Origin of the sequence: Desulfitobacterium sp. PCE1 (genome assembly GCF_000384015.1) — a bacterium.
GTDB lineage: Bacteria > Bacillota > Desulfitobacteriia > Desulfitobacteriales > Desulfitobacteriaceae > Desulfitobacterium > Desulfitobacterium dehalogenans.
This window is the reverse complement of sequence record NZ_KB913023.1, coordinates 2319681-2377351: the sequence shown is the minus strand read 5'-3', so window position 1 is coordinate 2377351 and position 57671 is coordinate 2319681. Positions and strand designations below refer to the sequence as shown.

General features: G+C 42.0%; 50 protein-coding genes (2 of these 50 cut by a window edge). 44 read left to right on the top strand and 6 right to left on the bottom strand.

All coding sequences use genetic code 11. The features are described 5' to 3' along the window. From DESPCE1_RS0111740 to DESPCE1_RS0111605, 27 genes are all read left to right on the top strand, one after another. Positions 1-1088, top strand: the 3' portion of a protein-coding gene (locus tag DESPCE1_RS0111740; protein ID WP_019850582.1) for a M48 family metallopeptidase. It extends 148 nt beyond the left edge of the window; 1088 of the gene's 1236 nt are visible here — the last part of the coding sequence; the start codon falls outside the window, past its left edge; the stop codon is at positions 1086-1088. 62 nt (positions 1089-1150) lie between these two features. Further along, positions 1151-1786: a 3'-5' exonuclease KapD gene (gene kapD, locus DESPCE1_RS0111735; protein ID WP_014794220.1), complete on the top strand. Its 636-nt coding sequence runs from the start codon at positions 1151-1153 to the stop codon at positions 1784-1786. Between the two features lie 121 nt (positions 1787-1907). Next, a complete protein-coding gene (locus DESPCE1_RS0111730) occupies positions 1908-2255 on the top strand; it encodes a toprim domain-containing protein (protein ID WP_019850581.1) in 348 nt (115 codons plus the stop codon). 220 nt (positions 2256-2475) lie between these two features. Beyond that, complete coding sequence (locus DESPCE1_RS0111725; RefSeq protein ID WP_014794218.1) at positions 2476-3765, top strand: aminotransferase class I/II-fold pyridoxal phosphate-dependent enzyme; 1290 nt, start codon at positions 2476-2478, stop codon at positions 3763-3765. Positions 3766-3781: 16 nt separating this feature from the next. Further along, on the top strand, positions 3782-6106 hold the full coding sequence (locus tag DESPCE1_RS0111720) for an ATP-dependent DNA helicase (protein WP_019850580.1): 2325 nt from the start codon (positions 3782-3784) through the stop codon (positions 6104-6106). 547 nt (positions 6107-6653) lie between these two features. Next, positions 6654-7619 carry a site-2 protease family protein gene (locus DESPCE1_RS0111710; protein WP_019850578.1) on the top strand — a complete coding sequence of 322 codons (966 nt, stop codon included), beginning with the start codon at positions 6654-6656 and terminating at the stop codon, positions 7617-7619. Between the two features lie 71 nt (positions 7620-7690). Next, positions 7691-8044, top strand: coding sequence for a hypothetical protein (locus DESPCE1_RS0111705; RefSeq protein WP_014794215.1), 354 nt, complete (start codon positions 7691-7693; stop codon positions 8042-8044). A gap of 69 nt (positions 8045-8113) precedes the next feature. After that, a complete protein-coding gene (locus DESPCE1_RS0111700) occupies positions 8114-8725 on the top strand; it encodes a viroplasmin family protein (RefSeq protein WP_019850577.1) in 612 nt (203 codons plus the stop codon). Between the two features lie 48 nt (positions 8726-8773). Next, a complete protein-coding gene (locus DESPCE1_RS0111695) occupies positions 8774-10468 on the top strand; it encodes a M3 family oligoendopeptidase (protein WP_019850576.1) in 1695 nt (564 codons plus the stop codon). Between the two features lie 13 nt (positions 10469-10481). After that, a complete protein-coding gene (locus tag DESPCE1_RS0111690; RefSeq protein ID WP_014794212.1) occupies positions 10482-10883 on the top strand; it encodes a PaaI family thioesterase in 402 nt (133 codons plus the stop codon). A gap of 18 nt (positions 10884-10901) precedes the next feature. Then, positions 10902-12074, top strand: a complete 1173-nt coding sequence (locus DESPCE1_RS0111685) for an amidohydrolase family protein (RefSeq protein WP_019850575.1) — start codon at positions 10902-10904, stop codon at positions 12072-12074. 92 nt (positions 12075-12166) lie between these two features. Continuing rightward, on the top strand, positions 12167-12766 hold the full coding sequence (locus tag DESPCE1_RS0111680) for a flavodoxin family protein (RefSeq protein WP_019850574.1): 600 nt from the start codon (positions 12167-12169) through the stop codon (positions 12764-12766). Positions 12767-13112: 346 nt separating this feature from the next. Continuing rightward, on the top strand, positions 13113-13799 hold the full coding sequence (locus DESPCE1_RS0111675) for a response regulator transcription factor (protein ID WP_019850573.1): 687 nt from the start codon (positions 13113-13115) through the stop codon (positions 13797-13799). Continuing rightward, positions 13774-15951: a sensor histidine kinase KdpD gene (locus tag DESPCE1_RS0111670; protein WP_019850572.1), complete on the top strand. Its 2178-nt coding sequence runs from the start codon at positions 13774-13776 to the stop codon at positions 15949-15951. Before DESPCE1_RS0111675 ends, DESPCE1_RS0111670 begins: the two co-directional genes overlap by 26 nt. Positions 15952-16037: 86 nt before the next feature. Then, positions 16038-16979, top strand: coding sequence for a hypothetical protein (locus DESPCE1_RS0111665; protein WP_014794207.1), 942 nt, complete (start codon positions 16038-16040; stop codon positions 16977-16979). A 192-nt stretch (positions 16980-17171) separates the two neighbouring features. Further along, on the top strand, positions 17172-17510 hold the full coding sequence (locus DESPCE1_RS0111660) for an arsenate reductase family protein (RefSeq protein WP_019850571.1): 339 nt from the start codon (positions 17172-17174) through the stop codon (positions 17508-17510). A gap of 41 nt (positions 17511-17551) precedes the next feature. Next, positions 17552-17914: a YbaN family protein gene (locus DESPCE1_RS0111655; protein ID WP_014794205.1), complete on the top strand. Its 363-nt coding sequence runs from the start codon at positions 17552-17554 to the stop codon at positions 17912-17914. Positions 17915-17965: 51 nt separating this feature from the next. Next, a complete protein-coding gene (locus tag DESPCE1_RS0111650; protein WP_014794204.1) occupies positions 17966-18424 on the top strand; it encodes a type II toxin-antitoxin system RatA family toxin in 459 nt (152 codons plus the stop codon). Between the two features lie 85 nt (positions 18425-18509). Continuing rightward, positions 18510-19388, top strand: a complete 879-nt coding sequence (locus DESPCE1_RS0111645) for a peptidoglycan-binding protein (protein ID WP_019850570.1) — start codon at positions 18510-18512, stop codon at positions 19386-19388. 407 nt (positions 19389-19795) lie between these two features. After that, the gene (locus DESPCE1_RS0111640; RefSeq protein ID WP_019850569.1) at positions 19796-24043 is read left to right on the top strand and encodes a 2-hydroxyacyl-CoA dehydratase; all 4248 of its coding nucleotides are present in this window, start codon (positions 19796-19798) and stop codon (positions 24041-24043) included. 80 nt (positions 24044-24123) lie between these two features. After that, the gene (locus DESPCE1_RS0111635) at positions 24124-25317 is read left to right on the top strand and encodes a uroporphyrinogen decarboxylase family protein (RefSeq protein WP_014794201.1); all 1194 of its coding nucleotides are present in this window, start codon (positions 24124-24126) and stop codon (positions 25315-25317) included. A gap of 33 nt (positions 25318-25350) precedes the next feature. Beyond that, complete coding sequence (locus DESPCE1_RS23295) at positions 25351-25521, top strand: hypothetical protein (RefSeq protein WP_014794200.1); 171 nt, start codon at positions 25351-25353, stop codon at positions 25519-25521. 129 nt (positions 25522-25650) lie between these two features. Further along, entirely contained in the window at positions 25651-26430 is a 780-nt protein-coding gene (locus tag DESPCE1_RS0111625) for a GntR family transcriptional regulator (RefSeq protein ID WP_014794199.1), read from the top strand. After that, a complete protein-coding gene (locus DESPCE1_RS0111620) occupies positions 26423-27073 on the top strand; it encodes a B12-binding domain-containing protein (RefSeq protein ID WP_014794198.1) in 651 nt (216 codons plus the stop codon). The genes DESPCE1_RS0111625 and DESPCE1_RS0111620 overlap by 8 nt, the downstream gene beginning before the upstream one ends. Before the next feature lies 1 nt (position 27074). Then, the gene (recQ, locus tag DESPCE1_RS0111615) at positions 27075-29237 is read left to right on the top strand and encodes a DNA helicase RecQ (protein WP_019850568.1); all 2163 of its coding nucleotides are present in this window, start codon (positions 27075-27077) and stop codon (positions 29235-29237) included. A gap of 290 nt (positions 29238-29527) precedes the next feature. Next, positions 29528-30721: an MFS transporter gene (locus tag DESPCE1_RS0111610; protein ID WP_019850567.1), complete on the top strand. Its 1194-nt coding sequence runs from the start codon at positions 29528-29530 to the stop codon at positions 30719-30721. Positions 30722-30844: 123 nt separating this feature from the next. After that, on the top strand, positions 30845-32041 hold the full coding sequence (locus tag DESPCE1_RS0111605; protein WP_019850566.1) for a DEAD/DEAH box helicase: 1197 nt from the start codon (positions 30845-30847) through the stop codon (positions 32039-32041). Between the two features lie 49 nt (positions 32042-32090). On the opposite strand, the gene DESPCE1_RS0111600 is transcribed toward DESPCE1_RS0111605, so the two are convergent. Next, entirely contained in the window at positions 32091-33413 is a 1323-nt protein-coding gene (locus tag DESPCE1_RS0111600; protein WP_019850565.1) for a radical SAM protein, read from the bottom strand. A gap of 131 nt (positions 33414-33544) precedes the next feature. On the opposite strand from DESPCE1_RS0111600, the gene ytvI reads away from it, so the two are divergent. The 6 genes from ytvI (at position 33545) to DESPCE1_RS0111570 (ending at position 39909) form a co-directional block, all read left to right on the top strand. Then, positions 33545-34609 (top strand): sporulation integral membrane protein YtvI, encoded by a 1065-nt coding sequence (gene ytvI / locus DESPCE1_RS0111595; protein ID WP_019850564.1) that lies wholly within the window; start codon positions 33545-33547, stop codon positions 34607-34609. Between the two features lie 316 nt (positions 34610-34925). Continuing rightward, complete coding sequence (locus tag DESPCE1_RS0111590) at positions 34926-36173, top strand: hypothetical protein (protein ID WP_019850563.1); 1248 nt, start codon at positions 34926-34928, stop codon at positions 36171-36173. 73 nt (positions 36174-36246) lie between these two features. Next, positions 36247-36996 carry an ABC transporter ATP-binding protein gene (locus DESPCE1_RS0111585; protein WP_014794191.1) on the top strand — a complete coding sequence of 250 codons (750 nt, stop codon included), beginning with the start codon at positions 36247-36249 and terminating at the stop codon, positions 36994-36996. Next, positions 36959-37711, top strand: a complete 753-nt coding sequence (locus DESPCE1_RS0111580) for an ABC transporter permease (protein ID WP_019850562.1) — start codon at positions 36959-36961, stop codon at positions 37709-37711. Before DESPCE1_RS0111585 ends, DESPCE1_RS0111580 begins: the two co-directional genes overlap by 38 nt. Before the next feature lie 9 nt (positions 37712-37720). Then, complete coding sequence (locus DESPCE1_RS0111575; RefSeq protein ID WP_014794189.1) at positions 37721-39163, top strand: cell wall metabolism sensor histidine kinase WalK; 1443 nt, start codon at positions 37721-37723, stop codon at positions 39161-39163. A gap of 47 nt (positions 39164-39210) precedes the next feature. Further along, a complete protein-coding gene (locus tag DESPCE1_RS0111570; protein WP_014794188.1) occupies positions 39211-39909 on the top strand; it encodes a response regulator transcription factor in 699 nt (232 codons plus the stop codon). Here DESPCE1_RS0111570 and DESPCE1_RS0111565 read toward each other — a convergent pair. Next, positions 39906-40262, bottom strand: a complete 357-nt coding sequence (locus DESPCE1_RS0111565) for an AraC family transcriptional regulator (RefSeq protein WP_019850561.1) — start codon at positions 40260-40262, stop codon at positions 39906-39908. The two genes, DESPCE1_RS0111570 and DESPCE1_RS0111565, sit on opposite strands and share 4 nt — an antisense overlap. A 359-nt stretch (positions 40263-40621) precedes the next feature. Here DESPCE1_RS0111565 and DESPCE1_RS0111560 point away from each other — a divergent pair, with 359 nt between their 5' ends. The 7 genes from DESPCE1_RS0111560 (at position 40622) to DESPCE1_RS0111530 (ending at position 47875) form a co-directional block, all read left to right on the top strand. Continuing rightward, positions 40622-41635 carry a siderophore ABC transporter substrate-binding protein gene (locus tag DESPCE1_RS0111560; RefSeq protein WP_019850560.1) on the top strand — a complete coding sequence of 338 codons (1014 nt, stop codon included), beginning with the start codon at positions 40622-40624 and terminating at the stop codon, positions 41633-41635. 22 nt (positions 41636-41657) lie between these two features. Continuing rightward, a complete protein-coding gene (locus tag DESPCE1_RS0111555) occupies positions 41658-42671 on the top strand; it encodes an ABC transporter permease (protein ID WP_019850559.1) in 1014 nt (337 codons plus the stop codon). Further along, positions 42668-43732, top strand: a complete 1065-nt coding sequence (locus DESPCE1_RS0111550; protein ID WP_014794184.1) for an iron chelate uptake ABC transporter family permease subunit — start codon at positions 42668-42670, stop codon at positions 43730-43732. Before DESPCE1_RS0111555 ends, DESPCE1_RS0111550 begins: the two co-directional genes overlap by 4 nt. Further along, positions 43729-44481 carry an ABC transporter ATP-binding protein gene (locus tag DESPCE1_RS0111545; protein WP_014794183.1) on the top strand — a complete coding sequence of 251 codons (753 nt, stop codon included), beginning with the start codon at positions 43729-43731 and terminating at the stop codon, positions 44479-44481. Before DESPCE1_RS0111550 ends, DESPCE1_RS0111545 begins: the two co-directional genes overlap by 4 nt. A gap of 203 nt (positions 44482-44684) precedes the next feature. Further along, positions 44685-45446 (top strand): nickel pincer cofactor biosynthesis protein LarB, encoded by a 762-nt coding sequence (gene larB, locus DESPCE1_RS0111540; protein ID WP_014794182.1) that lies wholly within the window; start codon positions 44685-44687, stop codon positions 45444-45446. Positions 45447-45707: 261 nt separating this feature from the next. Next, positions 45708-46676, top strand: a complete 969-nt coding sequence (locus tag DESPCE1_RS0111535) for a (Fe-S)-binding protein (RefSeq protein WP_172637656.1) — start codon at positions 45708-45710, stop codon at positions 46674-46676. Next, positions 46673-47875 (top strand): LUD domain-containing protein, encoded by a 1203-nt coding sequence (locus DESPCE1_RS0111530; protein ID WP_019850557.1) that lies wholly within the window; start codon positions 46673-46675, stop codon positions 47873-47875. Before DESPCE1_RS0111535 ends, DESPCE1_RS0111530 begins: the two co-directional genes overlap by 4 nt. A 109-nt stretch (positions 47876-47984) precedes the next feature. Here the strand turns inward: DESPCE1_RS0111530 and DESPCE1_RS0111525 are convergent, their stop codons facing one another. Together DESPCE1_RS0111525 and DESPCE1_RS0111520 are read right to left on the bottom strand one after the other, a co-directional pair. After that, complete coding sequence (locus tag DESPCE1_RS0111525) at positions 47985-49334, bottom strand: MATE family efflux transporter (RefSeq protein WP_019850556.1); 1350 nt, start codon at positions 49332-49334, stop codon at positions 47985-47987. Positions 49335-49445: 111 nt separating this feature from the next. Next, on the bottom strand, positions 49446-50027 hold the full coding sequence (locus DESPCE1_RS0111520) for a hypothetical protein (protein ID WP_014794178.1): 582 nt from the start codon (positions 50025-50027) through the stop codon (positions 49446-49448). 181 nt (positions 50028-50208) lie between these two features. Here DESPCE1_RS0111520 and trkA point away from each other — a divergent pair, with 181 nt between their 5' ends. The 4 genes from trkA to DESPCE1_RS0111500 are packed head-to-tail and all read left to right on the top strand — an operon-like array spanning position 50209 to position 55802. After that, positions 50209-51561 (top strand): Trk system potassium transporter TrkA, encoded by a 1353-nt coding sequence (gene trkA / locus DESPCE1_RS0111515; protein WP_014794177.1) that lies wholly within the window; start codon positions 50209-50211, stop codon positions 51559-51561. 1 nt (position 51562) lies between these two features. Then, positions 51563-53017: a TrkH family potassium uptake protein gene (locus DESPCE1_RS0111510; RefSeq protein ID WP_019850555.1), complete on the top strand. Its 1455-nt coding sequence runs from the start codon at positions 51563-51565 to the stop codon at positions 53015-53017. Positions 53018-53056: 39 nt separating this feature from the next. Then, positions 53057-54514: a TrkH family potassium uptake protein gene (locus tag DESPCE1_RS0111505; RefSeq protein ID WP_014794175.1), complete on the top strand. Its 1458-nt coding sequence runs from the start codon at positions 53057-53059 to the stop codon at positions 54512-54514. Positions 54515-54557: 43 nt separating this feature from the next. After that, complete coding sequence (locus tag DESPCE1_RS0111500) at positions 54558-55802, top strand: DUF401 family protein (protein WP_019850554.1); 1245 nt, start codon at positions 54558-54560, stop codon at positions 55800-55802. Between the two features lie 331 nt (positions 55803-56133). Here DESPCE1_RS0111500 and DESPCE1_RS0111495 read toward each other — a convergent pair whose 3' ends face one another. Together DESPCE1_RS0111495 and DESPCE1_RS0111490 are read right to left on the bottom strand one after the other, a co-directional pair. Further along, positions 56134-56970 (bottom strand): S1 RNA-binding domain-containing protein, encoded by an 837-nt coding sequence (locus DESPCE1_RS0111495; RefSeq protein ID WP_014794173.1) that lies wholly within the window; start codon positions 56968-56970, stop codon positions 56134-56136. A 71-nt stretch (positions 56971-57041) separates the two neighbouring features. Next, a protein-coding gene (locus DESPCE1_RS0111490; protein ID WP_019850552.1) for an aminopeptidase crosses the window boundary here: on the bottom strand, positions 57042-57671 show its 3' portion. 600 nt of this gene lie beyond the right edge of the window; only the last 630 of its 1230 coding nucleotides appear in the window; its start codon lies beyond the right edge, outside the window; the stop codon is at positions 57042-57044.

The following is a 57671-nucleotide window of genomic DNA, read 5'->3' as shown; positions in this document are numbered from 1 at the left end:
GGGATTATAGTAGAGGAATAAGAATCTCATACATCCTAAACTTTATAGTTCAGACCCTATTCTTACTTTGGATTCTGGCCTCGGGACGAGGAAGCCGTCTTTCCCGGGCCTGTGAACAGTGGGCTCAAGGGCGAAAATGGTCAGGATATCTCGCTTTTTACCTTGTGATCTGGTCGTTGCTTGCCCTTATCCGTCTGCCCTTTACTTTTTTCAGCGGCTTTTATTGGCAAGAGCTTTGGGGTTTTTCCACCCAGAGCTTCCCATCCTGGTGGGGGGATTTTCTCAAAGAATCCTTGCTGGACCTTGTACTGGGCGGGGTTGGTGTTTTCTTATTATTTTTGGCGTTTCGTAACTGGCCAAGAATCTGGTGGTTAATCTGTGGGATTTTCTTTTCCCTGTGGCTTGTTATACAAAGCCTTTTCTGGCCTGTTTTTGTAGCTCCTTTATTTAATCATTTTCAACCTATTGCAAACCCCGAAATCACCTCCATGGTCAATGAGTTGGCTAATAAAGCTGATTTAGCTATTGATGAGATGCTTGTGATGGATGCCAGTATAAGAACAACGAAGGCTAATGCTTACTTTGCCGGAGTCGGGGAGACAAAGCGGATCGTTCTTTACGATAATCTGCTCAATCAATACCCTAAGGAAGAGATTAAAGCTGTGATCGCTCATGAGATGGCTCACTGGCAAAAAGGACATATAGCCCGGGGACTTTTCCTAGGAACTTTGGGAAGCTTTTTAGTGTGGGGGGGAGCGTACCTTGTTCTCCGACAGGAAATGTCCAGACATCATGTTCCCCCTCTGGTTTGGGCAGTTTTTCTATTATTCGTAGTATTAGTTAACTTTGTGAGTGCTCCTCTTCAAAATTCTATTTCCCGCCAAATGGAGATTGAAGCAGATCAGACGGCCGTCTTACTTACCGAGGATCCTCAAGCGGCAATTCAGCTGCAGATGAATCTGGCTCTGAAGAACCGTTCTGATTTATCTCCGCCAAAGTTTATAGAATGGTTTAGCTATACTCATCCTTCAGTGCTGACACGAATCGAAAAAATAAATGAAGTGGGTGTACCCTTCCCCCTAAAGTAAGTTTCCTATATACTTAGACTAATGATGACTTGCATTGGTGCTCAAAGAATGGAGGTTGGAAGATGGACTTTTTAGTTGTGGATTTTGAATTTTCAGTTCCCCGAAGTTATGGTAAACCCAGAGCCTGGTTTCCAGAAATCATAGAAGTAGGGGCCATCGTCCTTGATCCTAACGGCAAATTATTAGTGGATAAGACCTTTAATGCCTTTGTAAAGCCCCGCTTTTGGCCACGTTTGGCCGAAGAAAGCTATGGGATTACAGGAATCCGCCAAGAAGACGTGGATCAAGGAATTCCTTTGGAAGAGGCCATTCGGCACCTGCAGAAATTGGTACTCCATCAGGAAACGACTATAGTGGCTTGGGGAGATGCGGATCGTAAGATTTTGGGTAGTGTATGTGAAAAGTATGGTTTAAAATACCCCTTTATCTGGGATAACTATATTGATTTAGCAGAGCAATATAAGCATTATCGCTCTCTTGACCATTTGATTTCTCTAAAGAGGGCCATTGAAGAAAACGCTATAGAACAAATTGGGATACTCCACTCTGCCCTGGATGATGCTATAAATGCTGCTCAGGTTATGGCGAAGATAATGAGTGAAGGATGGGCAGTTAAAACCAGTGAACAGACTCATGGCTTTGAAGAAAAAAGAATTGCAGATGCAGCTCCTCGGAATAATTCGAACATTATTGTCTGAGAAGATGAGAGCAACGCATAAATCTAAGGGTGTTCGTAAAGGCTATTTTCAATAATAGGAGATTAAGCTGAGACTTGAGTGAAAGTAAGGACCAGCAAACTGACGAGCTGGGGGTAAAACTATGTCAAAAGTCATTATTGTTGAAGGAAAAACTGATAAAGAGCGACTCCATGAGGTATTAGCCGAACCCGTTGAGATACTGTGCAGTTATGGGACGATGAGTTATGAAAAAACTGAAGAATGGGCGACCCAACTTGAAGATTCAGAGGTGTATCTTTTGGTGGATGCTGATGATTCCGGAGAGAAAATCCGCAAAAACCTCAATCAGGTACTTCCAAATATCCATCATTTATACACTCATCGCATGTATCGCGAAGTGGCCACGACTCCTCTCGATATACTGGCTCAAGTTTTAGAACATGCCCATTTTAAGGTCAAGGAAATTCGAGCGGAGGAAGAATTTTTTTAAGGTTGACGGTTGTCGTGAGGCAACCGTCATTATCTTTGTGTCGGCTGTATTATTCATGTATTCTATATACTCGTGTCGAAAGGAAGGAACTTGTCGACTTTACAGCGAATCATAATAAAATCTTTGTGAAATTATAAAAAATCTTAAGAGAATAGGTTTTCACAGCATAATATAGCATTAGGTCCGGTTGGATTCACCTATGGGAAAGGAAGAAACACTCATGCATGATATTGCCAAGGAACTTAATGAGCAGATAAGGGCAGAAAATCCTTATGTATACGAACTGCTCTCGGATTTAGGAAAGAATTTATATTATCCGAAAGGGATATTGACCCAGACTGATGAGGCTACAGAAAAAGCCTATCGCTTTAATGCGACAATAGGTATGGCAACTGAAAAAGGGCAACCCATGTTTCTGCCGGTTATACAAGAGACCTTGTCCGAGTATAATCCTCAAGACATTTATACTTATGCGCCCCCTGCAGGAAAACCCTCAATTAGGGCTGTCTGGAGAGAAAAACTGTTTAAAGATAATCCCTCTTTACAGGGAAAGACCATGAGTCAACCTATTGTGACCAACGCCTTAACCCATGGTTTGAGTATTGTAGCGGACCTTTTTTTAAATCCACAAGATGTATTAGTGCTTCCTGATAAGATCTGGGGTAATTACAGTATGATTTTTGGGACCCGTAGGAATGCTAGATTACAAAACTTTACCTTTTTCACTGATAAAGGACAATTCAATACCCAGGGTATGAAAGAAGTTCTCTTGGCACAAAAAGAACAAGGCAAGGCTGTTTTGCTTCTCAATTTTCCGAATAACCCAACTGGTTATACACCTATTGAGGAAGAGGCCCAAGCCATTGTGGAGGCTTTACTGGAAGTAGCGGAGCAGGGAATTAATCTGGTGGTTTTAAGCGATGATGCATATTTTGGACTTTTCTATGAGGACTCTATTAAAGAATCCCTTTTTGGAAGACTTGCCAATATCCATCCACGTATCTTAGCAGTTAAGGTGGATGGCCCGACAAAGGAAGAGTATGTATGGGGATTTCGGGTTGGTTTCATCACTTTTGCGGATTCAAGCTCGGTGGTTTGCAATGCACTGGAGAATAAGACTAAGGCTATAATACGTGGGACGATCTCTAATGCCTCCCACCCGGCACAAACGTTTGTCCTTCACGCTTTGGAATCCCCTGATTTTATAAAGCAAAAGCAAGAGAAGTATAAGATTATGGAGGGCCGGGCTTTAAAGGTCAAAGAGCTATTAAATCGCGGTGACTATCAAGATCTTTGGGACTATTATCCTTTTAATTCCGGCTATTTTATGTGCTTAAAGCTTAAAGGAGTAAAGGCTGAAGAATTGCGTCTGCATTTACTCCACAATTATGGAGTGGGCGTAATCGCTTTAGGTGAATCAGATATTCGAGTGGCCTTTTCTTGTGTGGAAGAAGAAGATTTGGAAGAATTGTTTACATTGATTTATCAAGGAACGAAAGATTTAGCATAGTCAGGAGTATTAAGTCTTGGACAAAAAACTACGTGTTTCTGTTCGGACCCTGGTTGAATTCGTCTTACGACAGGGTGATTTACAGATGGGTTTCATGAGTGGATCCAGGATGGTGGAAGGAATCTATGCCCATCAGTACCTACAAAAGGAGCGGGGAACAGACTATCAGCCTGAAGTGACTCTACGGACAATGGTGCATCAGGATGGTTTTAGCTTAGAAATCCATGGGCGAGCAGACGGGATGTTTAGAAATGAATCGGGAATTGTCATCGAAGAGATTAAATCCACATCCCTGGACTTGGATCTGATTGACGAATCCTATAATCATTTGCACTGGGCGCAAGCTCAGTGCTATGCTTATATAGTGGCAAAGCAAGAAGAATTGGCTCAGGTGCAGGTTCAGCTAACCTATATACAGTTGGAGACCCATGAACTTAAAGAATTCAGGAAGTCCTTTTGCAGAGAAGAACTGGAGTTCTTCTTTAGGGATCTTGTGGATCGGTATTGTGCCTGGGCTAATCGACTTTTATCTTGGACCGAGCAACGCGATAAGAGCATCTCCCGGCTTGAATTCCCCTATCCTACCTATCGTAAAGGCCAAAGAGAGCTGGTTGTGGCAGTATATAAGACGATTAGAGAAGGGAATAAGCTTTATGCTCAAGCCCCTACCGGTATTGGCAAGACTTTAGGGACGATTTTTCCGGCTTTAAAAGCTCTCCTAGTAGGGCAAGAGCCCCCCATTTTTTATTTAACGGCTAAAACCATCACCCGCACCGTAGCTGAGCGCTCTCTCCTTATGCTCCAGCAACAAGGGCTCTCTCTTAAGAGGGTCACTCTTACGGCTAAAGATAAGGTATGCTTTTGTCCCGAGAGGGAATGTACACCGGAAAATTGCAGCTATGCCAAAGGATATTATGATCGCTTAGGGCCAGCCCTGGAGGATATTTTTCAGAGCGATATTTGGAATCGGGAGCAGATTGAGAACTATGCCAAAAGCTATTCCATCTGTCCCTTTGAATTTTCCCTTGAACTCACTAATTGGGCTGATTTAGTTATCTGTGATTATAATTATGTTTTTGATCCAAGAGTGTTTCTCAAGCGCTTTTTCCTTGAAGGCGGAGACTATACCTTTCTAATTGATGAAGCTCATAATTTGGTGGAGCGGGCACGGGAAATGTTTTCCGCTGAATTAAACAAGGAGGAATTCCTCCATCTGAAGAATCTTGTAGAGGATGAGGAACCGGTTCTTGGGAAGAGGCTCCAAACGGTCAGCAAGAATTTTTTAAAATTTAAAAAACAAGGTCTTGAGGTGGAAAAAGACGCCCCCACATCCCTTTACTCTTCCTTGGAGAGGGTGGTGAACGAAGCGGAGAAGTTTTTTAAGAAAGAGGAAAATCCACCTTGGAAAGAGAAACTAACGGAACTGTACTTTAATATTCAAGCCTTTCTGCGAACCGCAGAAAGCTATGATGAGCATTACGTTACGTATTATCAATGTCCGGAGCAGGATGTTCGTGTTAAACTCTTTTGTGTTGATCCCTCCAAACAACTGGCTCAGGTCTTAAACAAAGGGAGAGCAGCCATTTTCTTCTCAGCCACCTTAAGTCCTCTGGAATATTTTATTCAGATTTTGGGGGGAGAGAAAAAGTCTTATAAGCTGCAATTACCTTCTCCTTTTCCTCCCGAAAATCTTTGCCTTATGCTTCAGAAGCAAATATCCACCAAATACACTCATCGTTCCCTATCTTTGGATTCAATCGTCGATGCTATAACTCAATTTGTTGAGGGTAAAACAGGAAATTATTTGGTCTACTTTCCCTCTTATGAGTATCTTGAGCGGGTTCAGGAAAGGCTTCTCCAGGTCCATCCCGAATTTAAGGTTTTGCCTCAAACTACAGGGATGACCGAAGAAGATAGGGAGGAGTTCCTGCAAGCTTTTCAGGAGGACCCTCAAGAGAGTCTGGTGGGATTGGCCCTGCTTGGGGGAATCTTTGGAGAAGGAATCGATCTTACTGGAGATCGCTTGTCCGGAGCTGTTATCGTCGGGGTGGGACTACCTCAGATAGGAGCGGAACGGGACATTATTCGTGCTTGTTTTCAAGAACGCTATGGCCAAGGGTTTGAATTTGCCTATATGTATCCTGGGATGAGTAAAGTACTCCAAGCCTGTGGGAGAGTCATACGAACAGAACAGGATCGGGGAGCAATACTCTTAATAGATGAAAGGTTTACCCGCTTATCCTACAAGCGGCTTTTTCCTAAGGAGTGGAATACTATATACACGCTACAGGACAATAGCCGGATTTCTTCGCTATTGAAAGCCTTTTGGGGATCATCATGAAAAGGGGAGCGGGTGTCACTGCTCCGTAAAGGAGTTGTAAGCGGATTCCAAGAAAGTCCTTAAAAAGCCCAAAATGGGAGCTGAATAGACCTATGAACGTAGCTTTGCGCACAAAAGGGAACGGCCTTCACTGTGTATAAGGCTGCTAAGGCTTCTGCTTCGCTTCACTCACCTTTCTTTAAGCGGAGGAGCGACCGGGTCAACGAGGCTTTCTTAACGTAGCGTAGCCACTGGTTGCTTGGACATGGAGGTCCTGATGCCGCGGGCACATGGACGTGCAGGAGCGGCCACATGCAGAAAGCAGTGGGGTTTGGCGTCGAAAGTGTCCAGTGGACAGTTTCGCTCAAGGCGGCATTCCCCAAAGAACGCTTATCCGCCGCAGATGCTGTTAAGAAAGCGAGTTGATCAGCTCTGGAGCTATAGAGTACGTGAGCTCCGATGAAGAAAGCCTCCAGTGGAGGGTTTCAGGAGCTCACGCCCGAAGGTTCATTGTGAGTAAAGCTACTCGATCCGGACGACGCTTTTCATCCATTGCAGGTGCAGTGGCATGGCCGGTTACCCTGCAAAAGTAAATGCTAAGGAGGGATGGATTATCGATAAGCTGGATCAAGAGAAGGGAAGAGAAGAGGACTTTTCCTCTTCCTCGGAATACGATGGGGCGGATCAAGATATTGTTTATCAGGATGAATATTCTGATGAACAGTATCTTGACGAACAAAACAAAACATCCAAGACAGGGAACAAAAAGGGTTTATGGGCTGCAGCAGCCTTCGCCATTCCTTTGTTGACGAAGGGGAAATTTATTATCATTTTCCTATTGTCTAAATTCAAGTTTCTCTTCGTCTTTCTTAAGCTTAGTAAGTTTGCCACCACTGCGGTGTCCATGGTGGCTACGATCTGGATCTATGCCGTATTTTATGGCGCTAAATTTGCCTTGGGATTTGTAGCGTTACTCTTCATTCATGAAATGGGTCATTACTTCACAGCGAAGCGGGTTGGCTTAGCCGTATCGGGCCCTGTGTTTATTCCTTTCGTGGGTGCATTAATCGGTATGAAGGAAAACCCAAAAGATGCGGTGACTGAAGCTCAAGTCGGTTATGGCGGTCCCCTTTTTGGGAGTCTGGCTGCTGTGCTGTGCTTGATGCTCTACTGGTTTACAGGGTATGAACTGGCTCTGGCTCTCGCTTATGTCGGGTTCTTCCTTAATATTTTCAATCTTCTTCCTGTTCATCCTTTGGATGGAGGGCGAATTGTTTCTGCAGTCTCCCCCTATCTATGGCTCGTGGGAATCCCTGTCTTGATCTATCTCATGATTAAGTCCTTTAACCCTATCCTTTTGATTATCGTGTTCTTGGGATTAGTTCAAGTCTACAATCTATGGAAAAAGCGACATGATCTATCAGCCTATTATCAGGTGCCATTGAAGGAAAGAGTACAGTTTGCCATTCTTTATTTTGGCTTGGTAGGTTCCCTTGCCATGGGGCTAACCTACACCTTGGAACTTCTGGCTTAGGTTAAATGACTGAGTGAAAAGGGATCTGGAGGGATAAACTAAATAGAACCTGGGATTGGGAGGGATTTTCTATGGAGAAAAACCAAGAAAGACATGAAAGCCTGGAGAATCAAGAAAGCGTTATTATGAGCTTCTTTTATGATCAAGAGTCACCCTCTGGTGTAGGATTTGAAACGATCGAACTATTATCTCAACGGGAGGATACCCTTTGTCTGGCTATGGATTTAGCTACAAAGATTAGCGATAGCCTACCTGAAGAAGCCAAAGAAATTATGGCTGAAGAGGGCATACCTATATATAGGATTTTCACAGATCGTAAAGGTTTTTGGGGCGAATGGTGTGATACGGAAGCCTTGAGTGTGGAGCAGGAAATGAACAGACTCCTGGAGAAAATCGCCTCGGATCTTGAGCAGGCCGCTCATTAAGGCCTATTGCCTCTCAAGTCATCCCTATGGTAACATTGAAGAAAAAGTAACAGGTGAGGAATATTTTTTATGGGGACCCAAAAACCTAAATTTTACGCTGTCCGTGCCGGTCGGGATAAGGGAGTGTTTTCTTCCTGGGAAGAGTGCAAGAGGGCCATCCATGGCTTTTCTGGAGCGGTCTACCGATCCTTTACCACATTAGATGAGGCCCAGGCATGGTTCAACGGGGAAACATTCAGTAACCCGCTAAACACAGAGGATCACTCCTTTATAGCTGAATATGATGTATATACCGACGGAAGCTATGTTAATGGCCAATATGCCTGGGCTTATGCTTTTGTTAAAAACGGCAAAGTCCATTATGAAGATGCAGACGTGGGTAAGAACCCTGCTGCGGCGACCATGCGCAATGTGGCAGGGGAGATTGCTGCGGCTCTCTACGCTGTAAAAAAGGCCTCTCAGCTTGGGGTCAAAATCCGTATTCTTCATGATTATGCCGGAATCGCTTTTTGGGCTACAGGAGAATGGAAAGCAAAAAATGAATTTACCCAAGCCTATGCCAAGATGATGAATCAGTATCGGGGAATCTATAGCTTTGAGAAGGTTAAAGCCCATAGCGGGGATGAATTTAATGACTATGTGGACATGAAGGCCAAGAGTGTCTTGGGTATAGCAAACTAAAATATTTAAGCCTACCATAGGGTGGGCTATTTAGTTGGGGGTTTTAAGATGAAATTCGAAGATTTTCCCTATTCACGTCCTGATATGGAAAAACTCAAAGGAGAATTTAAAGATCGGCTTGAGAAGTTTAAGAGAGCAGAACATTTCCACGAGCAAGACCGTATCTTCATGGATATCAATCGCTTACGCGGAGAGTTTGACTCCATGTCCCAAATTGCTTCAATACGCCAAACTATTGATACCAATGATGCCTACTATGAGCGGGAACAGGAATTTTTCGATGAGAATTTGCCTATCTACCAGGGATTAATCTCTGAGTTTTATCAGGTGTTGATCGACTCCCCATTTCGCCAGGAATTAGAACACAAATGGGGCAAGCAACTCTTTCGTATTGCCGAACTAACCCTAAAGACCTTTATACCTGAAATTATTGAGGATTTACAAGTGGAGAATAAACTATCCACTGAATATACTAAGCTTATTGCCTCGGCTAAGATTTTCTTTGAAGGGGAAGAGCGTAATCTTTCCGGTTTAGGACCCTTTTTACAATCCACCGATCCAATCCTTCGGAAAAGAGCCAATGAAGCGAAATATGCTTTTTTTGAAGAACATGAAGAAACTTTGGACACTATTTATGATCAGCTTGTTAAGGTTCGGACACGAATTGCTTGGAAGCTGGGCTACCCCAATTATGTGGGATTGGGCTATGCACGGATGCTACGCTCAGACTATGATTCGGAAATGGTGTCTAATTTCCGTAAACAGGTTCAAGTAGATATCGTACCTATAGCTTCGCGTTTACGAGAACGTCAACGGAAGCGCCTAGGCTTGGAGAACTTGTTTTACTACGATGAAAAAACAAGCTTTAATTCAGGTAATCCCAAGCCTCATGGGGAACCGAATTGGATCATCGAGCAGGGAAGAAGGATATATAAAGAATTATCAACAGAGACTGAGGAGTTCTTTGAATATATGGTGAGCCATGAGCTTATGGATTTGGTCACCAAAAAAGGGAAGGCTGGTGGGGGATATTGTACCTATGTCAGCAAGCATCAAGCTCCTTTTATTTTTTCTAATTTTAACGGAACTTCAGGAGATGTGGATGTCTTGACTCATGAAGCGGGTCATGCCTTTCAAGTCTATTCCAGTCGTCATCACACTCTCCCCGAATATCAATGGCCCACCTACGAATCCTGCGAAATCCATTCTATGAGCATGGAGTTTTTTGCCTGGCCCTGGATGGAGCTTTTCTTCGAAGAAGAAGCAGATAAATATCGTTTTCATCATCTCAGTGAAGCTCTTCTCTTTATACCTTATGGAGTGAGTGTGGATGAATTCCAGCATTTTGTCTATGAGAACCCCGATGCCACTCCTGTACAGAGAAAAGCAGCCTGGCGTGGAATCGAGAGAAAATATCTTCCCCATCGGAATTATGAAGGCAACACATATCTTGAGGGTGGAGGGTATTGGCATCAGCAGGGGCATATCTTTGGCAATCCCTTCTACTATATTGATTACACCTTAGCTCAGATTTGCGCGTTTCAATTTTGGCAGAAATCCCGTATGGCTTCTCAGGAAGCCTGGCAGGATTATTTAAGCTTGTGCAGAGTCGGGGGCAGCATGTCCTTCCTGGATCTAGTGGATCTGGGTCATTTGATTTCTCCCTTCCAAGAAGGATGCATTAAATCTGTCGTCGAAGTAATTAATCAATGGCTTGAGCAGGTGGATGACAGGAAGTTTTAGTGGGGGGGAAAGCATGGCAAGTTTAGAAGCTTTAGGAACAAGTAATATATGGAGACACCTTGGTATTTCCATCGTTACCAATGATCAAGGGAAAAAAGGTGTTAAGATCACCAATACGGATGTGCTAAAACAAGTTCATGGCAATGTACATGGAGGCATCATCGCCACAGCGGTCGATGCTGCTATGGGTGTGGCTGTCAATGAAGTGATAGGTCCGGATCACTATGCGGTGACAGTTGAGTTGAAGGTAAACTATCTTCTACCCGTTGCGGATTCAGATATTTATGCTTATGCCAACCTTGTCAAAGAAGGCAAACGGCTTTTTATGGGGACAGTTGATGTCTACGACGAAGACGATAATCTGGTGGCTATCGGTTCTTCGACCTTTACACTCATTACTCGGCGTGAGAACTGACTTTAAGAAGGAGCAGATATGTTTATTTCCTGCAGCGGAGAGAAAACGATCGTGGAAGTACCGGAACAGGGTTCAGCGGTAATTGGTGGGTATTGGACCCCTGAATCAGGCAAAGTTAAAGGGCCCATTCATTTAAAATGGGAAAAGGGGAGAGTGAGCTCTCTTTGTCCATGTTCCTCAGACACGGAGTGCCCAAAGGCTTATTCAGAAGAATATTTTGCCTGGCAACCCTATCTTCTCATGCCAGGCTTTATTGATAGTCATGTGCATTTAGCTTTGGATAGCATTGATTTTTACCAATGTCTCGAAAACTGGCATAACCCTTCTCTGATGGAGAAGGGGATTCAGGATACTCTTCTCCATTATTTAGGGTCAGGTGTTGTTGCTATCCGGGATGGTGGTGATTTACCGGGTTTCGCCTGGTGCGCCAAAAAGCGAATTGAAAATGGAGAGTGGCAAGGCCCCAGGGTGGTTTCAGTGCGGGAAGCTGTAGCTCGGCTTGGCATGTATGGACGCTTTCTTGGACGAGGTTTCCAAAGCATACAGGACTGGCACCGGGCTAAAGAAGAGTTTTTCCAGCAAGGTGCAGACCAACTCAAAGTAATCGGCACTGGAATTATATCCTTTAATCAGTATGAACAGGTTGGACCAGTCCAATGGAGTGTGGAGGAATTGAGGGAATTAACCACCTCCGCTCATGCAAGAGGAATCTTGGTGATGGTCCACGCCAGTGGGGAAGAGGGAATCTTCAGAGCGATTGAAGCAGGAGTGGATTCCATAGAGCATGGATATTATATGACTTCTGAGCACTTAATGCAGATGAAAGCCCGAGGTATCGCCTGGATCCCTACGGTTGCCCCTATAGGTAATCTCTTAAAATACCCTTCAGACAGATACTCCGCCCATGAAATGGATACCTTATCTAAAATAGTAAAAGGTCACCTTGCTCGGATTAAGGAGGCCTATAATTCTGGTGTGCGCTTGGGGATTGGTACCGATGCGGGAGCCTATACAGTACCCCATGGTGACTCATTTCTAGATGAAATAATTTGGATGGGGGAAGCTGGAATCCCTGAAGAAGAAGTCTATCGCCTTGCTACTCAAGAAAATGCACGAATCTGTGGATTGCCTGAGTATGGAAAACTGGAAGTTGGTATCCCTTTAAACCATCTTCAGTTAAGAGATTTATAAGGAATTAATGTAGAACACTTTACATTATATAATCACTTTTAAGTTGATTTGGTATAGACTGTATGAAATGCTTATAAGATGAGGTGGGTCATTTGTTAATCATCGGGATCAACGGTAGCCCGAATGCCAAGGGTAATACGGCATTTTTAGTTGATAAAATACTGGAGCAGGCGAGCACCCTTGGTGCCCATACGCAATTGATTCAAGTTGCTGAATTAGTCAATTCTGTAAAACAGCCCTTTTGTGTGGTTTGTAGTAACCCTTGTACCGGGGCATGCTACAAGGGAACACCGCTTGAGGAAGGGTATGAACTTTTGCGAAAAGCAGACGGCGTGATCATAGGCAGCCCTACTTATTTTGGTACAGTGACAGCTCAATTGAAAGCATTTTTTGATAAAACGAGAAAGCTAAGGAGGGAATTCTGGCTCTATAATACAGTGGGTGCCGGGGTAACCGTCGGAGGCTCAAAATATGGTGGACAGGAAGCGACTATAAAAGCACTCCATGACATTATGCTGGTGCAAGGAATGGTGATTGTGGGGGATGGATTTGGGGAAAAAGATGCAGGGCATCATGGAGTTGTGGCACATCGTCCTGCAGACCAAGATGAATTTGCTTTGGAACGGTTACAGCTTCTCGGTAAACGATTGGTCCAGGTGTGTGATGCCACCCAGTCTATACGAAAGAGCTGACCTGCTTTGAAAGTTGTAAGGGAAATGAAGTTTTTACGCTTATCGAGAAATTTGTAAATCAATATAGGTTTATGGATCTAGAATAAAAAGATGACCCGGGAGCACCTCCCGGGTCATCCTGTTTATTAAGGGCAATCAATAATCTATTTGACCAGGGATAATTTATCAGTAGATAACGCAAGATGCGAATAGGATCGAGGACTTGATACATCAGGAATGGAATCTTAAGAAGTTATTAAGATTTATATCGGAAGAATGATAAGAATTAATGGTTACCATAGTCCTAAAGAATAAGAAAGGACGTGGTATAATTTGTACGAATTGATTGGTGAGAGGAGCCCCACACATGAATATTTTGGTATGCGATGATGATAAGGAAATCGTAGAAGCAATCAAAATCTACTTAACCAATGAAGGCTATACGATCTATAAAGCCTTCAACGGACTCCAGGCGCTTGAGATTATCGAAGAACAGGCTATCCACCTGGTAATCATGGATATTATGATGCCCCAAATGGATGGGATCAGAGCCACGATGAAAATCCGGGAAGAACGGAATATCCCGGTCATCATGCTTTCGGCTAAATCCGAAGACACGGACAAAATCATGGGCTTAAATATGGGTGCGGATGATTATATTACGAAGCCTTTTAATCCGTTGGAGTTAATCGCCCGGGTCAAATCTCAGCTGCGAAGGTATGTAACCTTAGGAAGCTTGGAAACAAAGACGAATGTCTATCAATCCGGTGGTCTGATGATCGACGATGAAAGCAAATGCGTCACCGTGGACGGTGAAGAAGTTAAGTTGACCCCTGTCCAGTATAAGATTTTGAAGCTGCTGACAGCCAATGCAGGCAGGGTCTTTTCCATTGATCAGATTTACGAAAACGTTTGGAATGAGGCAGCCTTCAGTGCGGAGAATACAGTAGCCGTTCATATTCGAAAAATCCGTGAAAAAATAGAAATCAATCCGAAGGAGCCCAAATATTTGAAGGTGGTGTGGGGAATTGGATATAAAATCGAGAAGCTTTAGCCATTCACTGATTGCCAAAGCTCTGGCTTTTGTGCTGGTGATCTTTTGTTTTACTCAAGTCATTACTTTAGTGCTCAATGTCATTAATCGCAGCCACTTTGGGGTAGCCTTGGAAAAAAGCTATTATCTAGGAGAAGGCTTCATTGATGAAAGTAACACTATTATCAGCGACCTAAGGTCACTCAGCAGATATAAGAGTGAGGAAAATATTTTAGCTGGAGGAACTATTTCAGAGGATAGACTTAGAAATAGAATTGACAGCCTCTATTGGGAGTTTCAGGTAAACAGCGACAGAAGCTCAACAGTAATCGAGGAGCATGTAGAAGTGGGCGTTTTCCAACGGTCTGCTTCCAGCACTACCAGTTCGGTACAGTCGGGGATTTATAATCCAAATCTATCCGACAGGGAAAATTATCAAATTTTCTTGGAAGCTTATAAAGAAGAGATAGAAAAAGAAAAAGAACGTCTGATTCAAGAAGATCTTTATTATTACCAAACGACTTTACAGCGGTTAGCAAGCTATAAGGGGTTGAATTATTTCCTAAAATCCGGGGAGTTGGAGCTGACCAATCATGCAGAGTTGTCGAAAGAAGGGTATACTTCTTATCCCGCCTATATGCTATTTGAAGGATTTATCCAGAATGTCCATCCCCAGGAGATTAAAGAGAATCCGCGTTTTCATTGGATTACTCCTGACGTTTATTCACAAGACTATCCGGATGTCTTGTATATCGGTTTTGAGGATGAGTTTTTAAATCCTCGGATTGCTGAATGGCAGGAAGACAAAGAAGTCGCTAATTATGCTCTTTATCGGATAGTAGCTTATCTTGCAGGACTCATAGCTTCCTTTATCTATCTCTTGGCCGTCTGGGGAAGAAATTCAAAGGATGATCAAGAAATCCATCTCAATACACTCGATCGCCTCTATAATGATTTTAATGTAGCGATTTGTTTAGCCTTGATTATTTCATGGTTTGCATCCTGTGAAGAGCTGTATCGAAGTCAAAATGCCGTCCTTATCTATCCCACTACTCTGGTCATAGCAACTTTAGGGTTGATCTTTGTCCTATCCCTGGTTAAGCATATTAAGAATAGAACCCTCTTCAAACACACTTTGGTTTATACGATTTTTCATAAGTTCTTTTCCGGTATCAAAGCCATTTATGACAGCGGCAGTCTGGGAATGAAGGTGGCCATCCTCGCCATCGGTTACCCTTTATGCGTTGCCTTAACCTTTTTCATGTTTCCTATTACCATCGGTCTGGCTGTATGGTTGTCCTTTAAGAAAGTCAAAGAATTCAAGGCCATTAAAGAGGGGGTTAGACAGGTTAAGGAAGGGGACCTTGCCACGACAATTAATATCAAGGGAAGGGGAGAGTTTGCTCAACTGGCTGGAGATATCAACAGTATAACTGATGGCTTAAACAAGGCCGTGGAGAATGAGATTAAAAGCGAACGCTTAAAAACTGAATTAATCACTAATGTTTCCCATGATATCCGAACTCCATTAACTTCCATCATAACCTATGTTGATTTATTAAAAACGGAAGAAGACCCGGAGAAGATAAAAGAATATGTAGAGGTTCTCGACCAAAAATCACAGCGCCTTAAGGTGTTGACCGATGACCTCTTTGAAGCTGCAAAAGCCTCCAGCGGGGATATTCCCGTGACCTTTGAGAGAATTGATATTGTATCCTTGCTGACTCAAGGTTTAGGAGAAGTGGATGAGAAAATCCAAGAACGTAAGTTGGATTTTAAATTCAATTATCCCCGGGAAAGAATTTGGGTCAAGGCTGATGGGAGGCTCCTTTGGCGATCCATAGAAAACCTCTTGTCCAATATTTTTAAATATGCTCTGGAAGGTTCAAGAGTATATATTGATCTGGAGGACATGGGTCCTGGAGTAAGGTTAACCATCAAGAATATCTCGGCCTATGAACTGAATATATCCTCTTCTGAGCTGATGGAACGCTTTAAGCGTGGGGATGAATCGAGAAGCAGTCAAGGAAGCGGTCTTGGTTTGTCCATCGTCACGAGTCTGATTGAAATTCAAAAAGGGAGCTTTACAATTGAAGTGGATGGGGATCTCTTTAAAGTGATTATTTTTTTGTATAAAGACGATAGTAAAGAAACCCCATTATATTCCGAATAGCTTAAATAATAGACAAAATTTACCAAGGGAAATTTCCTTGTCATCTCGAACACTCTATCATGAAACCTAAATGAGGGGTGATTGAGATGTTTCGGAAAAGCAAGGTTCCGAATCGTGGAACGCAACCTGAGCAATACCTGGCTTATCAAAAGAAAATTAAAACTATGAGGAGTCCTGCAGAGGCAATAGAATTTCTTCAGGAGGTAACTGAGGGATTAGCCAATGCGGATAGGCATGCCTTGGAAGCTTTTATTTTGTATCTGCGTCAATGGGCTGATGATATCCAGTTTAAATATTATAAAGCTCGATGCTTGTACATGACGATTCCTCCTGAAGATTCCTTAGCTTTCTGGCTGTGTTATACCTTGGGCAGACTTCCCGAAACTATCCGTTTTTCAAGCTTTGAAGGTGAAGTGCTGGAACTTCTCAAAATATTATCATTAGCGGAGCAGAGCCCTACGACTTGGAAGCAGGACACTTGGGGCAAAAAAGATGCTTTATGTAAAGAGATGGATTGTGCCTTATCCTTTCTCAAAGAAGACTATCCTGTGTTTTTTAATAGCTTGACGAAGAACCCCCTCTTAGTCCCTGTATTAAGTTTCAGATTAAAATTAAGAGAAGGTTCCCTAATGACCATTCCGCGCCTTCATTGCCTGGGGGTTTTTCAACCGAATATGGAAAGGGAGTTATTACTTCCTATTCTCCATGCATTGGTTCACATTCTACATTATTCGATAACAGAAGATACAAAGGTGATGCCTCCGGGCTTTATGAATATGGTCAAGCAAATTTTTGATGATTACCAGATGAACCCTGAAGATGGGGGAGAATTCTTCGCAGAGCTCTTTGTCGCCTCCTTGCTTTATGACACTGAATACATGCCTTTAGTTGCATATATGGAACTTTGTCATGAGGATCAGATCATAATTAAAAATTACTTTACTTGGCTGGAGACAATCTATGCCTCAAGTATTCAAGATAATATGCTGAGAGTCATCCATCAATGGGATGAACTAAGAAGAGCATAGACACCCTGATAGGCTTTTCCGATAATGAAAACATTGTCTGGAAAAGCCTTTTTTGCATTAATCAGAATGTATAGGGTAAGATTAAAAATTGCAATAGATGGACGAAATCTAATAGTTTATGCTATTTTAAAGGAGTACCCAATACTTGCAAAATTATAATTAAAGGATTTCCTTATTAAGGAGGCAGAACTTTTGAATATACAGATTTTTGGAACTAAAAAATGTTTTGATACCAAAAAGGCGGAACGATACTTTAAAGAACGAAATATTAAGTTTCAATTTATCGATCTCAATGAAAAAGCTTTAAGTAAAGGTGAACTGCAGAGCGTTAAATCCACTGTCTCTTTAAATGAACTTATAAATAAAGATGCGAAAGAATATAAAACTCTAAAACTTGATCAAATTAGGGGCGTGGAGATTCGTGAAGAACTTCTTTTAACTCATCCTAAACTCTATAAAACCCCTATTGTCCGAAATGGCAGGAAAGCAACAGTAGGTTATCAACCGGAAGTATGGAAAGAGTGGGAATGATTTTCAATAATAAGTCATGGGAAGGAAGAGAAGAAAAGTAAATGATGAAAATGATTTTGATTGGGATTGGAACACTATGTGTAATTTTTGGCGTTATCGGTGTGTTCTTACCTGTAGTCCCCACGACTCCTTTCCTATTATTGGCAGGGGCATGCTATATGAGAAGTTCCCCAAATCTTCATAAGAGACTGTTGGAAAGTAAATGGCTTGGACCTTATCTTAAGGATTATTACGAAGATAAAGGAATTACTTTGCGTGCTAAAGCTGTATCTATCTCATGCTTATGGCTTTCTTTAGCAATTTCTATGGTGTTTTTTATCGAAATATTTTGGGTGCGGGTCCTTCTCGTCGGGATTGGCTCAGGAGTTACTATCTTTTTATTAAGCAGAAAAACGAAAAAATGAGCTTTTAAGTCCACGCGGAGAAGATAGTATGCAGGAGGGAACGACTAAAAGATGAGCAAAATTCAAGCTAAGGATTCCTATGAATATCCCTATTCACCACAAATGATCTATCCCTTGCTTGCGGACATTCCGGGATATAAAAAGTGGTGGCCAGGAGAATTTCGAGTGCGAATCTTGGAAAAGCCCAGTGATAATCTCCATGCCAAGATTGAAGTATGGGCTTCAGGGGGATGGTTCCGTTGCGAGACAATATCCTTAACCTTTCCAAGTCGCATAGATATTCGTTATTATCAGGGTGTCGTCGTTGGCGAGAGCTGGTGGGACCTTGAGGAACTGGAAAATGGCGGAACGAAGGTTAGCTATTCCATTGCTTTAGAACCTCATGGAAGAGTAATGAGTCTAGTAGCGAATATCATTAATATTTCCACTCTACATTCCTTTCAATTTCAAAGGGTGTTGAAGCGTTTGCATCGCCATCTGGATTCTTTGTACCTAAAGGAACGCGAGTAATTTTCTATCCTTTTGCCCATTTCCAATAGCATTCCCGTACCTTTTGCATAGGATATACGGAAAATCTATGGAAAGGGGTGTATTTATGAATTATGTGGTAAAACCTGGGGAAACTCTTTTCGACATTGCCTGTATGTTTAATACTACAGTAGAAGAGCTTCTCATGTTAAATCCGCAAATTGCTGATCCTATGTGTCTTTTCCCAGGTCAAGTTATTTGTGTTCCAGCACAACCATGCCCAACGCATCCAATGCATCCACAAATGCCTGGTCAAGGCGAAGCTTGCCCCGTTCTCAGACAGGGTTCTCAAGGCCCCTCAGTCGTACATTTACAGCAACTTCTTACATCTCACGGCTTTAGTCCAGGAGCTATCGATGGAATCTTCGGACCGAGAACAGAAGCAGCTGTTATCGCTTTCCAGGGCAGTCGGGGTTTGGTACAGGATGGAATCGTTGGGGTTAAGACTTGGACGGCGCTGGGGGTTAATTGCATGACACCATCCCCGCACCCGCACTCTTGTCCCACTTTGCGTCAAGGTTCGACGGGGCCATCTGTGGTTCATCTGCAGCAGCTTCTTACATCCCATGGCTTCAGTCCGGGGGCCATTGATGGGATCTTTGGACCGAGAACGGAAGCAGCAGTCGTTGCTTTCCAAAGAAGTAAGGGATTAGTGCAAGACGGTATAGTGGGCGTCCGGACCTGGACGGCGCTGGGGGTTAATTGCATGACACCATCCCCGCACCCACACGCTTGTCCGACTTTGCGGATGGGATCTCGGGGGGCGGCTGTTAAAGAACTGCAATCCCTATTGATAGCACAAGGCTTTAGGCCTGGAGCGATTGATGGGATTTTCGGTTCTAGAACCCAAGCAGCAGTAATTGCCTTCCAAAAGAGCAGAGGCCTTGTACAAGATGGCATTGTAGGGATTCGAACCTGGACGGCATTGGGGGTAAATTGCCGCTAAAGTCCCCATCTCGTAAGCAGTATAGTTAGTAAAAGTGAGTAGCCAGATAGTACAGTTAAATCTGTATTATCTGGTTTTTTTACCTTCGGGAGCATTTTTCTCGACCGATAATATCAAAAGGAGATTTATACTTCTTGTAGAATATATAATGCGAAACTATCTATTTCAGTAGAATATATTTTTCAAGTGTGTCTCTAATTATGAATAAATACATATATTACTAGTATGATATGTCCATCTGTCAAGAACTACTGCTTGATATCTTTAACTAAGATGGGATTTTATACCGTGGAAAATCGAATTTGGGTCCGTTTAAATATTCTGACAAGTTAGTTCTTGTCGATTATTATGTTATATTATATATAAAGTATATATATTTTTTATTGATTTTGATAGGAGGAAATTGGATGACCAAGGTGCTCAATGTTGGGCTCGATGTGGGTTCTACGACTGTTAAAATGATTATTCTCAGTCCTGAACAAGGCATTGTCTATAAACAATATTTGAGGCACTTTTCGAATATCAAAGATACTGTTCTTTCGATGCTAGAAGATGCAAAGTCCGTTTTAAATGGACAACTTATTACGATGATGATTGCCGGTTCAGGCGGTTTTAACCTAGCCCGAAAATTGGGAGTTCCTTTTGTCCAAGAGGTCATAGCGGGGTCCGCAGCGGTCAAGAAGATGATACCTCAGACTGATGTTGCTATTGAGCTGGGGGGCGAGGATGCTAAAATTACGTATTTTGGCGAATCCATTGAACAAAGAATGAATGGAACCTGTGCAGGTGGTACGGGAGCCTTTATTGATCAAATGGCCTCCTTGCTTCAGGTCGATGCAGAAGGTTTAAATGAGCTGGCCAAGGATTATAAGACTATTTATCCCATTGCATCTCGATGTGGCGTTTTTGCCAAAACTGATGTGCAACCCTTGTTGAACGAAGGAGCTGCAAAGGAAGATATCGCTGTTTCGGTCCTCCAAGCCGTTGTTAATCAAACGATTACGGCTTTGGCTCAAGGTCGCCCTATTCGTGGCAGAGTAGCCTTTCTCGGTGGACCTTTGTTTTTCCTATCCGAGTTACGCAAACGATTTACGGAGACTTTGAAACTGGAAGGAGATTATGCTATTTTCCCCGAGGATGCTCAATACTTTGTAGCAATGGGAGCCGCATTAGCATCTCAGGATGAACAAGCATTTTTCGCTCAGACTCTCTATGATAACGCTCCTTATATTAATAGCATTATCCAAGATGAAGAAACCACTGCAGAGCCTCTCTTCGCGGATGAAGGAGAATATGAGGCATTTAAAGAGAGGCATGCACGCTATAAAGTAAACCGAAAAGATCCTCAGCAGTATACTGGCAATGCTTTTCTAGGTATAGATGCGGGTTCGACTACCACCAAAATTGCTTTAATCGATGAAGAGGGGGGATTGTTGTACTCCTATTACGGAAGCAATATGGGTAGCCCCCTGGAATCAACCATAGGTGCTCTAAAAGTCATGCATTCCAAATTGAATCCTGACATCACCATACGCAATTCTACGGTAACAGGTTACGGAGAACAGCTGATTAAGACGGCACTTAAGGTGGATATTGGAGAGATCGAAACCGTAGCCCATGCCAAAGCAGCTGACTTTTTCCTGCCCGGTGTCAATTTTGTTCTGGATATCGGCGGTCAGGATATGAAGAGCTTAGTTATTAAAAACGGGGTTATTGATTCCATCATGCTTAATGAAGCCTGCTCTTCCGGGTGTGGATCTTTCGTGGAGACCTTTGCCAACTCACTCAATATGGATGTTAAGGAATTTGCTCGAATTGGTCTGGAATCCAAAAATGCGGTGGATCTCGGGACACGCTGTACTGTATTTATGAATTCCAAAGTGAAGCAAGCCCAAAAAGAAGGAGCGACGGTCAGTGATATATCCGCCGGGATATCCATGTCCGTCATTAAGAACGCCTTATTTAAGGTTATTCGCTTACGCAACACGGAAGAACTGGGGGAGAAAATCGTTGTTCAAGGTGGAACATTTTACAACGAGGCTGTCCTGCGTTCTTTGGAGAAACTGCTGGGCAGGGAAGTGGTTCGTCCCGATATTGCCGGAATTATGGGAGCTTTTGGAGCAGCGCTGATTGCTAAAGAGCGTTACGACAAGGGTTACGAAACAAAACTTTTGCAGGCGGAACAGCTGCAATCCTTCGCTACGGAAACGACCATGAAACGTTGTGGCTTATGTGGAAACAACTGCTTGCTTACGGTTAAACATTTTTCCAATGGCGAGATCTTTATTTCCGGAAACCGTTGTGAGCGGGGAGCCGGCCATGAAAAAGCTGAGACTGATATTCCTAACTTGTATGATTATAAATATAAGAGAGTATTTCGTTATAAGCCTTTGTCCAGTGAAGAAGCCCCCCGAGGGGTAATCGGCATTCCTCGAGTTCTGAATATTTATGAGGATTATCCTTTTTGGTTCACTTTCTTTACGGAATTGGGCTATCGAGTGGTTCTCTCCGGACATTCTACCAAGACCCTATATGAATCAGGAATGGATACTATTCCCTCGGAGTCTGAATGTTTCCCCGCGAAGTTGGTCCATGGGCATATTGTGAGTTTGGTGAAAAAAGGGGTTAGTAAAATATTTTATCCTTCCATTCCCTTTAATATTAAAGAAGATTTGGAATCCAACAATCATTTCAACTGCCCGATTGTAACCTCCTATCCGGAAACGATCCGTTCCAATATGGATATCTTGAAAGAAAAAAATATTATTTTTTATCATCCTTTTTTACCCATTGATAGCCCTAAGCACATGAGAAAACGCTTAATCGAGGAATTGTCTAAAGCAGAAGGCTTGACACCACGAGAAATCGCTCAGGCCATGGACAAAGCCTATGCGGAATTAGAGCACTATAAAAGTGATGTTCGCCAGAAAGGAGAAGAGGCGCTTCGGTATATTGAGGCTCATGGACTAAAGGGAATTGTCCTTGCTGGACGACCTTATCATATTGATCCCGAGATTCACCATGGTATCCCTGAACTATTACAAGGATTTGGTCTAGTAGTGATTTCCGAAGATGCCATTCGTCATATCACGAACCCCGAACGGCCTATGCGAGTGGTGGATCAGTGGATGTATCACACCCGGCTCTATGCTGCAGCTCAATTTGTCGCCGATAAACCTAACCTGGAACTGATTCAGTTAAACTCCTTTGGTTGCGGTTTGGATGCGGTAACCATCGATCAGGTTGCAGAAATTTTAGAGCGTTATGGTAAGATTTATACTATCCTGAAGATAGATGAGATCACCAATTTGGGAGCTGCTCGGATCCGTATTCGCTCCTTGCTGGCAGCTGTTCATGAAAGAGATAAGCGACATTTCATGCCAAGGAAACTTCATGATCCAGAAGGCAGAGTGGTCTTTACGGAAGAAATGAAGAAAAAATACACTATTATTGCCCCTCAAATGGCTCCCCATCAGTTCCAATTCTTAAAAACAGGCTTTGAAAAGGCGGGCTACACTATTGAGGTCTTACCCTCCGTTGACCGGGGGGCTATTGATGAAGGGTTAAAGCATGTTCACAACGATGCCTGTTATCCTACCATCATCGTTGTCGGACAATTGTTAGAGGCCTTGAAATCAGGTAAATATGATTTAAATCGGACCGCTGTCCTTATTTCCCAAACGGGTGGCGGGTGTCGAGCCACTAATTATATCGCCTTTATTCGCAAGGCATTAAAAGACACAGGTATGGACCAAGTCCCGGTTATTTCTTTGAATGCCTCCGGATTGGAAGCCAACCCCGGCTTTAAGATCACAGCGAAGATGCTTCCAGATCTCCTTTGGGGAATTGTTTATGGAGATTTGCTTATGAACGTTCTTCATCGTGTTCGTCCCTATGAAAAGGTTCCTGGATCCGCCAATGCTCGCTATGATTATTGGGTGGAAAAATGCCAGGAAGCCTTGAGACGAGGGAACAAGAAGGAGATTAAAGCCAATATCTATAAGATCGTCGAAGACTTCGACAATTTAGAAATCCATGAGGATATGGTCAAACCCAAAGTGGGCATCGTCGGTGAGATTCTCGTCAAATATCATCCCACAGCTAATAATAATCTAGTGGAATTGTTGGAGGCTGAAGGGGCAGAAGTAACTCAACCGGATTTAATGGGTTTCCTTCTTTATTGTGCCTATTGCTATAAAGTTAAATTTGATGTTCTATCAGGTAGTTTTAAAGCAATGTTTAATGGCTTGTTAACTGTTAAACTCATGGAGCATTATCGGAAGGATATGCGCAGAGCCTTAGCTGCCAGTCGACGATTCACCCCTCCCGGTACCATCGAAGAAATTGCTCGCAGCGCTGAGGAGCATATATCCTTAGCTAATCAGACAGGTGAAGGCTGGTATTTGACCGGAGAAATGGTAGAGCTTTTGCACAGCGGTGTTATGAATATTGCTTGCTTGCAACCTTTTGGTTGCTTGCCAAACCATATTATTGGCAAAGGAATGATTCGCTCCCTGCGCCGCTCTTACCCTAAAGCCAATATTGCTGTAATCGACTATGACCCTGGAGCTAGTGAAGTAAATCAATTGAATCGAATCAAACTGATGCTATCTGTTGCCAAAGAGCATATGAAGGCAGGAGAAGTCGCTAAGTAGCAAAGGAAAAAGGGTTATTAATCAAAGGCTGTTCTTTATTCTCGTGATAATGGAACAGCCTTTTTTACGAGGAGGGTCTTATGGCGATCACAACCACTATTGGAAACAACAAAGTCTTGTATCAAGAACGATTAGCTCGTTATTTGACAGCAATGGAAGGGAAAAAACCCGATAAAGTGCCCATTCGCTTGCAGCTGAGTGAGTTCATGGCGAAATATGCAGGATTAGACCTCCAAGAAGTCTATTATGATTTGGATAAAAATATTGAAGCAGCAGACAAAATCCTTGCAGATTTTGACGTGGACGTGATCATGGGAGGCCCAAGTCTATGGTGGGGAACCCTGCATGATGCAGTAGGTGCCAAATACTTAAAATTTGCCGGTCATCAGCTTGCTCCTAACCAACAGTTTCAATTTGTAGAAAAAGAATATATGGTTCCCGAGGATTATGATGCTTTTATAGAAAATCCCACCCAATGGATTTTGGAGTCTTTTTTACCTAGGATCCATAAGGAATTTTCTGAACCGGGGTCCTTCCGTGCCAATATTGCTCTGATTAAAGGGGCGGCGGGGATGGTTATGGTGAATGAAAGAAATAAACAGGCGGTTGACCATTGGGCGCAGAATTATGGGATGCCCATCGGGGTCTCAGGTATGGTTAAGGCACCCTTTGATACGTTAGGAGATACCTTACGGGGTCTGAAAGGTATTATGAGAGATTTGCGGAGACGCCCGGAAAAAGTTCTTTCCGCTATGGAGGTTCTTGTACCTCATAATATCTATTATGGTTTAGCAACTTCAGAAGGAGATCGTATACTTCCTGCTTTTTTACCCCTTCACCGAGGCAGTTATCCCTTTTTGAACCCCCATGAGTGGGATACCTTTTATTGGCCCTCCCTAAAAAAAGTGATCGAGAGCCTTTGGGCTCAAGGAAAGCGGACCATGTTTTATGCCGAAGGGAATTGGACCCCCTATTTGGAAAAAATTGAAGAACTACCCGAAGCCAGTATTGTATTTCATGTGGATCAGACCGATATATCTAAAGCCAAAGCTGCACTTGGTCATAAGTTCTGTATTAGTGGAAATGTCCCTAATTCTTTAATGGCTTACGGATCACGATCACAGGTCAGCGAATACGTAAAACGTCTCTTGCACGATTATGCAGCAGATGGTGGCTTTATCATGGATACAGCAGGAATTATGCAGACGGATGTAAAAGTGGAAAATGTCATGGCTTTAATCGAAACCACACGTCAATACGGAGTGTACAAATGAGTTATGATGTTAGCCAAAGGGAGGAGGCTTAATATGTCAGAAGATGCAAAGGTCCCCAATACTTTACCGGGCACTTGTCTCCCCTGGGAGCAGGTCATTAAGGATTATGGTTCTCCTGCTGGGGATGAATCTCTCATAAAAGATCAGTGGGAACAACTTGATGCCTTTGCTTATCTATATCTTTGGTGGTGGGTTCAAAGATAATTTCTTAAAATTAAACAGGAAATCAAGTGATAAAAAAGGTTTAAGTAAATTAATCCCGAATATGTTAATCAAATATTCACTCTTTATGTAAAATGAGATAACTATCTGAATTTAAAGTAAGGTGTTCGTATGAATGAAGAACAGTCCATAGATAAGGAGTCAGTCATCCCTATCTATTATCAGCTGGCCAAACTTCTCGAGGGTCAAATCCTGCGCGGAGAACTGAAACCGGGTGAAGCACTGCCCACGGAGACTGAAATTGCCAATCGCTTCGAAATTAGCCGGATGACTGTTAGACGGGCTATTTCGGAGCTTATCTCAGCAGGAATGGTTCATCCCCAACAAGGGAAGGGAACTTTCGTCTCCTCGCCTAAATTGAACAATGTCGTTTTTGAGCTCAATAATTTTAATCAGGAAATCAAGGACTTTGGCTTAAAGCTGTGTACCACACTCTTAGGCGCTCAGATCGTTCGGGCTGATGAGAGATTAATGAGGATCTTTCAATTGGACAGCAACAGTACTCGTTTGTTGTATTTTCGCACTGTAGTCTCTGCTGAAAATGAACGTCTCGCCTATGAGAGGAAGTATACTATTTATTCGAAAAGCAAACCGATTTTAGAGTCCAATCTCAAGGACCCGACACTTTCAGGACTTGTTACGGCGAATAATGATGTTTTGCCTGTGAGCACAAAAAAGGTATTGCAGGTATCTGTAACCACGGCTGAGGAAGCAGCAATACTCGGAATTGGGGTCCATGCCCCTGTCTTTGTTATCGAAGAAACGCTATATGATCTGGAAAATAAACCGGTGGGATGGAGCAAATCCATCTATCGCGGTGATCGTTATCAATTGACGGGTTATGATGGATGGCTGAAAAAGGATAATCATGGAGGGATTAATCTTGGATGATGGATTAGTTAATGCCCTTGCTGATCTTGATGAAGAAAAAACTATAAATTTAGTAAAAAAACATCTCAGTGACGGGGACTCTCCCTTAAAAGTGGTTGAATTATGCCAGAAGGGAGTTGAAGTTGTTGGCAGACGATATTGTAATGGCGAGTATTACTTATCGGATCTCATTATGTCTGAGGAAATATTAAAAGAAGTCATGGTGATTCTAGAACCGCTGATTACAACCGATATTCCTTCCAATGGTATGACTATTATATTAGGAACCATTGAGGGAGATATCCACGATCTAGGCAAAAACATTATTCACTATATGTTAAAATCTTCAGGCTTTAAAGTAGTTGATCTGGGGGTGGATGTATCTCCAGAGGCTTTTGTTCAAGCTGTTAATGAAACAAAAGCCCCGGTCTTGGGGATTAGTGTTTTATTGTCCTTTTGCGTGAGTGCTGTAAAAAAGGTTGTGGATTTATTGACAGAATCCGGCTTGCGTGACCAAGTAAAGATTATCGTGGGAGGATATCCGGTTAACGAAATTGTTAAGGATTATACCGGGGTGGATTATTACACCAACGATATTACTAAACTTTTTGAGATCTGTCAGATGCTAAAGGATGAAGTGCCAACACTAAGGGAGAAGTGCTAAGATGATGAATCAGGCACTTGACATACTTAAACGATATTTCGGATATTCTCAATTTCGAAAGGGTCAAAACAAGGTTATTCATAGTTTGTTACAGTCTGTAGATACAGTTGCTATTATGCCTACAGGCGCAGGAAAATCTTTATCCTACCAAATTCCAGCCCTTCTTTTTGAAGGAGTTACCCTGGTTATTTCGCCTTTAATCTCTCTGATGAAGGATCAAGTGGATTCTCTTCATGATGCAGGAGTTTCAGCGACCTTTATTAATAGTTCTCTATCCATGAATGAAGCCTGGGAGAGGATTAACAAAGCCCGCAAAGGGGAATATAAATTACTTTATGTTGCTCCAGAGCGCCTGGAAGCCGAAAGTTTCTTGAGTCTGTTAGAATCTTTGAGCATCTCTTTTGTGGCTGTGGATGAAGCCCATTGTGTCTCCCAATGGGGACATGATTTTCGTCCCAGTTACAGAAAGATCGGCACTTTTGTCGAATCCCTTCCCCATCGCCCCATCCTAGGGGCCTTTACCGCTACGGCTACAGAAGAGGTAAAAGAAGATATCGTTCATCTTCTAAAGTTAGAGAATCCTCAAGTTTTTATAACAGGGTTTGATCGTCCCAATCTAAAGTTTTCCACTCTAAAAGGGGAAAATAAAAAGTTCTTTATATCCGACTACTGTCTTCAGCATCGCAATGAATCGGGAATCATTTATGCTGCAACCCGCAAGGAAGTAGATCAGCTTCAGACTTATCTAAAAGGCAAAGGGTTTTTAGTAGGAAAGTATCACGCAGGGATGAGCGACCTTGACCGGCAAAAATCACAAGAAGCTTTTCTTTTTGATAAAACGCCTCTTATAGTGGCTACCAATGCCTTTGGTATGGGGATCGATAAGTCCAATGTTCGGTTTGTCATTCATTACAACATGCCTAAAAATATGGAGGCTTATTATCAGGAAGCGGGAAGAGCAGGGCGAGATGGGGAACCGGCTAATTGTATCTTATTATTTTCGCCTCAAGATGTTGTTCTGCAGAGGTACTTGATCGATAATAACATCTTTAACCCAGAGCGCAAGGTCAATGAGCATAAAAAACTTCAAGACATGGCGGATTATTGCCATACGGCTCGTTGTTTGCGTAAAGAAATACTGGAATATTTCGGTGAAACCGATATTCCTGAGGAGTGCGGAAACTGCAGCAATTGCACAGATGACAGGGATATTGTGGATATTACACTGGATACCCAGAAGATACTTTCCTGTGTCCTGCGCATGCGTGAGCGCTTTGGGGTCAATCTGGTGGCAGAAGTTCTCAAAGGGTCTGGCAACAAGAAACTCATGGAACTTCGCCTTAATCAATTGAGCACCTATGGACTTATGAGTGAGCGTACGATTCAAGAGATTAAAGATCAGATAAACTACCTTATCGCCGAAGATTATTTGCAACTGTCCACAGGAGAGTATCCTGTGGTTAAATGTGGAAGAAAAGCGGTGCTGGTTCTTAAAGGAAATGAACAAGTGTTTCAAAAGGTCTTGCGAAAAGCGAAGGTTAAAGAAGAGGAGAGTCTCACCTTATTTGAATACCTAAGAGGTTTGCGACGTGAGGTAGCAGCCAATGAACACCTACCTCCTTATATGATTTTTTCCGATAGTACCTTAAGAGAAATGGCCGAGTCTTGCCCTCGAAACCGTACAGAGTTTCTTCGTCTTGGTGGAGTAGGGGAGAGAAAGCTTGAGAAGTATGGGGATATCTTCCTTCAAGGCATTCAGGACTTTTTTCAGAAGCAGGCAAAAATGATTCAAAGTACAAAATCAGAGAGGGCTCTTGAATCACATCTTGAACCCGCGAGATTAGAACAACCTCAGGAAAAAGTGAGCAAAGTACCCAGTTTTTTAGTGACTTATATGCTCTATCAAGAAGGTAAATCCCTTGAAGAGATTGCAAGGCTTAGAAATTATAAGCTGATCACCATTCAGGATCATATTCTTCGGGCTTTTAAGGAAGGGCACCAAATTTCCTGGAGCGACTTTATTTCCGATGATCAGGAACAGCTTATATTAACCGTAATTCAGACACTAGGAATAGAAAAGTTGCGACCAATTAAAGATGCTTTGCCGGCTGATGTGGATTGGATGGCGATAAAATCCGTTATTGCTAAGAATTTTAACTCTTAACCATGAACTAAGATAAAAAGCGGAGCAAATCGATTATGGGATCGACCTGCTCCGCTTTTTCCGTCTAGTGAGATTCTATTGTGTTAGTACTACCCTGGAAAAGTTCAAAGAGATATCTTAATGTTGTCAATATTTTTTGCTGGAATGAAGGGCTGGTTTAATCTATAATAAGGATATTCTTTTTGAAGCGGATCACATTTACCCGGAAAATAATGATTGAAATGACCCGTAAGCGTAGATTTACACACAAGAGCCAAGGGTTTGGCGGAGGGGGCAGTAGAGGGATTAGGATGAAGAAGAGAGACTTTACACTGTTTCTATTGGCTAGTGCTTTGCTGGGAATCACTCAAAGTATAGATACCTCATTTTTTAATAATTTCCTAAATGACAGTTTTCGATTAACTGTTTCCGAAAGGACCATCCTAGAAATTCCTCGGGAATTTCCAGGTTTTGCTGTAGTTTTTGTTTCGACACTTTTGCTTTTTCTGGGGGATGTGAGAATTGCAGTAGTCGCTAACGCCTTAGCGGCCTTTGGCATGATGGGCATGGGATTCTTGGCAGCTGATTTTAATGGCATGGTTCTTTGGCTTCTTATATTTAGTATGGGTCAGCATCTTTATATGCCAATCTCTAACAGCATTGCTATGAACCTTTCGGATCAAGCCAATATGGGTAAAAGGCTGGGTCAGATCAATGGGGCGAATACCTTTGTATTTCTCCTGGCTAATTTAACCTTCGCATTGATCTTTAAGAATATTAAAGTGAATTACCAAATGATCTTTCTTATTGGAGCGATTACTTTTTTATTGGCTGGATGTTTACTGATTCTGATGGTACCCAATAAACCTAAGAAGGCTAAGGGGTATAAACTCATCCTAAAAAAAGAATACACCCTCTTTTATGTATTAAACATTTTATATGGGGCAAGGAAGCAAATCTTTCTTACTTTTGCTCCTTGGGTTCTTATTAAAATCTTTAATCAAGGTGTTAGTACTTTTGCAACTCTAGGCTTTATTATTGCTGCAGCCAGTATTTTCTTTAAACCTTTCGTAGGCTACCTAATTGATAAACTTGGAGAGCGTTTCGTTTTAGCAGGGGAAGCTATCATTTTAATCTTTGTATGTCTCGGTTATGCATTTTCTAAAGAGTTCTTTGAAGGAATAGGCCGAGGAGAGCTAGCGATTATCTTTATTTTTGCCTGTTATATAATGGATCAAATGCTTATGGCATCAACAATGGCTCGAGCAACCTATTTGCGCCGAATAGCGATAGCGCCTGAGGATGTTTCTCCATCACTATCCATGGGGACTACATTGGATCATGCACTTGCCATGTTCATCCCTTGGCTAGGTGGTTTGCTATGGGCTGCTTGGGGCTATGAATATGTATTCATAGCTGGAGCTTTTATTGCCGCACTCAATCTGATTGCAGCCAGCCGCATTAAAATCCCTCAATCTGTAACAGTAATTCAGTCTGATTCTTGATCGAAAAACTCACTCAGATTACCATTTGTACATAAAACAGGTTATAATGAATCATATTAGCACCATTGGCAGTGGTTTAGTGCGAAGTCAGGTTAATGAATAAAAGAAGAGGATATAACTCATATGGAAACATCACAATCCTTTAAACAATTAGGAATCCACGCAGAGCTTTTGGAAGCTCTTGAAAAAGAGGGAATAGCACAGCCTACAGAGATCCAAAAAGCTGCAATACCTCTCATCCTAAGTAATCGAGATGTTGCAGGCCAATCCGAAACCGGGTCTGGGAAGACATTAGCCTATCTTCTACCCATCTTTCAGAAAATCGATCTGCCCAAGAGAGAAAATCAGGCATTAATTCTTACCCCTACTCATGAACTTGCCTTACAAGTTCATCGTCAAATCCAAAGCTTATCTCAGCATTTAACTGCAACGATTACCTCTGCAGCGATTATTGGTAATGTTAACATCACGCGACAAATTGAAAAACTAAAAGAGAAACCCCATATTATTGTTGGTTCTGCCGGTCGTATCTTAGAGCTTATCCAGAAAAGAAAGATATCCCCCCAGTCCCTGAAGACTATTGTACTCGATGAAGCAGATCAGTTGCTTGATGAGAAGAATATCCAGACAGTTAAGGCCGTGCTCAAGACGACCTATAAGGACAGCCAGATTCTTTTGTTTTCGGCTACTTTATCCCAAGAAACCATAGAGCGGGCGTCGGGCTTTCTTAAAGATCCGGAGGTCCAGAGGGTTACCATGAAAGCCGCGGTTGTGCCGACAATTACTCATCAACACTTTATGTGTGAGCAACGAGATAAGCTTGAACTTTTGCGTAAATTAGTCCGACATCTGGAACCAGCACGGGCTTTAATTTTTGTCAATAAAACTGAAGAAATAGAGAAAACAGTAGAAAGGCTTAAATATCATGGTTTAGATGCTGAAGCTATATCAGGATATTCTCAAAAGGAGAGACGTCGCAAAGCTATGGAGGATTTCCGCACGGGAAAGATTCCCTTACTGGTAGCCTCTGATCTAGCAGCCAGAGGTCTTGATATTAAGAATATTACCCATATCTTCAATCTCGATATTCCTGAGGATCCCCAACTTTATCTGCATCGGGTGGGGAGAAGTGGACGAGCAGGGCAAAGTGGGGTCGCTATTTCACTGGTAACACAAAGAGAACTGCCCCTATTACATAAAATTGAAAATGTCTTAAAAATATTAATACCTTTGCAGAGATTATCTTTCGGTAAGGTAATAGGTGAGAATCAACGGAAAGAACACCGTTCTGGGAAGCGGGGGAAAATATCAACCAAATAAACAAGCGAAAGCTCCCTATGTTAAAACATAGGGAGCTTTTTAAAAGTAGTTAGATATCCTTTTTTAAGTCAAACTCCTTGGGATAGGTCCTATCGATTTTTAACTCCCGCAGGTATTTGCCATCTTCTCGTATTTCCATGACATTTGAAGAGATGCCGATCTCAATATCAAGATCCTTTAGGAGTTTGATCTGACTGACATGGAATTCAAGATAATTATAATCTATATTGACCTGATAGTGAGTCACATTTTTCTTTTTGAATACTTTTTTAACTTTATGAATATCCTCGCCAAAGACTTTTGCCGATTTAAAGAAATAGTCCTTTGGGGAAAAGAACATAAGCGGGGATACCTTTTGTCCATAATTTTGCTGATAGATTTGTCCCGTTTGTTTATTCTCTAAGGAACAGTAATGAACGCCAAGCTTCAGCTTTTCCTCCAGTGCAAAGGCTATTAAGTCCAGACATTCCTGTTCGCTGCGCGAGATCGGAAGTCCACCGGCATACCAATAGTCATAAAGGACTTTAAAAGGTGGATTTTTTACTTTATAGCCCCGCTTTATAAACTCACCGGCATTGTTAAAAGGAAAGCAAAACTCCAGTAAGTTAATTCCGGAGATGCCAATGCGATTGAGTTCAAGGAGGACTTCTTTCATTTCGGCAAGACTTCCAGGCAAAACAGGCATTTCTACCATGACATCGGGTATGTATTCCTTGCTCAAGGCAATTCTCTCATAGACTTCCTTTTTAATGTGTTGAGGATCTTCCATTTTAATGCTAAAGCGAATTTCATGGAGACCAGCTTCTTTGAGGTCTTGGAGAATTTCCCGGTCGAGAAAATCTCCGGAAGTATAGAGACGGGTATGAGTTTTGGGGGACTTTTCTTTGGCTAAACGGAAGAAATCCAGCATTTCTTTTTTATGCAGCAAGGGTTCTCCTCCTGTTAAAGCAAGATGGGTTAGTTTAGGACCTTGCTTTATAAGCTGAGAGAGTTCACTTATTAAGTCTCTTTTGTTATGAGTGTAATGTTCATAATCCTCTTGATTTGGATTAAAGCAAAAATAACAATTTCGGTGACACATCAGAGAGATATACATCGTCACTGTGCCTACACCTTTTTGACAGGCTTCACAAGCTGAGGAGATCCAGGTGTTGATGATACTTTTATCAGAATTTCTAAAAGTCCCTTGTAATTGTCTAAGTCTTTCCAGTTTTTTCATGGTCTCTTCCTCGAGATTTTCATCCAAAGCCATGCCCGTTTGCTTGATTTGGTCAATAAAATGGTTATAGACTCGGGCATAAATCTGAGCATACTGATAAAACTCCGGGTTTTTAATTTCAGAAAGGTTTTGATTGTTGGTTTCGATGATCATACATGACTCCTTTTACGTAAATATTAAGTTAACTTATTATAACCTTCTTGTTATTTCATTGCAAAAGAAGCGCATATACCCTAAAATGAGTAATAAAAACATTTTTCGCAGATAGGAGAGAGTGCCTTTACATGAAAGAGTTTGCTAAGAAAGTCGCGGTAACGCTTCTTGTTATAATAGCCTTTGTTTTAATACCTGCTCTGATTTATTATACCTTGCCATATTTTACTCCCTTTATCTTTGCTTTGCTTTTCGCCTTGCTCTTGGAGCCCTTTAATCAATATCTCATGAGATGGCCTAGAATTAACAGGCCTATTGCTGCTAATATTTCCTATTTTATGTTTTTGGGAGGATTTCTTCTTCTTTCCTTTTTTTTAATCACGAAGATTATTACCGAGGCCTATGAATTAATTAAGTTTATTCAACGCAATATTCCTAATATCCAACTTTGGTTTAATGATGCTAATCAGCGCATCAATGAAATCATTTTAGTGTTTCCTCCGGAATTGGGTTCTCAGATTAATCAGGCGATTACTAGTTTTGTCAATGAATTATCCACTGTCAATTTGCTTGCTACCTGGGGCGCTCAAACCATATCCATTACGGCGTCTATTCCTATCTTTTTCATCACTTTACTGATCTTTTTTATTGCTCTTTACATGATTAATTTGAATCTCACGACGATGAATCAACGCTTTTTTTCTTATTTTAAAGATGAATCAAAGCCCAAAGTCATTGCAGTACTCGCAGATTTACGCAATGCAACCATTGGTTTTTTAAAAGCTCAAGTGATTTTAAGTACCCTTACCTATTTTGTTAGTCTTGGAGGGTTGCTGATTTTAGGCATGCGTTATGCATTGGTATTAGCCCTTTTGATTGTAATTGTCGATATTCTGCCCATTCTCGGCACAGGCTCCGTTCTCGTCCCATGGGGAATAGTTTTGATTACACTGGGAGATATTTTCAGTGGCATTGGCCTCATTCTTCTCTTTGTCATTATCACAGTATTCCGCAAGATTATTGAACCAAAAATACTTGGAGAGAGAATTGGCCTCGGCCCTTTATCCACTTTGATTTCTATATGGGTCGGTTTTAAAGTGATGGGAGTTTTAGGTGTTTTCTTGGCTCCCCTAGTGTTAATTCTATATAAAGCTTTAGTTAAGGCAAAAGTAATTCAATATCGCTTTAGTATTTAGCCGGATTCTTTCCGGCTTTACTTTTTACTGTCAGAAAGTATAAACTTGCGTTATATACTTTCTAAGCATAAGGGCAACCAGCGACTTCGCCTCATTTGCGAGCATGTGTCTCAGGCACGGCGAAGCCGGGTTTTCTTTATTACTTTGGACTTAAGATACTTCTCTCTACCGTGAAAAAGACTCCATTTTTGAGCAAGTTTATTAATTCTAAGATTTAGTTTATACTTTATTTAGAATCTGTTTACGAAAAATCAAGACGCAAAGGTTAGAATAAAGCTAAAGGAAGCTTCCGTAATATAAAAAGGAGTGAATCGATTTGAAATTAAAAAAGAAAACGGCGATTATCGCAGGCTTTACGGTGGGTGCTTTGCTCTTTGCCACCACAGCCTTTGCCGATATCGTCAGCAAAAGCGGTTATGATCAACTCAAAGACGGTATTAAAATTACTGCGGAAAAGGCCAGCAGTGAATATGACAGTTATACCATGGAAATGACAGCAGTACTTAAAGCTAATGGAAAGGTCCTGGAATCCAACAGTGCGGTGGATAAATTTGACCGAGTAAAGAAGGCTAAGGAAACCTCAAATACCTCTGAGAACTCCCAAGGACAGGTATCCACCTATTATTATTACAATGACACCAATACCACCATTCGTAAAGGTAGCGATAGTGATAAGATCTATGTGGGGGAATATCCGGAAGGACGAGAGTTTCATGTCTTTGATAATCCCTTTGCAGAAGATGAGTTTGAAGATGTGGAACGGATCGTTGATGCTGTCGTCGGAAGTCTGAAAGACCATGTGATTGTTAAGGAAAATCCCGATGGGTCGAAAGAGCTGTCAGGCTCCCTTTCGGAAATGCAAATCCCTACCTTGATCAATGCGGTATCCTCTTTTGTCTTAAAGCAGGAATTCCATGATTCAAGAATTAAGACTGGCTGGCCCAACCTTACTCAAGATATTGCCGTGAAAGAAGTGACGGGTTCCGCCTTTGTTAACAAAGAGGGTGCTTTAGAGAATATTCTGGCCCTTGCCACAATAACGGGTAAAGATCCTAATGGTCAAGTACACGAGTTGACTATTGAAATTCTGGGCAATATTAAAGATACTAATTCTACTGTCGTCACGAAACCGGATCTTAACGGTAAAGAAGTAGTTAAAGAAATCGTTAAGGATCGCAATGTGGTAAACAATCCTCAGAAGTTTGTAGGTACTTTTAAGAACAACATTGTAACAGAAAAAGATGGTCAACTGGTTAAAGCTGGGGAGAGAATCTTGGAGATAACCCATATTGATCAAAATGGCCTCACAGGCCGTTACCAAGAAGTGTATAAACCGAACTACGTCGGCACGGCCGGTAAGAGCGAAGAGTTTAGCTTTAACGCTACGTTCTTAAGCAAAGATATGCGTGATGCACGTTTTGAGACCGCCGCAGGTGACGGAAGCAATAAAGAAGGGCATATTTATCTTGATGATTATATGGGTAAAGTGAATTTTTATATCAATTCTGATTATATAGGCATGGACCTCATGTTTGACTCAACCTTTAATCCGGTCTTAGAATAGTTAGAACAGAATAGGTTAGCTGCCGGAGCCAACTCCGGCAGCTCCTTTATGGACTTCATCTGGAGGTTATGACATGGAAAAAGTCATTGAGATCAATAATCTCACGAAGCTTTATAAGAATGGTCGTGGTATCAACGATTTAAATCTGGATATCTATCAAGGTGAGATTTTCGGTTTTCTCGGTCCGAATGGGGCAGGGAAGACCACGGCCATGAAAATTATGACAGGATTGATTGCTCCGGACCGGGGCGATGTTAAGATATTTGGTCACAGTATACTGGAAGAGTATGAGAAAGCAATGGCTCATGTGGGCTGTATCATTGAAATACCGGAAACCTATCCCTATCTTAGTGCTTATGATAATCTAAGACAACTTGCCCGGTTTTATCAGGATGTGGATGGGAAAAGAATCGAAGAAGTCCTGGAATTAACCGGAATGCTCCGCTATAAAAATGAGAAGCCTAAGCGGTTTTCCCTGGGAATGAAACAACGCCTAGGTCTCTCGGCAGCTATTCTTTCCCGACCCAAAGTGGTCATTCTGGATGAACCCTTGAACGGTCTTGATGTAGAGGGAATGATAGATATCCGCAAGCTGATTTTACATTTGGCCGAGCAGGAGCAGACCACCTTTTTTATCTCCAGTCATTTAATTCACGATGTGGAATTAACATGCAATAAAATTGGCGTTATTTATAATGGAATGCTTCTCAATGTGCAAACAACTGAGGACATTCTGAAGAATTATGCCACCCTAGAGAATTACTTTGTGAGTGAGGTAGAACGCAATGGTCGTGTTTCAAGCAGCATTAATCAACGAGCTTGAGAAATTACGTAAAAAGAAGAAAGTCGTCGTAGCCGTCGTTCTTTCTTTGTTGGTGATTGTCGTAGGGCAGCTCTTGGTCATGGGAGTACGCTTAGGATTTGGTATCCGTGGGGCAGGAAGTGCTGATTTTTCGATGCTGGTCTTGTCGGTGGCTATTAATACTCTTCTCCCGCTATTTGCAGCCTTGGTGGCTATCGACAGCTTCTCGGGGGAATTTGCTCAGAATACAATGCGCATAACCTTGACAAGGCCTGTGAGCCGTTTTAAGCTGTTTTCAGCTAAGGTATCAGCCATCGGTATCTTTATTTTAGCCAATCTGGCTCTGTTACTTGTCTTTTCCTTATTGGCAGGACTTGTTTTTGATGGCGACTCTATGACTCTTAAAGGGATATTTCAAGGCATTCTTTCCTATGCAGTGAGTTTTATCCCTTTGTTTGTGATGGCATTGGGAATTGTACTCCTTGCTAATATACTTAAAAGTGGTATTTCTGTTTTCTTTGTATCTATTTTATGTTTTATTCTTTTTAAAGGTCTGGGAATGTTTTTTTCTCAATATTCCGGAATTCTCCTTACATCTTACTTTGATTGGTATAACCTTTGGCTGGCCAATTCTTTTCCCTTTATGAAGATATTGAGGGAATTCTTATTGATGTTGGGATATGCCATCCTGTTTTTCACAGGAGCTTATTATCTTTTCGATAAAAAGGAATTTTAGGGTGACAGAATGAATCTGAAAGGACGACTCATTTCAGCCAATGCTTTAACCGTAATCCTCCCGGTGGTGATTACGGTTATTACTGCTATGGCTTATATTTTTGTTGCCGGTAAACTATCGGATACAGAGCAAGTGTTTCGCAATACTCAAGAAGTTGCCCGGTTGACCATGGAATTAGTTGGCAGTGAAAATAGTGTTCTTCGCCAATATCCTGAGAAAATTGAAGATATTTCCTTCCAAAAGGAACTCCAAGCACGGATGGAGATCCTAAATGGTGAAGTAGTGGTACTTCAAGGAGAAAATGTTCTTTTTTCCTCTCGCAACTTAACGGCTATTGATGTGGTCAAGCTGAAAAAAGCAACGGTGCAATTCCGTGGTGCCCAGGTGGACTTTGGTAACCAATCTTACACTGTTCAGATGTTTGATGTATCTCGTGGAGAGACAGGGGAAGGGAACAAAACGACCCTCTATTTGCTTGTGCCTATAAATCCAGCCTCATTTAATACAACGAATTTTTTATTCTTTAGTGGACTAGTGTTCTTATTGTCCTTTATCGGGGCTAATGCTATTTCCTCCTACTATTTTTCTTTAAGAATTCTTTCTCCTCTCCATAATCTCCAGAAGGCAGCCATGGAAATTACATTAGGCAATCTTGACTCTGAAATCGTGGAAGAAGGAGACCAAGAGGTTCGTGAACTCTGCCGTGACCTTGAGCGAATGCGTATTCAGTTAAAGGATTCTGTGCATACCCAGCTCAGGTATGAGGATAATCGCAAGATGCTTATATCCAGCATTTCACATGATCTAAAGACCCCAGTGACTTCCATCAAAGGATATGTGGAAGGGTTATTGGACGGTATCGCCAATTCGCCTGAGAAGAAAGAAAAATATTTAAAAACAATATACCGTAAAGCAGAGCAAGTGGATACCATGATCGACGATTTGCTCCTCTATGCTAAATTAGATCTTAACCAAATACCCTTTAGTTTTGAAAAAACCAACATCAAAGAATTCTTATATGACGGAATCCAGGAAATAGAACCGGAAATGGAAAGAAACGGGATTAAAGTTCTCTTTGAAAGTGAGCTTAACACTGTTCAGGAAATTCCTTTGGATCGTGAACGAATGATGCGAGTCATTATGAATATTATCGATAATTCTCGCAAGTATATGGATAAAACAGAGGGGATCATAACACTATCCTTACGCGAAACCTATTCCAGTATCATCATTGAGATTAAGGATAATGGCAGCGGCATACCGGAAAAGGATGTAACTCAGATCTTCGAGCGATTTTATCGATCGGATACTGCCCGGAGTGAAATTAAAGGCAGCGGCTTAGGTCTAGCCATAGCCAAACAGATTGTGGAAGGACATGAAGGCAGGATATGGGCTGTAAGCCGGGAGAGTAAAGGGACCAGTGTTCTTATCTCACTTCCCCGGGGTCAGTAGTGAGCTGCTATTGGCATCATCGAAAATTCCCAAAAGGAGGGCAAACTATGAAACACATTTTAATTGTCGAGGATGACTCCAGTATTGCTGAGCTCGAAAGAGATTATCTGGAGGTAGCGGGTTTTGATGTCACTCTCTCCACAGACGGAGTGGAGGGGTTGAGAGCGATACAGAACAGTGAATTCGACTTAATCATTCTCGATATCATGCTGCCCGGCTTAGATGGATTGGAAATCCTCAAGAGTATGAAAGAGGATAAGGATATTCCTGTTCTCCTGGTCTCAGCCAAGAAGGAGGAGATCGATAAGATTAAGGGCTTGAGTTTGGGGGCCGACGATTATATTACTAAGCCCTTTAGCCCCGGGGAGTTGGTCGCTCGGGTAAAAGCCCATATTGAAAACTATGAGCGTCTTAAACAGCGCTTTAATGCAGGTATGAAAAAGCGTCAGTCCATCACGATTCGAGGACTAAAAATTGAAAAAGACTCGCGAAGAGTCTTTGTTAATAATCAAGAAGTTAACCTGGCTCAGAAAGAATTTGATTTATTGCTGTATTTAGCTCAAAACCCAAACCGAGTTTTTGGCAGAGAAGAGCTCTTTGAACGGATCTGGGGATTGGAATCTCTAGGGGATTCCGCAACCGTTACTGTGCATATTGCTCGGATTCGAGAGAAGACAGAGATAGATCCCTCCAAGCCACAATATATTGAAACCGTATGGGGAGCAGGCTATCGTTTTCGAGTTTAGCCTTCCATTTCTTTGCGATACTTAAGGGGAGTGGTTCCTAATTGCTCCTTAAACGCTTTGATAAAATAATTAGGGTTATTGTATCCCAGAGAAAGGGCGATATCGAGAATAGATAAGTCCGTTTCCAACAACAGTTTTTTGCTCTTTTCAATGCGCAGCTCGTTGACGAATTTGGTGTAGGTTATACCCATATGATGTTTAAACAGTTTACAAAAATAGGATTTGTTGATATTGAGATACTCAGTGATCCTTTTCAGGCTTAATTCTTCGTTGAGGTATTGAAAAGTAAAATCGATGGCTTTTTTAACATGAGGACTATAAACGGATGAGTTTATAGTTCTTTTTTTGTCCATGGGCGCCTCCTTTACATAGTGTAATTCCCATCAGGTAAGTGCATAACTTCACCTGCCGAAAACAAATTTAGTTAAGATTTTTGCAGAGGGGGGATGATATAGTCTTAATCAAGCGTTAATGACAATGATAATTATTATCACTCACTTCTTTGAATATACCAAATTCTAATTGCGAACGTCAAGAAAAAAGTGAGCTATTCGCCAGAAAAAATTTGAGCCATTAACGCCGGTAAAAAAGTCTTAGATAGGAGGTGGAACTGTGTAGCCTCAGCAAGTGCAAAAAGGATTACATAGGTATTGATTTCATCAATTCAATAATTTGCTTGTCTATAATGTTTGTATATAAAGGAGAGAGATGTATGAGAAAAATTAAATTTTTTAAATCAGCTGTTATTATGGTAACTTTTGCTTTGATGCTGACAGCCTGCACAAATTCAACTAATCAAGCTGTCAAACCTCAAACCAATGATCAAGTAAGCGAAGCTTCAACGGTTGAAATCACTGATGTTCACGGAACTGTTGCTGTTCCTGTAAATCCAAAGAATGTAGTTGCTTTGGACAATAGAACTTTTGAAACTTTAGCTGATTGGGGAATTGAATTAGCGGCTGTTCCAAAGCCTGTAATGCCTGCGGATTCACCCTATGTAAAGGATGAGTCAGTTCAAGACATAGGAAATCATCGTGAACCAAATCTTGAGATTATAGCAGCTGTAGACCCTGAACTTGTCATTATTGGTCAAAGATTTGCTAGCTTTTATGAAGATATAAAAAAGATAGTGCCAAATGCAGCTGTTATTGATCTTAATTTTGATGTTTCTGAGAAAGCGGATACACCTGGAGAAAACTTAGTCAATGGACTTAAAAACTCTACAATCGCTTTGGGACAAATTTTTGATAAAAATAAAGAGGCTGAACAATTGGCAGCTGATTTTGATCAAGCTATCAAAGATGCTAAGTCTGCCTATAATGGAACGGATACTGTTATGAGTGTTGTGGTTTCCGGTGGAAATATTGGTTTTTCAGCTCCTCATTCCGGACGTGTTTGGGGACCAATGTATGAAATTTTTGGATGGATTCCGGCATTAAAAATTGACGGTGCTTCCTCAGATCACCAAGGTGATGATATTTCTGTTGAAGCTATTGCCCAAAGTAATCCTGATTGGATTTTTGTACTAGATCGTGATGCTGCAGTATCCTCTACAACGGATGCAGTTCCGGCTCAGGATGTTATCGATAATTCACCTGCTCTTAAAAACACAACTGCTGTTTCTGGAGGACGGATAGTTTATGCACCAGCAGATACTTACACAAATGAATCAATACAAACTTATCTAGAATTATTTGAAAAGCTCGCCAATGCTTTAGCTAAGTAGTTAGTATAAGGAGTAGAACATAGTGCCGGAAAATGTAATACAAAAAATGGCTGGGGCTGAGTATTCTCAGCCTCAGCGTTATAATCACAATAAAATATGGACAAAACCTTTTACATTAGCGATTCTGGTTGTTGTCATTGCAGGTATTTTATCACTGTTTACTGGAGTTTATGATATACAAGGACAAGTAGATGGAATGGACATGTTTTTCATAACTCGTGTTCCAAGAACAGCGGCCCTAATGCTTACTGGAGCTGCAATGTCAATGTCAGGACTCGCAATGCAACTTGTTACGCAGAATCGTTTAGTGGAACCCACCACAACAGGAACTGTTGAATGGGCAGGTTTGGGACTTGTTTTTGTTTATTTGTTTTTTCCTGCACCAACTTTAGTTCTAAGAATGACTGGTGCCATCATTTTTTCTTTTGTAGGAACTATGATTTTCTTTTTGTTTTTGAGAAGAGTTAAACTTCGTTCGTCTTTAATTGTCCCGATTATTGGGATGATGCTTGGAGCGGTTATTTCGGCAATTTCCACTTTTATTGGCCTGGTTTTTCAAATGACGCAAAATATTGAAACTTGGTTTGTAGGTTCTTTTGCATCGGTTCAAATTGGCAGATATGAATATTTATGGCTGGTTGTTATAGCTACTGTTCTTATTTTTATCTATGCTGATCGATTGACTTTAGCCGGACTGGGGGAAGATGTTACAACAAGTCTTGGCTTAAATTATAATAAGATAGTTCTTCTTGGTACTGCCCTTATTTCTTTTGCCGTTGGAATTGTTGCAGCTGTTATTGGCAATTTACCTTTTTTAGGTTTAATTGTCCCCAATATTGTTTCAATGTATAGAGGCGATGATCTCAGGAGTAATCTGCCTTGGGTATGTGTGTTGGGAATGGGTACTATAACACTTTGCGACATAATTTCTCGAACAATTATCATGCCTTTCGAAGTACCTGTCTCTTTGATACTTGGAACAGTGGGGGCAGTCCTATTTATTGTTATCTTATTGAGACAAAGGAGGCTAAGATGAGCCAATTAGTATATAGTAGTAAGGAAAATATCGTAATCGATTCTAGCCTTCATAATGAAGATAGATCAGCTAGAGCTTTTCGTTCTAAGAAAGAAGAAAAACGTTATTGGATTTTGCTGATAACATTGATTGCTTTGGGCGTTCTTTCTTCCTATGGTCTTTTGGTTTATAACAATCCAGTTCCAGTAGATTCCCCTTCTTTTATCCCAGTTGTTAAAAGAAGGATGGTAGCTCTTGTTGCCATGGTTATTCCTGCAATTTGTCAGAGTTTGTCGACCGTTGCTTTCCAATCGATTACGAATAATAGGATTATAACTCCTTCACTTTTAGGTTTTGAAGCACTTTACTCAACAATTCATACGAGTACCATGTTCTTTTTTGGTGCTAGTATATTTATAGGTTTTAATGGTGTTGGCTCATTTGTATTTCAAGTTATTGCTATGGTTTTGATGTGTTTGATACTTTATGGATGGTTGCTTTCCGGAAAGTATGGAAATTTACAACTTATGCTTTTGGTTGGGGTTATTATTGGAACTGGGTTGAGGTCTTTATCAACTTTTATGAGAAGACTTCTTGCGCCGTCTGAGTTTGATATTTTACAGGCCAGATTGTTTGGTTCTGTAAATAATGCGGATTCCGGATACTTTCCTGTTGCAATTCCCATTGTCATCATTGCAGCATTACTTCTTCTTGCTTATTCTAAGAATTTAAATGTAGTGTCGCTTGGCAAGAATGCCTGTACTTCTTTGGGAGTTAATCATCAATTTAGCGTAATTTATACTCTTATATTAGTTGCTGTTTTGATGTCAATATCAACGGCTTTGGTTGGACCACTTACTTTCTATGGATTTTTAGTGGCAACCTTGTGTTATCAAGCGGCACCAACTTATGATCATAGATATATTTTTCCAATGGCTTTTGCTATAGGATTTTTGATAATAACAGGTGCCTACTTTTTTATGTATCATGTATTTAATGCTCAAGGTGTAGTTTCAGTTATTATCGAAATGTTTGGTGGAATAACATTTTTAATTGTAATTTTAAGGAAGGGAACTTTATGATCGAGATTGCTAATGTTAAAAAGGTGTATACTGGTGAGGTGGAAATAGGACCTTTGAATATTAAGATACCAAAAGCTGGTCTTACTTCTTTAATTGGACCCAATGGTGCCGGAAAGTCTACGACACTTTTAATGATTGGAAGACTTTTGAATATGGATGAAGGCCAAATTAAGGTGGCGAATATGGATGTTTCTGAATCTAAATCAAAAGACTTGGCAAGAATTCTGACTATTTTGCGACAAGAAAATCATTTTGTAACGAGGCTTACAGTTAGACAATTAGCTGGATTTGGACGTTTTCCTTATTCAAAGGGAAGAACAACTAAAGAAGATGAGGCTATTATTTCTAAATATATCGATTTTTTAGGTTTGACTGATCTGGAAAATAGATATTTAGATGAACTTTCTGGTGGTCAAAGGCAAAGGGCCTATGTAGCAATGGTTTTGTGCCAAGAGACTGAATATGTACTTTTGGATGAGCCGCTGAACAATCTCGATGTTGCTCGTTCTGTTCAAATGATGGAGCATTTGCGGCATGCTGCTAATGAATTTGGCAGAACAATTCTGACTGTTCTCCATGATATAAATTTCGCAGCCAAATATTCTGATCGAATTTGTGCTATGAAAGATGGAAGAATTGCCGCTTTTGGAACAGTAGAAGAGGTGATGGACCCAGAAGTTTTGACAGATATTTTTGAAACAAAAATCGAAATTATTGCTGGTCCTCATGGGCCAGTAGCGATTTATTAGTTATAATTTAAACTGTTGAGAGAATACAAAAAACGGCAACGGGACAAAAACGATGATTGAAGAACTGGAAGCGGGTTTGTAATATTCCCTGGGACTTGTCAGAAGGGGCGGTTCACACGATGAGCCGCCTCTTCTATTTTTTTAATTTTTAATCACCGTCTAAATGTGCTATAATTTACCATCATTGGTCATGGAGGTAAGGGATGAACGAAGAACAATTGAGAGCATTACTCCAGGGAGTAAAGGATGGTAAGATATCCTGCGATAGTGCATTCCTAGAGCTTAAAAATCTACCCTATGAAGATTTGGGTTTTGCCAAAGTGGATCATCATCGGGCTCTTCGCAATGGGTTTCCCGAAGTCGTTTTTTGTCAGGGGAAAGCGAAAGAACATATTATTGAAATATTAACCAACCTTTTAAAACACGGTCACAATATCTTGGCGACTCGGGCAACTCCGGAGGTCTATGAAGCAGTACAGGCCCACATCCCTGAGGCTTCCTATTCCGAACTGGCCCGTGTTATTACAGTTCTTAAAGAACCGATCCTTAAGAGAGGGAGAGTTCTGATCCTAAGTGCCGGGACAGCGGATTTACCGGTAGCGGAGGAAGCCGCAATCACGGCAGAAATAATGGGGTGTCAGGTAGAGCGATTGTACGACGTAGGTGTGGCGGGAATTCATCGACTTTTAGATAATAAGGATAAACTGAATGACGCACAGGTTCTTATTGTCGTCGCAGGTATGGAAGGGGCATTAGCCAGCGTTGTGGGTGGATTAACCGATAAACCAGTGATTGCCGTCCCTACCAGTGTCGGCTATGGAGCTAGTTTTGGAGGGTTAGCCGCTTTACTGGCTATGTTGAATAGCTGTTCAGCCGGAATAGGTGTGGTAAACATTGATAATGGTTTTGGAGCCGGAGTTTTAGCCAATTCCATTATCAGAGCCATAGTTGCTTCCGAAGTATGATGTACATTAAAAAAATAAGCTATACTTTATTTAGTTGAAAAAAGAGAATGAGCTATAGTATAATTCTCTTTGTATCAGTTCTCTATGAAATTGTGTAGCTAATATTGCCTCATGCTTTTCAATAATACATAATACATAGAGAATTTGTGTTTACAAGGTCATCTTGTTTTAAGTAATCTATAATTATACGATCAGTCGAGAAGGCGGTGGATTATAGTGGCAACCAATCCTATTGATATGCCAACAACGGTGGAGCGCAAGATGCCACCTGTATTAGAATTAATTCGCGGTAATATTGTGAAATACGGCAATCCTTTAGCCCTTAAGGGAAGCGAAGTTTCTTCCTGGGCAAAGGAACTTAATTTACCCAAGACAGGGGAGCTGCTTTTTTATACCGGCGGTGAGTATCAACTTCTTCCCTTCATTGACTCACTGGTGAAAACCATGACGGTGATGGATCCTAACAGCGCAAGCTTTTCTATGTTGATGGGTGTACGGAACATCGTCGAAAAGACGGGTATTGCTCCCGAGAAAATCTATGCCTCGGTACTGGCCTCGGACAAAGAACGGTTTAATCAAGTCTCCTTAAAAGCCGCACGGATTCTCCAAAGCTTAGGCTATGAATTATGTTATTCAGGTGAAGACGAACTCTATAGCGGGGCTTTGCTGTATGAATTGGGATATTGGGATGATTTTGCCACCTATGCCCAAAAGGTCACTAAAGTCCTTAAAGGGACCCAGGCCAAGACTATTGTTTGTCTTTCTCCTCACGCTGCTGAAGTCATCAAACTAATGTACCCCAAATTTGGGGTTCATCACGAGTTCGAAGTTAAAACTTTTGTTGAACTGGTATGGGAACAAAGGCACAAATTACCAAAAATAGATACCAATCAATCCGTTGTGATTCATGACTCCTGCCGACTTGCTCGTGATCTGGGGGTTACTGAAGAGATACGGGAGATATTAAATGCAATGGGGATTGAGTTCAAAGAACCTATGCGGAACCGTGCATGGACGACCTGCTGCGGCGGTCCTAATAAATTCATGTTCCCTGAGCTTTCTCATACCATAGCGGAAAGACGGGTTGTGGAACTTCAAGACACGGGTGCAGACCTCATCCTAACCTCTTGTCCTTATTGCTTGTCTTCCTTGAAAGGTGCCATAGATAAAAAGGGCCAAGAAGGAATCGCCGACTTGATTGAATTCTTATATAAGGGGATAGTGGGATGAGAAAAGAATTTAAAGAGTACTCTAAAGAAATAGATCGTGCCAAGCATGATGAGAATATTCGCAAAGCCATATCTCGGGCGGTAAAAGCCTATCGTGAAACGACGGATAGCACCATGGCACGTTTTCCCCATACCCCCGATCTTGCTGCAGAAGTACGGGAAATCAAAAGCCGTTCTGTTGCTCAGAGGAAAGAACTCCTTGCTCAAGCCATGGAGGCGGTTGAACGCAATAAAGGGAAGGCTTTCTATGCCAAGGATAAGCATGAAGCCTTAGTTATGGCCGCTGAAATTATTGGTCAAGGGAAAACCGTTGTCAAGGGCAAGAGCATGTTAGGAGAAGAGCTCCACCTTCGGGAGTATCTAGAGGAAGTAGGCAATGAGGTCTGGGAAACAGATCTTGGAGAATTCATCCTCCAACTTAAAAAAGATCGCCCCATGCATATCCTTTCTCCGGCTATTCATGTTCCCCGGGAAAAGGTTGCTGAAATCTTTACTCAATTCTTTGGTAAAGAAGTGGAGCCCGATATTGCCAAAGAGGTGAGCATTGTTCGGGAATTTATGCGTGAAAAATATTTTACCGCTGATGTGGGCATTAGTTCAGCCAATGTGGTGGCTGCCGACACCGGGGCATTTGTTATCATTGAAAATGAAGGCAATGTTCGCTTGTCGACAGCGGCTCCTCCGGTCCACCTTATGATTGTAGGAACTGAAAAATTAGTTCCAACTTTCCAGGAAGCGATGAAAGTAGCTGAAGTGACCTGGCGGTATGCACAATATGGTGTCCCATCCTATGTTAATATTGTCACTGGGCCAAGTAAAACGGGGGATATTGAAAAAGTCACCACTTACGGTGCCCACGGTCCCAAAGAATTTTATGTCATCTTCGTTGATAACGGTCGGGAAAAGATGGCTGAGGATGATGACTTTAAGCAAGCATCCCATTGTCTGCGCTGCGGGGGGTGTATGTATGAATGTCCCGTATTCCAAATCACTGCAGGAACCTTTGGAGAAACCTATCTTGGCGGTATCGGCACCATCTGGAATGTCTTTACTTCAGGAGGCTTAGAGGCTACTGCACCCCAAATCCACACCTGTCTGCGCTGCGGACGCTGTGTAGAGCGTTGCCCAATGCAAATTGATGTGCCCAATATGGTAGGAGAATTAAGAAAACGCCTATCAAGCGGAGAAGAGATTGATTAAATCGGTCAAAGCTTCGCCGCGCGACCGGGAAATCTGATAGCAAAATGAATCCCCTTGGATTATGGAGTGCCATGATTCAAGGGGATTTTTCGTGTGAAAGTGATTTGGATTAAACAGCAAGTTGTCGACGCAAAATATACCTTAACCTAAGTAGCAGGCAGCAAGCGTTTGTCGTAATGCCAATAATTAGGCCAATCCAGAAACCAAAAGCCCCGAAACTGGTGTAGGCGGCCAAAAAGTAACCAATAGGCAGAGCAATGAACCAATAGGAGATGAGTGATGTGATAAAAGGAAGGTTGACATCCTTATAACCGCGTAGAATCCCCTGAATGGGTGTTGCCAGTGCATCGGAAAACTGAAAGAAGATGGCGTAAATGAGAAACTGTTTAGCAAGGAGGATCACATCCCATTCCTTGGAATAGAGTCCGGCCACTTGCTCTTTGAACAGAAAAAGAAGGAGAGCCGTTAGAAGAGCTATGGAGAAGGAAAAACCTAACCCGATTAAGGAATACTGTTTGGCATCATGATAGCGGCGAGCGCCTACTTCAAATCCGACAAGAATCGTTAAAGCCATAGAGAAGCTTAAAGGAATCATGTAGATCATGGAGGCAAAATTCATGGCACCTTGATGGGCGGCTATGGTTATGGTATTAAATCGGCTCATGAGCAAAGTTACTGCACAAAACATGCCGGTCTCGAAGAAAATAGAAAAACCAATGGGTATTCCGATTTTCAATTGGTTTAGCCAGGTTTTCCAGGAGAGTGGATGGAGGCGCTTGAAGATCGCAAATTCTTTAAAATAGGGATGACGGTGAATAATGAGTAGGGCAATGAGCATCAAGCAATAATAAGCTATAGAAGTAGCGATGCCGGCTCCTATACCACCAAAGGCTGGAAAACCAAATTTGCCAAAGATAAGGACATAGTTGAGGCAGATATTAACGGGCAGGGAAAGGAGAGTAATCAGCATGGTAATTCGTGTATATCCCAACGCATCAATAAAGCCCCTCAACACTTGGTACACAAAATAAGGAGGAACGCCAAAAGCTATGGCCGTAAGAAACCCGCGTGCTATAGAACGCACTTGGGGCTCCAGGTTCATGAGAGAGAGCAGCCCTTCCAAACTCATGCTTCCCGCAAGAATTACGAGAAAAGCGATGGCCAGTGCAAGATAGATTCCTTGTAGGACATTGAAAGGAACATCGTTCTTTCTCTTGGCTCCTAATAAATGTCCGACGATGGGCGTTATAGCAATTAATATCCCACCCAATCCGGTGCTGACGGGTGCCCATAGACTGGCACCGATGGCAACCCCCGCAAGATCGACGGAGCTGGCTTGTCCCGACATCACCGTGTCAAAAAAAGACATGGAGAACAGAGCGACCTGTGAAATCAGAATAGGAAGAAGAATATAAATGAATTGGTGAATTTTTAATTTTATTTTAGTGATTTGCTCCATAAAAAATAGGATCCCTTCACAAGAATTATACCTGCATGATGAACATCTTAATCCAAATGCGGGGTAAAAATCAAGCATTAAAGGATCCTGGATTAAATATCAGTCTTTTGGCTAATGAAGAGAAAGAAGATCCCTATTCTGAATGTATTGAATAACTCTCATTTTTTCACTTGCTTCCATATGAATCAGGGGCTGGACACGTCCGTGGTTCACTCCAGGCCATTTAATGAAGAGGATTTGATTATAAACTTCCTTAAGTATGGGATCACTATAGTCCAAATTAATGACGATGTAATGGGGAGGTAGCTCGGGAATAGCAGGGTCCAATTGAATAGGATCCAAATGCAAGAGAAGACTAGTTACGGTATCTCTGGGAATATCATTAACCACACTATAAGTGTCGATTAAAATCGGCTGTTCTTGTAAGCTTTCATGAAAAACCAAGGTCTTGCTGGCAAGTTCCGTTGCGGGATGGGTACCCACGTTAATAAATTTAAATTCAAAACTGATTTCGTGGGTCAGTTGAATGCTTGGGGATTCCTTGAAGGCAAAGTAAGGTCGGGCTGATTCTCTTTGGGTCTGCCATGTATTGATAGTGATAAAAACGCTAATCAAGGATATGATAGCGAAAATTGCAGTAGATCCGGAAACCAGAAGAGTAGACCAAGTAGTTTTTTTTATTTTCTTTAGCATACTTCCCCCAAAATGAAGTTTTTTGCAATTATATTTATGACCTATTGAAAGGAAACATTCACTCCTTGGTAATTTTCCTAATTAACTTGAGGTTTAACTTGATAGAAGTTTAGCCTTGTACTATGATGATATGAAGAGAAAATCTAAGAAATAGATATGGTTTGTGATGGAGGTATTATCTGTGCGTGTGGTAATCGTCGGAGCCGGCAAAGTTGGCTACAGCTTGGCTCAGTATTTAACCCAAGAGGATCATGAGGTTATTGTCATTGAAGAGAATGAAGAACGAAGAGCCATTGTTCAAAATACTTTAGATGTGATGACAATTTCCGGAAACGGTGCCAGCCCGAGATTGCTATTGGATCCTGAAGTCCGCAAAGCTGATCTTATGATTGCTGTAACCGATATGGATGAGGTTAATATGATTGCCTGTATGGCGGCCAAGCGAGTGGGGATTAAACGAACTATCGCCAGAGTCAGAAATCAGGAATATGCTGAAAGGGATAAGATCCGGTTCAATGAATCTTTAGGGATTGACGTAACCATCAATCCCGAGATGGTCACTGCCCTTGAAATTAAACGCATTCTTCTAACCCCTTCAGCCTTAGATGTAGAAGATTTTGCAGGGGATAGGGTAAGGATGATTGAAGTGAAAATCCCCTCTGACTCGAGGTTGATCAACACGACGTTAAATGATTTAACTTTACCCTCCAATACCTTGGTAGCGGGTATTTTAAGAAATGACCGTATGCTTATACCTCATGGTTCAGATATGCTTTTACCCAATGATTGTGCCTTCTTTTTAGGGGAATTATCTTCAATTAAGAAGATTGAAGATCACTTTACTGTCAGGAAATCTAAAGTTGAACGAGTCTTGATTATCGGAGCAGGTAGAATCGGTCGGCATTTAGCTATGATACTGGAGAAAGCCGACATATCCGTTAAGGTCATAGATAAGGATATGGAGCGTTGTCAGGAACTGGCGGAGTCTCTGGATGAAGGATTGGTTTTATGTGGAGAAGGAACAGATATTGACCTATTAACTGAAGAAGGAGTGGGAGAAGCGGACGCAGTAATGTGTCTGACAGATGATGATAAGCTCAATCTGCTGATTGCTTTACTGGCTAAACATTTGGGTGCCCCGAGGACGTTTGTCCGAGTCGGCCGTCCGGATTATATTTCCCTCATGGAAAAAGTAGGGGTCGATGTTGTCCTTTCACCCCGTATTCTCACTGCCGGAGTTATCATTCGCCATGTTCGCCGCTCGGATGTGGTCTCTGTCACTCTTCTCGAGGGCGCTAAAGCGGAAGCTATGGAAATTATAATCCCGCCCTCCAGCCCAGTGACTAACAAAAAACTTAAAGATGCAAAACTCCCAGTAAATTCATTAATCGGTAGTATCGTTCGCAATGAAGAAATAATCATCCCTAATGGAGATACTATGTTGAAGCCCGGAGATAGAGTGGTTATCTTTGCATTGGCCGATACGGTTCCTACCGTCGTTCGATTATTTGAAAATAAAGTGGAGAGTAAATAAAATGAACGTTCCGGTAATTCTAGGTTTACTTGGCAGGCTTCTGATTGTATATGCGGGTGCCATGTGTATCCCCTTGATTTTGGCAGTATTTTTAGGTGAATGGAGCATATACTCCTTCTTGCTGGCTGTAATTATAACTGGAATTCCAGGGCTTGTTCTTATACGTCATGCTAAAGCCGACATAAAAATTGGTGTTCGTGAAGCCTTTGTAGCCGTAGCCGGGGCTTGGATTCTCGCCTCCCTTACGGGAGCCTTGCCTTACTGGTTTGCTAATGTGGTCCCCACGTACATTGACGCCGTGTTTGAGACCGTATCAGGGCTTACAACAACCGGTGCCAGTGTCATTAATGATGTAGAGGTATTGCCCCAATCCATCCTTTTATGGCGGAGCTTAACCCATTGGCTCGGTGGAATGGGAATCATCGTTCTTTTTATCGTATTGCTCCCGAAGACCGGAATGGGATCGGTTCTGCTTTTCAATGCCGAAGTTCCTGGTCCTATGAATGACCGAGTTATGCCGCGGATTCGTGATACAGCAACTTCTTTATGGAAGATCTATTTAATTTTTACAGCGATCTGTGCATTGCTGCTCTGGATGGCCGGAATGACTTTCCTGGATGCTATAAATTACGCCTTCGCAACCATAGCCACGGGTGGTTTTTCCACTAAAAATACCAGCATTATGTATTATGATAGTTTGACTATAGAAATGATTCTTACGTTTTTCATGATTCTTTCGGGTGCTAATTTCGTAATTTATTTGACCGTTTGGCGTAAGAAAACCATGAAGGCCTTTCGTAATACAGAATTGATTGTTTATCTGTTGATTATTACAACTGCCACCTTAGCGATTGCCGGGAGCCTATGGTTTAATGCCGGCAATTCGCCGGGCTATTCTTTTCGCCATGCCTTATTTCAAGTAGCTACCATTATTACAACCACAGGTTATGCTTCTGCGGATTTCGATCAGTGGCCATCTATGACTAAAATCATCCTACTACTTCTTATGTTCATTGGTGGAAGTGCGGGCTCTACCTCAGGGGGGATGAAGGTTTCTCGTATTATACTTCTGGTTAAAGCCACATGGGCAGAGCTGAAGAGGGGAATTCATCCCCGGGTTGTCTCCAGTATAAAACTTGATAATAAAGTCATTGATGCGGAAAATCTAAATAAAGTGGGGATTTTTTTCTTTCTCTATATCGTGACGTTTACCGGGGCAAGCATCATTATTGCAAGTACGGGATTAAAACCCTTTGATGCCATGAGTGCGGTGGCCGCTACTTTAGGCAACATTGGCCCGGGGTTTGGAGTTGTTGGACCGACCACGACTTTTGCCGGGGTTAGCCTATTGGGAAAGACAGTACTTACTATTTGTATGCTGTTGGGGCGCTTGGAGTTTTTTACTTTGCTAATTATCTTTCGTCCGGAATTCTGGAGAAGGCGAAGGGTTTGGTAAAATAACTTTTTGAATTTTAATCGAGGGAGCAGAACAGAAATGAATTATTCGCTTGTGCAAGGGATAGTTGGTAGACTTCTCATGGGATATGCCTTGACCATGTTCATTCCCTTGGGCCTAGCGGTTTTTAAGAATGAAAACAGCAAGTGGGCTTTTTTACTGACCTTGTTTATCACTGCTTGTCTTGGTGCTGCAATGTTTTATTTTCGGAAACCTTCCCAAGAAAAAATGAGTATTCGCGAAAGCTTTGTCATTGTCGGTGGGGCTTGGATTCTGACTTCCTTGCTCGGTGCGTTGCCCTTTTGGATATCTGACTGTGTTCCAACTTATATCGATGCTCTATTCGAATCCGTCTCCGGATTAACAACAACGGGTTCCAGTGTTATTAATGACGTTGAAGCATTGCCCTTATCAATCCTCCTTTGGCGAAGTATTTCGCACTGGCTTGGTGGAATAGGGATTATTGTCCTCTTCATAATTTTATTGCCCAGTACCGGCTTCGGTGCGGTGCATTTATTTAATGCGGAAGTACCAGGTCCTTTAGGCAAACGTACTATGCCCAGAATTCGCGATACGGCAATTAGAATTTGGCAAATCTACACGTTTTTTACCATCATACTCATTGCCTTACTTATGCTGATGGGAATGAGCCCCTTTGATGCCGTCAATCATGGTTTCTCGACCATATCTGCCGGAGGGTTTTCCACTAAAAATACGAGTATGATGTACTATAATAGTCTTGGGATTGAACTTGTCGTTATATTATTTATTATCATTGCTGGGGGGAATTTCCGCATTTATCTTGAGGTTTGGACGAAGAAGAGTGTCAAACCTTTTAAAAATGCAGAGTTTATTACCTATCTTCTTATTGTCATGATCAGTACTTTGCTGATTGTAGGAGGGCTGTGGCTAACTCATGATAAGCCGCCGGGTTATGCCTTAAGACATGCTTTATTTCAAGTGGTCTCACTGGTTACAGGAACAGGCTTTGCTTCTACTGATTATGATCAGTGGCCGGCTATCACTAAACTTGTTCTACTAGTCCTCATGTTCATTGGCGGGTGTGCAGGTTCCACTACAGGAGGGATGAAGGTATCCCGAATTATGTTGCTTACGAAACATGTTTGGGCCGTGTTAACTCGGGGATTGCATCCCAATGCGGTATCCAGCATCAAATTGGATGGGAGACCTATCGATGCTGTCGCTATAAATATGGTCAATATATTTTTCTTTCTGTATGTGGGGATTTTCGCCTTAGCCAGCATTATGATAGCGGGAACAGGCCTTGAGCCTTTTGACGCCATGAGTGCGGTGGCAGCCTCTTTGGGTAATGTGGGGCCCGGTTTTGGGCTGGTTGGTCCAACGGCGACTTATGCAAGTATCACACTCTTCGGTAAATCTATATTGGTACTTTGCATGCTGCTTGGTCGCTTGGAGCTCTTTACTCTGCTTATATTATTGCGTCCTGAGTTTTGGAGAACAAAAGGTGGCTGGTAAACTTAGATCGATGATGTGAAACTGAGAAGGGACGCTGAAGTTTGTGTTTGTTATAGCAAAAATTAGTGCTACTTTGACTATTGTCGTTTGGTTCCTGCGCAAAAAAATTCAAATTGGCCATGCTATGCTGGCCGGCTCTGTTCTCCTATTCCTTATATCATCTCCAACTTTAGAGAAAGCGGGCACTGCTGTCCAGACAACCCTTCAGGAGATTGGCACATGGGAAGTCGTTTTAGCTATGTATTTTGTTATGTGCTTAGAACACCTTTTACGGACCACTGGGATTATCAAAGGTTTCATGACTTCCATGAAACCTTTGCTTCGCAGTGAACGTGTCTTGCTGGCCTTTATGCCCGCCTTCCTGGGCTTGCTTCCTTCTTTAGGGGGAGCCATCTTCTCAGCCCCCATGGTAGAACAAGCAAGTAAGAAGTATTCCTTATCTCCTGAGAAAAAAGCCACAATCAACTATTGGTTTCGTCATGTTTGGGAGTATGGAAACCCGATTATTCCGGGAGTTCTCCTGGCAAGTCAAATCACAGCTATACCTTTAGGGACTTTTGTGGCTAATATGATAGTTTATACCTTAATTGCTTTACTTCTTGGGGTGGGGGTGATTCTAACAGGTAAAGGATTCCAGAGTGTGTCTGATACCCCAAATCTATTAGATAATAATGTGGATTCAAATGGAGCTTCTGCCGACTCTATAGAATCGAAGGGTTCTCTTCGTTATTTTTTTCTCGGGGTAGGCCCCATTTTAGTGAATATTATCCTGGTTGTTGCCTTTGGCCTGAGCGCAGCCCTTTCGATGGGAATCGTCGTATTGGGTATGGCGATTCACCTGCGATTTACCAAGGGGCAGCTTATCACGATGCTCCAAGAGGCCTTCGAAAAGAAGATTCTCTGGGGCGTTTTAAGCATTTTATTTTTCCAACATGTCTTAACTGCATCTGGAATTGTTCAGGAGCTCATGGTCTTTTTTCAGGGGATCAATATTCCCGTTGCTATTATGCTGGGGATCGGATCTTTGATCGTAGCCTTGCTTACCGGCTCTCCCCAGGGAGCAGTTGCGGTTATTTTCCCTATCCTCTCGGCATTTTACCCGGGAAATCTAGAGACGGCCACAGTCGCTTATATCATGGCCATTGCTGGAGCCATGTTATCCCCAGCTCATCTTTGCCTTATTGTCACGGCAGAATATTTCAAAGCAGATCTTTTTAAGATTCTGAAGCCGGTCCTTCTCTTAGAAATTATCATATTGTCTTTAATGGCTGCTGTTCATCTGATTTAAGCGGCAGCAGCGGGTAACGGCGGGAGATGAAAAGACGGCTCGCGTCGTGTAGCTTTACGCACAACGCTCCCTCAATAGCTCCAGGGCTGATGAACTCGCTTTCTTAATAGCATCTGCGGTGGATAAGTATGCTTTATAGCTTGCCGCCTTGAGCGAAACTGTCCACCGGACACTTTCGACGCCAAACCCTAGGGTAATACCTGATGAGTGAACGTGGAAAATATAATCCTGGAGAATAGCCTTTCATCTACAGCTGGCATCATTATAAACGAAAACGACAGGTGCCGACCTCTAAAGGATAGGCATCTGCCGTTGTTTGTTGAGCTAACTGTCAGGGGAATCGGAGTTCGTCACCGGTCTTTTTTATGCGTCCGCTCTTAAGCAAAGCCCCCACTGCTCGTTTAAAGGCGGCTTTACTCATGTGAAAAACCTTTTCGATCTCCTCGGGACTGGATTTTTCATTGAGAGGGAGTACTCCTCCATGGGCATTCATGGCGTTGATGAGAAGCTCAGCATCCACGTTCATCTGTTGGTGAGAGAGATTGCGAGGAGAAAGGTCCAGCTTTCCATCATCCCGGACTCGAATCACTCGAGCCTGAACCCGATCTCCCCATTTGAGCTCTGAATAATTCTCTGTACGGGGAATCAGGCCCAGATATTTATTATCAACAGCTACAAAGACGCCAATTTCGGGATGGATTTGGTAGACTGTTCCTGTGATGGAGTCATTTTTTTGATAAGGAGAAGCGGAGCTGAGAAAGTCAGTGATATCCGTTGTGGAAGATAAGCGCCCGCTTTTGTCGAGATAAAGATACACAAGATAACTTTTGTCCACTTCTATGAGGTGTTTTTGCTCTCGGAAGGGGAGAAAGAGACCACGTTCTAAGCCAAAGTCCATAAAAGCGCCAATTTTTGTCTTTGCTGTAACTTTAAGATAGGCAAGCTCTCCTACTTGGGCTAAGGGCTTTTTACGAGTGGCGATTAAACGGCCTTCTGAATCGTGGTAAATGAATACCTCTAGGTTATCCCCTTCTTTTATGTCGTCAGGGCATTCATTTCCCGGCAGAAGAACATTATCTTTACGGTTACCCGTCCCTGCATTGAGATAGACCCCAAAAGAAGTGAGATTAGCAACTTCGAGTTGGTTGATTTTACCGACCTGGATAATTGGAAGCCCTCCCTAATACGTTCTAGTAATGAAATGAGTCAATGTTATTCTTTGAGGATATAATCTACGGACTAGAAGGCAAAGTTCCCTTGAATAAAGATGGGAATTTCTTTACCCTCTGCAGTAATTCCTGTGATGTTCAGATCAGCTGTACCGATCATAAAATCTTCATGAAGCAAGGAATCATTGACCCCGGCTTCCTCTAATTCTTTTTCGCTTAACTTATCTCCGTTTTTCAGAGTGACTGCATAAGCTTTGCCCAGGGCTAAGTGGCAAGCGGCATTTTCATCAAATAGGGTATTATAGAAGAGGATCTTGGAATTGGAAATAGGGGAGTTGTAAGGAACCAGAGCAACTTCACCAAGATAATGAGACCCCTCATCCGTGGTGATGAGGCCTTTTAAGCTTTCTAATCCTTCTTCAACACTGTAATCAATGACACGACCATCTTTAAAGGTCAAGGTAAAATTCTTGATGAGGTTGCCGTTATGATTGAGGGGCATAGAGCTGACGACCTTGCCATTGACCCCGGTCTTTTTGGGAAGGGTAAAGACTTCCTCCGTAGGCATGTTGGCAATAAACTCAAGGCCTTCCGCTGTATGCTCTGCTCCGGCAAGCCAGAGATGGCCTTCCGGGAGCTCAATCCACAAATCCGTACCCAGAGAATTTTTGAAATGCAGGGTGCGGAAACGATGAGTATT

Coding starts and splice junctions, on each gene's coding strand:
- DESPCE1_RS0111700 (WP_019850577.1), top strand. CDS start 8,114: ATGGGGACCCAAAAACCTAAATTTTACGCTGTCCGTGCCGGTCGGGAT.
- DESPCE1_RS0111585 (WP_014794191.1), top strand. CDS start 36,247: ATGGAAAAAGTCATTGAGATCAATAATCTCACGAAGCTTTATAAGAAT.
- DESPCE1_RS0111705 (WP_014794215.1), top strand. CDS start 7,691: ATGGAGAAAAACCAAGAAAGACATGAAAGCCTGGAGAATCAAGAAAGC.
- DESPCE1_RS0111710 (WP_019850578.1), top strand. CDS start 6,654: ATGGCCGGTTACCCTGCAAAAGTAAATGCTAAGGAGGGATGGATTATC.
- DESPCE1_RS0111695 (WP_019850576.1), top strand. CDS start 8,774: ATGAAATTCGAAGATTTTCCCTATTCACGTCCTGATATGGAAAAACTC.
- DESPCE1_RS0111685 (WP_019850575.1), top strand. CDS start 10,902: ATGTTTATTTCCTGCAGCGGAGAGAAAACGATCGTGGAAGTACCGGAA.
- DESPCE1_RS0111625 (WP_014794199.1), top strand. CDS start 25,651: ATGAATGAAGAACAGTCCATAGATAAGGAGTCAGTCATCCCTATCTAT.
- DESPCE1_RS0111525 (WP_019850556.1), bottom strand. CDS start 49,334: ATGGAGCAAATCACTAAAATAAAATTAAAAATTCACCAATTCATTTAT.
- DESPCE1_RS0111520 (WP_014794178.1), bottom strand. CDS start 50,027: ATGCTAAAGAAAATAAAAAAAACTACTTGGTCTACTCTTCTGGTTTCC.
- DESPCE1_RS0111560 (WP_019850560.1), top strand. CDS start 40,622: ATGAGAAAAATTAAATTTTTTAAATCAGCTGTTATTATGGTAACTTTT.
- DESPCE1_RS0111610 (WP_019850567.1), top strand. CDS start 29,528: ATGAAGAAGAGAGACTTTACACTGTTTCTATTGGCTAGTGCTTTGCTG.
- DESPCE1_RS0111505 (WP_014794175.1), top strand. CDS start 53,057: ATGAATTATTCGCTTGTGCAAGGGATAGTTGGTAGACTTCTCATGGGA.
- DESPCE1_RS0111635 (WP_014794201.1), top strand. CDS start 24,124: ATGGCGATCACAACCACTATTGGAAACAACAAAGTCTTGTATCAAGAA.
- DESPCE1_RS0111725 (WP_014794218.1), top strand. CDS start 2,476: ATGCATGATATTGCCAAGGAACTTAATGAGCAGATAAGGGCAGAAAAT.
- DESPCE1_RS0111675 (WP_019850573.1), top strand. CDS start 13,113: ATGAATATTTTGGTATGCGATGATGATAAGGAAATCGTAGAAGCAATC.
- DESPCE1_RS0111645 (WP_019850570.1), top strand. CDS start 18,510: ATGAATTATGTGGTAAAACCTGGGGAAACTCTTTTCGACATTGCCTGT.
- DESPCE1_RS0111690 (WP_014794212.1), top strand. CDS start 10,482: ATGGCAAGTTTAGAAGCTTTAGGAACAAGTAATATATGGAGACACCTT.
- larB (WP_014794182.1), top strand. CDS start 44,685: ATGAACGAAGAACAATTGAGAGCATTACTCCAGGGAGTAAAGGATGGT.
- DESPCE1_RS0111510 (WP_019850555.1), top strand. CDS start 51,563: ATGAACGTTCCGGTAATTCTAGGTTTACTTGGCAGGCTTCTGATTGTA.
- DESPCE1_RS0111570 (WP_014794188.1), top strand. CDS start 39,211: ATGAAACACATTTTAATTGTCGAGGATGACTCCAGTATTGCTGAGCTC.
- ytvI (WP_019850564.1), top strand. CDS start 33,545: ATGAAAGAGTTTGCTAAGAAAGTCGCGGTAACGCTTCTTGTTATAATA.
- DESPCE1_RS23295 (WP_014794200.1), top strand. CDS start 25,351: ATGTCAGAAGATGCAAAGGTCCCCAATACTTTACCGGGCACTTGTCTC.
- DESPCE1_RS0111530 (WP_019850557.1), top strand. CDS start 46,673: ATGAGAAAAGAATTTAAAGAGTACTCTAAAGAAATAGATCGTGCCAAG.
- DESPCE1_RS0111650 (WP_014794204.1), top strand. CDS start 17,966: ATGAGCAAAATTCAAGCTAAGGATTCCTATGAATATCCCTATTCACCA.
- DESPCE1_RS0111730 (WP_019850581.1), top strand. CDS start 1,908: ATGTCAAAAGTCATTATTGTTGAAGGAAAAACTGATAAAGAGCGACTC.
- DESPCE1_RS0111640 (WP_019850569.1), top strand. CDS start 19,796: ATGACCAAGGTGCTCAATGTTGGGCTCGATGTGGGTTCTACGACTGTT.
- recQ (WP_019850568.1), top strand. CDS start 27,075: ATGATGAATCAGGCACTTGACATACTTAAACGATATTTCGGATATTCT.
- DESPCE1_RS0111600 (WP_019850565.1), bottom strand. CDS start 33,413: ATGATCATCGAAACCAACAATCAAAACCTTTCTGAAATTAAAAACCCG.
- DESPCE1_RS0111575 (WP_014794189.1), top strand. CDS start 37,721: ATGAATCTGAAAGGACGACTCATTTCAGCCAATGCTTTAACCGTAATC.
- DESPCE1_RS0111580 (WP_019850562.1), top strand. CDS start 36,959: ATGGTCGTGTTTCAAGCAGCATTAATCAACGAGCTTGAGAAATTACGT.
- DESPCE1_RS0111550 (WP_014794184.1), top strand. CDS start 42,668: ATGAGCCAATTAGTATATAGTAGTAAGGAAAATATCGTAATCGATTCT.
- DESPCE1_RS0111535 (WP_172637656.1), top strand. CDS start 45,708: ATGCCACCTGTATTAGAATTAATTCGCGGTAATATTGTGAAATACGGC.
- DESPCE1_RS0111545 (WP_014794183.1), top strand. CDS start 43,729: ATGATCGAGATTGCTAATGTTAAAAAGGTGTATACTGGTGAGGTGGAA.
- DESPCE1_RS0111565 (WP_019850561.1), bottom strand. CDS start 40,262: ATGGACAAAAAAAGAACTATAAACTCATCCGTTTATAGTCCTCATGTT.
- DESPCE1_RS0111655 (WP_014794205.1), top strand. CDS start 17,552: ATGATGAAAATGATTTTGATTGGGATTGGAACACTATGTGTAATTTTT.
- kapD (WP_014794220.1), top strand. CDS start 1,151: ATGGACTTTTTAGTTGTGGATTTTGAATTTTCAGTTCCCCGAAGTTAT.
- DESPCE1_RS0111605 (WP_019850566.1), top strand. CDS start 30,845: ATGGAAACATCACAATCCTTTAAACAATTAGGAATCCACGCAGAGCTT.
- DESPCE1_RS0111665 (WP_014794207.1), top strand. CDS start 16,038: ATGTTTCGGAAAAGCAAGGTTCCGAATCGTGGAACGCAACCTGAGCAA.